General features: G+C 63.0%; 55 protein-coding genes and 7 pseudogenes (1 of these 62 cut by a window edge). 33 read left to right on the top strand and 29 right to left on the bottom strand.

Going from position 1 to position 55,681, the window contains the following annotated elements; all coding sequences use genetic code 11:
- Positions 1-178, bottom strand: a 178-nt coding sequence (locus AC0L3X_RS22855) for a transposase (protein ID WP_473316835.1), incomplete at its 3' end; no start/stop codon positions are given.
- A 69-nt stretch (positions 179-247) separates the two neighbouring features.
- Here AC0L3X_RS22855 and AC0L3X_RS22860 point away from each other — a divergent pair.
- Positions 248-481, top strand: coding sequence for a hypothetical protein (locus AC0L3X_RS22860; RefSeq protein ID WP_354100350.1), 234 nt, complete (start codon positions 248-250; stop codon positions 479-481).
- Positions 482-609: 128 nt separating this feature from the next.
- Here the strand turns inward: AC0L3X_RS22860 and AC0L3X_RS22865 are convergent, their stop codons facing one another.
- The gene (locus AC0L3X_RS22865; RefSeq protein WP_135217021.1) at positions 610-867 is read right to left on the bottom strand and encodes a hypothetical protein; all 258 of its coding nucleotides are present in this window, start codon (positions 865-867) and stop codon (positions 610-612) included.
- A 633-nt stretch (positions 868-1,500) separates the two neighbouring features.
- On the opposite strand from AC0L3X_RS22865, the gene AC0L3X_RS22870 reads away from it, so the two are divergent.
- On the top strand, positions 1,501-3,318 hold the full coding sequence (locus AC0L3X_RS22870; protein WP_354100349.1) for a hypothetical protein: 1,818 nt from the start codon (positions 1,501-1,503) through the stop codon (positions 3,316-3,318).
- 638 nt (positions 3,319-3,956) lie between these two features.
- Here AC0L3X_RS22870 and AC0L3X_RS22875 read toward each other — a convergent pair.
- The 4 genes from AC0L3X_RS22875 to AC0L3X_RS22890 all read right to left on the bottom strand — a co-directional run bounded on the left by AC0L3X_RS22875 (position 3,957) and on the right by AC0L3X_RS22890 (position 7,727).
- Entirely contained in the window at positions 3,957-4,532 is a 576-nt protein-coding gene (locus tag AC0L3X_RS22875; protein WP_354100348.1) for an integrase family protein, read from the bottom strand.
- A gap of 702 nt (positions 4,533-5,234) precedes the next feature.
- Positions 5,235-5,603, bottom strand: coding sequence for a nuclear transport factor 2 family protein (locus AC0L3X_RS22880; RefSeq protein ID WP_162479057.1), 369 nt, complete (start codon positions 5,601-5,603; stop codon positions 5,235-5,237).
- 242 nt (positions 5,604-5,845) lie between these two features.
- Positions 5,846-6,958 (bottom strand): alkene reductase, encoded by a 1,113-nt coding sequence (locus tag AC0L3X_RS22885; RefSeq protein WP_162479056.1) that lies wholly within the window; start codon positions 6,956-6,958, stop codon positions 5,846-5,848.
- Between the two features lie 19 nt (positions 6,959-6,977).
- Complete coding sequence (locus AC0L3X_RS22890; RefSeq protein ID WP_162479055.1) at positions 6,978-7,727, bottom strand: SDR family oxidoreductase; 750 nt, start codon at positions 7,725-7,727, stop codon at positions 6,978-6,980.
- Between the two features lie 86 nt (positions 7,728-7,813).
- Here AC0L3X_RS22890 and AC0L3X_RS22895 point away from each other — a divergent pair, with 86 nt between their 5' ends.
- Entirely contained in the window at positions 7,814-8,845 is a 1,032-nt protein-coding gene (locus AC0L3X_RS22895; protein ID WP_162479054.1) for a LysR family transcriptional regulator, read from the top strand.
- A 142-nt stretch (positions 8,846-8,987) separates the two neighbouring features.
- Here AC0L3X_RS22895 and AC0L3X_RS22900 read toward each other — a convergent pair whose 3' ends face one another.
- From AC0L3X_RS22900 to AC0L3X_RS22915, 4 genes and pseudogenes are all read right to left on the bottom strand, one after another.
- A complete protein-coding gene (locus tag AC0L3X_RS22900; RefSeq protein ID WP_354100347.1) occupies positions 8,988-9,434 on the bottom strand; it encodes a molybdopterin cofactor-binding domain-containing protein in 447 nt (148 codons plus the stop codon).
- Between the two features lie 62 nt (positions 9,435-9,496).
- Entirely contained in the window at positions 9,497-11,188 is a 1,692-nt protein-coding gene (locus AC0L3X_RS22905; RefSeq protein ID WP_456679823.1) for a molybdopterin cofactor-binding domain-containing protein, read from the bottom strand.
- Positions 11,113-11,580 carry a (2Fe-2S)-binding protein gene (locus AC0L3X_RS22910; RefSeq protein WP_085350938.1) on the bottom strand — a complete coding sequence of 156 codons (468 nt, stop codon included), beginning with the start codon at positions 11,578-11,580 and terminating at the stop codon, positions 11,113-11,115. The genes AC0L3X_RS22905 and AC0L3X_RS22910 overlap by 76 nt, the downstream gene beginning before the upstream one ends.
- Positions 11,581-11,792: 212 nt before the next feature.
- A pseudogene (locus AC0L3X_RS22915) lies at positions 11,793-11,909 on the bottom strand (ATP dependent DNA ligase); the annotation flags it as partial.
- A 2-nt stretch (positions 11,910-11,911) separates the two neighbouring features.
- Between AC0L3X_RS22915 and AC0L3X_RS22920 the strand changes: the two are divergent.
- Positions 11,912-12,043, top strand: a complete 132-nt coding sequence (locus AC0L3X_RS22920; RefSeq protein WP_162479052.1) for a DUF3606 domain-containing protein — start codon at positions 11,912-11,914, stop codon at positions 12,041-12,043.
- Positions 12,044-12,084: 41 nt separating this feature from the next.
- Here AC0L3X_RS22920 and AC0L3X_RS22925 read toward each other — a convergent pair.
- Positions 12,085-12,980, bottom strand: a pseudogene (locus AC0L3X_RS22925) (3'-5' exonuclease).
- A gap of 406 nt (positions 12,981-13,386) precedes the next feature.
- Complete coding sequence (locus AC0L3X_RS22930) at positions 13,387-13,596, bottom strand: hypothetical protein (RefSeq protein ID WP_162479050.1); 210 nt, start codon at positions 13,594-13,596, stop codon at positions 13,387-13,389.
- A gap of 266 nt (positions 13,597-13,862) precedes the next feature.
- Here AC0L3X_RS22930 and AC0L3X_RS22935 point away from each other — a divergent pair, with 266 nt between their 5' ends.
- From AC0L3X_RS22935 to AC0L3X_RS22945, 3 genes are read left to right on the top strand one after another with little or no spacing between them, the layout of a single operon-like run.
- Positions 13,863-14,084: a hypothetical protein gene (locus AC0L3X_RS22935; RefSeq protein ID WP_162479049.1), complete on the top strand. Its 222-nt coding sequence runs from the start codon at positions 13,863-13,865 to the stop codon at positions 14,082-14,084.
- A 23-nt stretch (positions 14,085-14,107) separates the two neighbouring features.
- Complete coding sequence (locus AC0L3X_RS22940; protein ID WP_162479048.1) at positions 14,108-14,338, top strand: hypothetical protein; 231 nt, start codon at positions 14,108-14,110, stop codon at positions 14,336-14,338.
- Positions 14,339-14,372: 34 nt separating this feature from the next.
- A complete protein-coding gene (locus AC0L3X_RS22945) occupies positions 14,373-14,840 on the top strand; it encodes a hypothetical protein (protein WP_162479047.1) in 468 nt (155 codons plus the stop codon).
- 154 nt (positions 14,841-14,994) lie between these two features.
- On the opposite strand, the gene AC0L3X_RS22950 is transcribed toward AC0L3X_RS22945, so the two are convergent.
- The 4 genes from AC0L3X_RS22950 to AC0L3X_RS22965 are packed head-to-tail and all read right to left on the bottom strand — an operon-like array spanning position 14,995 to position 16,706.
- Positions 14,995-15,579 carry a PepSY domain-containing protein gene (locus AC0L3X_RS22950; protein ID WP_473316802.1) on the bottom strand — a complete coding sequence of 195 codons (585 nt, stop codon included), beginning with the start codon at positions 15,577-15,579 and terminating at the stop codon, positions 14,995-14,997.
- Between the two features lie 51 nt (positions 15,580-15,630).
- The gene (locus AC0L3X_RS22955) at positions 15,631-16,191 is read right to left on the bottom strand and encodes a hypothetical protein (protein ID WP_354100345.1); all 561 of its coding nucleotides are present in this window, start codon (positions 16,189-16,191) and stop codon (positions 15,631-15,633) included.
- A gap of 40 nt (positions 16,192-16,231) precedes the next feature.
- Positions 16,232-16,450: a hypothetical protein gene (locus AC0L3X_RS22960; RefSeq protein WP_162479045.1), complete on the bottom strand. Its 219-nt coding sequence runs from the start codon at positions 16,448-16,450 to the stop codon at positions 16,232-16,234.
- Between the two features lies 1 nt (position 16,451).
- Positions 16,452-16,706, bottom strand: a complete 255-nt coding sequence (locus tag AC0L3X_RS22965; protein ID WP_162479044.1) for a hypothetical protein — start codon at positions 16,704-16,706, stop codon at positions 16,452-16,454.
- Positions 16,707-16,783: 77 nt separating this feature from the next.
- On the opposite strand from AC0L3X_RS22965, the gene AC0L3X_RS22970 reads away from it, so the two are divergent.
- Genes AC0L3X_RS22970 through AC0L3X_RS22980 form a run of 3 tightly spaced genes read left to right on the top strand, consistent with a single transcriptional unit; the run spans position 16,784 to position 18,259 of the window.
- Positions 16,784-17,158, top strand: a complete 375-nt coding sequence (locus AC0L3X_RS22970) for a hypothetical protein (RefSeq protein ID WP_354100344.1) — start codon at positions 16,784-16,786, stop codon at positions 17,156-17,158.
- Between the two features lie 4 nt (positions 17,159-17,162).
- Positions 17,163-17,600, top strand: a complete 438-nt coding sequence (locus AC0L3X_RS22975) for a hypothetical protein (RefSeq protein ID WP_245289054.1) — start codon at positions 17,163-17,165, stop codon at positions 17,598-17,600.
- An 8-nt stretch (positions 17,601-17,608) separates the two neighbouring features.
- On the top strand, positions 17,609-18,259 hold the full coding sequence (locus AC0L3X_RS22980; protein ID WP_162479042.1) for a TetR/AcrR family transcriptional regulator: 651 nt from the start codon (positions 17,609-17,611) through the stop codon (positions 18,257-18,259).
- 19 nt (positions 18,260-18,278) lie between these two features.
- Here the strand turns inward: AC0L3X_RS22980 and AC0L3X_RS22985 are convergent, their stop codons facing one another.
- Positions 18,279-18,941, bottom strand: coding sequence for a TetR/AcrR family transcriptional regulator (locus AC0L3X_RS22985; protein WP_162479041.1), 663 nt, complete (start codon positions 18,939-18,941; stop codon positions 18,279-18,281).
- Between the two features lie 185 nt (positions 18,942-19,126).
- Here AC0L3X_RS22985 and AC0L3X_RS22990 point away from each other — a divergent pair, with 185 nt between their 5' ends.
- The 8 genes from AC0L3X_RS22990 to AC0L3X_RS23025 all read left to right on the top strand — a co-directional run bounded on the left by AC0L3X_RS22990 (position 19,127) and on the right by AC0L3X_RS23025 (position 28,893).
- Positions 19,127-19,957, top strand: coding sequence for a sensor histidine kinase family protein (locus AC0L3X_RS22990; RefSeq protein WP_231145668.1), 831 nt, complete (start codon positions 19,127-19,129; stop codon positions 19,955-19,957).
- A gap of 38 nt (positions 19,958-19,995) precedes the next feature.
- Complete coding sequence (locus AC0L3X_RS22995) at positions 19,996-21,072, top strand: efflux RND transporter periplasmic adaptor subunit (RefSeq protein ID WP_354098436.1); 1,077 nt, start codon at positions 19,996-19,998, stop codon at positions 21,070-21,072.
- Positions 21,069-22,142, top strand: coding sequence for an efflux RND transporter periplasmic adaptor subunit (locus AC0L3X_RS23000; protein WP_231145666.1), 1,074 nt, complete (start codon positions 21,069-21,071; stop codon positions 22,140-22,142). Before AC0L3X_RS22995 ends, AC0L3X_RS23000 begins: the two co-directional genes overlap by 4 nt.
- Positions 22,139-25,303: an efflux RND transporter permease subunit gene (locus AC0L3X_RS23005; RefSeq protein ID WP_473316805.1), complete on the top strand. Its 3,165-nt coding sequence runs from the start codon at positions 22,139-22,141 to the stop codon at positions 25,301-25,303. Before AC0L3X_RS23000 ends, AC0L3X_RS23005 begins: the two co-directional genes overlap by 4 nt.
- A 13-nt stretch (positions 25,304-25,316) precedes the next feature.
- Entirely contained in the window at positions 25,317-25,817 is a 501-nt protein-coding gene (locus AC0L3X_RS23010; protein ID WP_162479037.1) for a hypothetical protein, read from the top strand.
- Positions 25,818-26,042: 225 nt separating this feature from the next.
- Positions 26,043-27,194 carry a DUF3734 domain-containing protein gene (locus tag AC0L3X_RS23015; protein ID WP_162479036.1) on the top strand — a complete coding sequence of 384 codons (1,152 nt, stop codon included), beginning with the start codon at positions 26,043-26,045 and terminating at the stop codon, positions 27,192-27,194.
- A gap of 35 nt (positions 27,195-27,229) precedes the next feature.
- Positions 27,230-28,021 carry an acetoacetate decarboxylase gene (locus AC0L3X_RS23020; protein WP_231145664.1) on the top strand — a complete coding sequence of 264 codons (792 nt, stop codon included), beginning with the start codon at positions 27,230-27,232 and terminating at the stop codon, positions 28,019-28,021.
- An 83-nt stretch (positions 28,022-28,104) separates the two neighbouring features.
- Entirely contained in the window at positions 28,105-28,893 is a 789-nt protein-coding gene (locus AC0L3X_RS23025; protein WP_231145663.1) for a 3-hydroxybutyrate dehydrogenase, read from the top strand.
- A gap of 680 nt (positions 28,894-29,573) precedes the next feature.
- Here the strand turns inward: AC0L3X_RS23025 and AC0L3X_RS23030 are convergent.
- Positions 29,574-29,822, bottom strand: a complete 249-nt coding sequence (locus AC0L3X_RS23030; protein WP_354098432.1) for a hypothetical protein — start codon at positions 29,820-29,822, stop codon at positions 29,574-29,576.
- 387 nt (positions 29,823-30,209) lie between these two features.
- On the opposite strand from AC0L3X_RS23030, the pseudogene ku reads away from it, so the two are divergent.
- The 5 genes and pseudogenes from ku to AC0L3X_RS23055 all read left to right on the top strand — a co-directional run bounded on the left by ku (position 30,210) and on the right by AC0L3X_RS23055 (position 36,117).
- Positions 30,210-31,135: pseudogene (gene ku, locus AC0L3X_RS23035) on the top strand (non-homologous end joining protein Ku).
- A gap of 164 nt (positions 31,136-31,299) precedes the next feature.
- Positions 31,300-31,713, top strand: a complete 414-nt coding sequence (locus AC0L3X_RS23040) for a response regulator (protein ID WP_162479031.1) — start codon at positions 31,300-31,302, stop codon at positions 31,711-31,713.
- Between the two features lie 82 nt (positions 31,714-31,795).
- A complete protein-coding gene (locus tag AC0L3X_RS23045) occupies positions 31,796-32,584 on the top strand; it encodes an alpha/beta fold hydrolase (RefSeq protein ID WP_162479159.1) in 789 nt (262 codons plus the stop codon).
- The gene (locus tag AC0L3X_RS23050; RefSeq protein WP_354100342.1) at positions 32,585-33,733 is read left to right on the top strand and encodes a PAS domain-containing sensor histidine kinase; all 1,149 of its coding nucleotides are present in this window, start codon (positions 32,585-32,587) and stop codon (positions 33,731-33,733) included.
- A gap of 179 nt (positions 33,734-33,912) precedes the next feature.
- Positions 33,913-36,117 (top strand): PAS domain S-box protein, encoded by a 2,205-nt coding sequence (locus tag AC0L3X_RS23055; RefSeq protein WP_354100341.1) that lies wholly within the window; start codon positions 33,913-33,915, stop codon positions 36,115-36,117.
- Between the two features lie 136 nt (positions 36,118-36,253).
- Here the strand turns inward: AC0L3X_RS23055 and AC0L3X_RS23060 are convergent, their stop codons facing one another.
- A complete protein-coding gene (locus AC0L3X_RS23060; RefSeq protein ID WP_162479028.1) occupies positions 36,254-36,520 on the bottom strand; it encodes a hypothetical protein in 267 nt (88 codons plus the stop codon).
- A gap of 54 nt (positions 36,521-36,574) precedes the next feature.
- Positions 36,575-36,958: pseudogene (locus AC0L3X_RS23065) on the bottom strand (SOS response-associated peptidase family protein); the annotation flags it as partial.
- 118 nt (positions 36,959-37,076) lie between these two features.
- Here AC0L3X_RS23065 and AC0L3X_RS23070 point away from each other — a divergent pair.
- From AC0L3X_RS23070 to AC0L3X_RS23110, 9 genes and pseudogenes are all read left to right on the top strand, one after another.
- Positions 37,077-37,997, top strand: coding sequence for a LysR family transcriptional regulator (locus AC0L3X_RS23070; protein ID WP_162479026.1), 921 nt, complete (start codon positions 37,077-37,079; stop codon positions 37,995-37,997).
- A gap of 101 nt (positions 37,998-38,098) precedes the next feature.
- Positions 38,099-39,313 (top strand): MFS transporter, encoded by a 1,215-nt coding sequence (locus AC0L3X_RS23075; protein WP_473316809.1) that lies wholly within the window; start codon positions 38,099-38,101, stop codon positions 39,311-39,313.
- A gap of 135 nt (positions 39,314-39,448) precedes the next feature.
- Positions 39,449-39,676, top strand: a pseudogene (locus AC0L3X_RS23080) (cyclophilin-like fold protein); the annotation flags it as partial.
- Between the two features lie 13 nt (positions 39,677-39,689).
- Positions 39,690-40,115 (top strand): annotated as a pseudogene (locus AC0L3X_RS23085) (zinc-binding dehydrogenase); the annotation flags it as partial.
- Between the two features lie 33 nt (positions 40,116-40,148).
- A complete protein-coding gene (locus AC0L3X_RS23090; RefSeq protein WP_231145658.1) occupies positions 40,149-41,339 on the top strand; it encodes an arabinose transporter in 1,191 nt (396 codons plus the stop codon).
- Between the two features lie 143 nt (positions 41,340-41,482).
- The gene (gene paoA, locus AC0L3X_RS23095) at positions 41,483-42,124 is read left to right on the top strand and encodes an aldehyde dehydrogenase iron-sulfur subunit PaoA (RefSeq protein WP_473316837.1); all 642 of its coding nucleotides are present in this window, start codon (positions 41,483-41,485) and stop codon (positions 42,122-42,124) included.
- Complete coding sequence (locus AC0L3X_RS23100) at positions 42,121-43,074, top strand: FAD binding domain-containing protein (protein ID WP_231145657.1); 954 nt, start codon at positions 42,121-42,123, stop codon at positions 43,072-43,074. The genes paoA and AC0L3X_RS23100 overlap by 4 nt, the downstream gene beginning before the upstream one ends.
- The gene (paoC, locus tag AC0L3X_RS23105; protein ID WP_473316810.1) at positions 43,071-45,290 is read left to right on the top strand and encodes an aldehyde oxidoreductase molybdenum-binding subunit PaoC; all 2,220 of its coding nucleotides are present in this window, start codon (positions 43,071-43,073) and stop codon (positions 45,288-45,290) included. Before AC0L3X_RS23100 ends, paoC begins: the two co-directional genes overlap by 4 nt.
- A 154-nt stretch (positions 45,291-45,444) precedes the next feature.
- Entirely contained in the window at positions 45,445-45,840 is a 396-nt protein-coding gene (locus AC0L3X_RS23110) for a (R)-mandelonitrile lyase (protein WP_210168713.1), read from the top strand.
- 236 nt (positions 45,841-46,076) lie between these two features.
- Here AC0L3X_RS23110 and AC0L3X_RS23115 read toward each other — a convergent pair.
- The 3 genes and pseudogenes from AC0L3X_RS23115 to AC0L3X_RS23125 form a co-directional block, all read right to left on the bottom strand.
- A pseudogene (locus AC0L3X_RS23115) lies at positions 46,077-46,792 on the bottom strand (SOS response-associated peptidase).
- 5 nt (positions 46,793-46,797) lie between these two features.
- Complete coding sequence (locus tag AC0L3X_RS23120; protein WP_354100339.1) at positions 46,798-47,247, bottom strand: hypothetical protein; 450 nt, start codon at positions 47,245-47,247, stop codon at positions 46,798-46,800.
- A 20-nt stretch (positions 47,248-47,267) separates the two neighbouring features.
- Positions 47,268-47,672 carry a hypothetical protein gene (locus AC0L3X_RS23125; RefSeq protein WP_162479020.1) on the bottom strand — a complete coding sequence of 135 codons (405 nt, stop codon included), beginning with the start codon at positions 47,670-47,672 and terminating at the stop codon, positions 47,268-47,270.
- 158 nt (positions 47,673-47,830) lie between these two features.
- On the opposite strand from AC0L3X_RS23125, the gene AC0L3X_RS23130 reads away from it, so the two are divergent.
- Complete coding sequence (locus tag AC0L3X_RS23130; protein ID WP_354100338.1) at positions 47,831-48,298, top strand: metallophosphoesterase family protein; 468 nt, start codon at positions 47,831-47,833, stop codon at positions 48,296-48,298.
- 32 nt (positions 48,299-48,330) lie between these two features.
- Here the strand turns inward: AC0L3X_RS23130 and AC0L3X_RS23135 are convergent, their stop codons facing one another.
- The 6 genes from AC0L3X_RS23135 to AC0L3X_RS23160 all read right to left on the bottom strand — a co-directional run.
- Positions 48,331-49,644 carry a DUF2130 domain-containing protein gene (locus AC0L3X_RS23135; RefSeq protein WP_354100337.1) on the bottom strand — a complete coding sequence of 438 codons (1,314 nt, stop codon included), beginning with the start codon at positions 49,642-49,644 and terminating at the stop codon, positions 48,331-48,333.
- 245 nt (positions 49,645-49,889) lie between these two features.
- Positions 49,890-50,456, bottom strand: a complete 567-nt coding sequence (locus AC0L3X_RS23140; protein ID WP_354100336.1) for a hypothetical protein — start codon at positions 50,454-50,456, stop codon at positions 49,890-49,892.
- 101 nt (positions 50,457-50,557) lie between these two features.
- Entirely contained in the window at positions 50,558-53,404 is a 2,847-nt protein-coding gene (locus AC0L3X_RS23145; protein WP_473316811.1) for a TrlF family AAA-like ATPase, read from the bottom strand.
- A gap of 188 nt (positions 53,405-53,592) precedes the next feature.
- The gene (locus AC0L3X_RS23150; RefSeq protein WP_456679814.1) at positions 53,593-54,264 is read right to left on the bottom strand and encodes a P-loop NTPase family protein; all 672 of its coding nucleotides are present in this window, start codon (positions 54,262-54,264) and stop codon (positions 53,593-53,595) included.
- Entirely contained in the window at positions 54,261-55,205 is a 945-nt protein-coding gene (locus AC0L3X_RS23155) for a hypothetical protein (protein WP_354100333.1), read from the bottom strand. Before AC0L3X_RS23155 ends, AC0L3X_RS23150 begins: the two co-directional genes overlap by 4 nt.
- Positions 55,206-55,246: 41 nt before the next feature.
- Positions 55,247-55,681, bottom strand: the final stretch of a protein-coding gene (locus AC0L3X_RS23160) for an ATP-binding protein (protein WP_354100332.1). Its footprint extends 966 nt past the window's final position; only the last 435 of its 1,401 coding nucleotides appear in the window; its start codon lies off the right edge, out of view; the stop codon is at positions 55,247-55,249.

Consider the following 55,681-nt stretch of genomic DNA (forward strand, 5'->3'; position numbering starts at 1 on the left):
CGAGTTGCCGCAACCGCTTGGCATCGGAGACGTCCAGACCGCCGAACTTCGCCTTCCAATTGTACAGCGTCGCTTCAGAGACGCCATGCTTCCGCGCCAAATCGGCAGCCTTCGCACCCGCCTCATGCTCACGCAGCACGCCAATAATCTGCTCTTCCGTAAACCTGGCTCGCTTCATCTGTCCGTCCTTCAGAAGGCCGGACTCTAACTTCAACTGGAGGAAATCGGCAGGGGCAGGTCAAAAGCAATGAAGAAGATTTTGGTAAGCGCTATTGGCGCAATGGCGCTGGCGGCTAGAAAAACCCTGGCCGACAAAGAACACTTTCTTGAATTTGACGTTGATGTCGAACGCCGCGCCGCCACCATCTGCATAGATGCGGCATTATACGGACCGCCGTTGTACACCACGTTCTCAACGCGCTTATCGCCTCAATATCTAGCCACCTTACCGGAGCGAGCCAAGGCAGTCGGCGATTACTGACCCGGCCGGAGCTACAGGCGGTTGGCGGGAGAGACCTTTGTCGGGGTTCGTGCGATTGTCGACGACGACGCGCGTCGGCCGCAAGCCACCACGCCCAACCGTTGATGTCCAGTTGTGCAATCGTCGATTTACGGAACTTCGCGGCGCGAGATGCGCATTTCCAAATTGGCGCGCGGGATCATCTGATCTGCAATCGTGAGGGCCGGACCATGCGCAGCAAGAGTTTCAAAGGTCTCGGGCTGATATTGACGACCAGCCGCGTCAGTTATGTACACGTCCCAACCCGCGTCGTGAAGCGCGAGCGCGCGCTCGACTGCTGAACGAGAATTAATTCTCAACGTCTGTTGGACGTTTCCGTCCTTTGACGAGTGGATCGTGAAGGTCAAGGCCACCTCCTCGCTTCCCTGCAGATGGAGCCCAACACATCGGGCAAACGACAACAAGAAAATTGCATCTCGCAATGCGGCGGCTGACTGAGCAAGCGCAAAACGCTGGGCCGAGCGCCTCGATATCTTTGGCCAAAAGCTCGTGCTCCGCGAGCTGGGAGCGCATTGCCGATGAGGGCCGCGCGCTGCTGACGTCACTTGAGCAGTCGGCACCTGTGGTTGCCGAGGACGTCGTGGCGAATTGATAGAGGCGACGAGCGAGCGTGCGCCGCTGCCGACATCGCCTCAGCGCCGAAGAGCTAGCAGCAAGAAAGGCCGGAAGCGCCAACCTGAGGCGCAGCGACGCCCGGCCTAATCCATGACAAAATGGGTTAGCCGGAAATATTGATTCTATTCAGCTGTCGGTCGGCGCGCGGCGAAAGTTCCTCAAATAGCCGGACTACGATTTCTTTAATTCGCGAAACGCAATCGGTCAGCATCGCTGTCCCCTGCGTTGCCCGCTTGCCACAGCGGCCAACATTAATGGCATTGTCAGTGTGCTTGTCACAGTTGCGGCGTTTCGCGCAGTGATCGTCGCGCTTTGTCACCTTTTCCGCGACGGCGCGCAGACACGCAACTAGGACGGAGGTAAACTTGAAACTGCGCAGGTCGTGCGAATTGCTCGCGGCCCTAGCGTCAAGTTGGACCCCTCACCTTGCCGTTTTCTTGGCTTGTGGTTTTCTCGCCGGCACGCCGCAAGCCGCTCGCGCGCAGGCGTGCAACACAACCAACAATCCCCCTGGCGGTATTCTTCAGAGCGGTGGGCCGCCCTGCACGGTCAACAGCCCTGTGAACACCGGCTTTGGGACAGCGGTCAGCGCGACTAGCAACGCCAATGTTACGCTCACGACAAACGCCCCCGTGACGGCCAATGGCGGCGGAACAGGCATTAGCGCCAGCACGGGCGCAATGGTCACGGCGAACGGCAACGTCAACGCCGCCGATACCGCCCTCACCGCAGTCAGTGGTGCCACCATCACTGCCAACAATATCGCGCTGGGGAACACCGGCGGCGGCGCGAGGGCCGTGATCTCCAACAATGCGTCGATCTTCCTGAACAACGTCACCATGACCTGGCCCAACGGCTTTGGCCAACCTCTGGTGCAGGCGACGAACGGCGGACTTATCCAACTCACCAATTCGTCGATCAACATTCCAAGCGGCACCGTGCCCAGCGTACTGAATGCCGACGGCACCGGAAGTCGGATCATCGCCAATAATTCGCTGACTATCCAGATCGGAGCGGCGGGTCCCATCACGGGACTGGGACTGGGCAATGGAAACAGCGCAGTCAGGGCACAGGCCGGCGGAACAGTCGAAATTCGCGACGGTGGCAGCGTCACGATGCTCCAGGGAGGTGGTAATACGGGTTTGTTGGCTACCGGAACAGGCAGCTCAATCTCGGCCAACAATTTGGTCATACAGGACGGCACCGGCGGCGGTGACGCCGGCGCACTCGCTACCGCCGGCGGCCGGGTAACCTTGACGGGTGGCACCATTACCGTTCCGGGTGTCGGCGGCGGCGAGGCGGGACTGGCGGCCATCGGCGCTGGCAGCTCGGCCACGGCGACCAATGTGACAATCCAGGTCTCAGGCGCCGCTGGGGATGCCGGAGTGAATGCACAGACAGGCGGAGCCGTCACGACGAGCGGCGGCTCTGTGTCCGTCGTCAACGGGGCGGGCGGGCTGTTGCAAGGCGGTGGCACTGCAACAATGGTCGGCACCAATGTGACCGCTTCGGGTAGCGGCGGCTTCGGCTTTCTGTTCAACAGCGGCGGCAACGCGAACACGCTGACCTACAGCAATGGCACCATTACGGCCAGCGGCGCGTCCTTCTCGGTGCAAGGCTCTACGGCTAACATCAGTCTCACCAATACGATTGCGGTCGCGAACAACAATACCCTGCTTGAGACGCTGTCGTCGGGCAACAGTACCTTCAACGCGGCGGCATCGACCTTGAGGGGGGTGATCACAACAGATCCCAGCGTCGCCACGGTTAATCTCACGCAAGGGACCGTCTGGACGATGACGGGTAATTCGATCGCCACCAACGTCACCAACAACAACAGCCAGATCATCTACGCTGCGCCAACCAGCGATCCAACACAGCTGTCGAGCTACAAGACGCTGACAGCGAATAGCTACGGTGGCACCGGCGGCACCATCACGATGAATACCTATCTAGGGAACGACGGCGCGCCGTCCGATAGGCTGGTCATCAACGGCGGCACGGCCACAGGCTCGACCGGGCTCAAAATTGTGAACACGACCGGCCCCGGCGCCCATTGCCGCCCGCATAACCTTTCGAGCCGGTGGTCGCAGTTCCACTCGCCGCCGAGCCGCTGCTGCTCGATCCACTCGCACTCTGGGCCGAAGCGAGCGAAGAGCCGCCAACGAGCAAGATCAAGATAACTGCGATGTGGTTCAAGAGCTGTCCTCTACTTGAATGACCGCTCAATGGGCTGCACCTCCGAAAGTTCCTAGGGACCTCCCGCTCTCCAAGCCACCACGTTGATGGTGGATCGCTCCCCGAATCTTGCTGCGCCGGAGCTCCAGGAGGTGGCCTCGCTTACGGATAGCCCCACACCGCCGAGCAATCCTTACGTCGTGCACCGGCCGCCTCAGGATCCAGTGCCGCCGGTGGCTAATCCGAACAAGGCGGCCTCCACTCAAGAATTAGGGGCGCGCGATTCACATAGGTTATGGAAAGGATTTATTAACCGGGACAAAGTGGCATTCCGGGGCTGGTTAAGCCATTTCATTTCGGAATTATTGAAACCCGGAAAGCGTGAGGGGCCGCTGTGGACGACAGCGGTCCTTCTTTGTTGTGCGAGCTACTTCGGTGCCTGCGAGCCCGGGAACCGCAGCCCCTCGCTCACATGCAATCCAGTCTCGGCTTGTCTGGCTTTGCGGTGGATAGAGACCGACACCAATTCCGCTTCTGGCCTTGAGCCGGCCGTTTGCCGAGCGCCCTGCTACTCTTGGGGCAGACCGGGAGCCTTGGATCGGACGCAACCAACGCTTTTGACCCTCACTGTTGGCTCGACGGCCTATCCTGTCCTCCGGTCCTCAAATTGGGTCACATTGGCGCCGGTCAGGAATACGGCCCAATCCTTCATTAGCGCCCGGCGCTTTTCGAGCTTTTGATCTCGTTGATAGGCTGCGGTCGTCTCGCTCTTGTATTTGTGGGCCAGTGCAGCTTCGCGTACGCCATCCGGATAGTCGGTGCATTCCTCGGCCCAAGTTGCGAAGGTCGACCGGAATCCGTGCACCGTTACACGTCCGTATGCGTAGCGCTTGAGCGAGGACGGCCACTGATCGCGATGCTTCTCGCTCCAGCTCGACCAGTTCGCCCGGATGTAGGCTTCCGCGCATTCTTCGAACGTCGGCAACACAACCTTTGCCTCGACGGCTTTCATTTCGTCGCGTGCTTTTCGCCTCTCCTGCACGATATCCACGCCGGCGGTGCTGCGATCGCCCTTTACGCGCAGCCGAGCCGCATCGCGCGCAAGACGTGCGTCCTTGAGCGACACGTCCTTCAACGAGCCCAGGCCGTGCCAGCGCTCTTTGCCGTCTTTCCAATATCTGTATGACCAGCTCTTCGATGTTGGGCCGGTGATGATCAAGTAGAGCCCAGCACCATCAGCGTCCGGGCTTGGTTTGGCGTTCTATGTCGAGTGGTTTGAGCCTTCCAGCCATTGTTCCTCCAGGAAAACCGTCCTCCGAACCCACGGGTAAAAACTACGGTTAGTGAGCAGATTAGGAAGAACACCGACGAACTGCGAAGTACAGCTTTTCGGCGCAAGTCACTGATTTTGCTGTGGAGTCCGAATGACTACGAACAGAGGAGAACAATATACTGGCGGAGAGAGTGGGAATCTCACCCCCGATGCCAGAAACGCGCGAAAACCCGCGGTAAACAAGGATTCCTAAAAAGCCCGGCCGAGTTTTGTGACCACCTCTGTGTACCACTCGCGCGGCCGATTCGGCGGTCAAACTCGATTGATTTCGAGTGTCTGAAGGCGGTCGGGGCGGACGACGCGGCCGTTACTGAACGTTCGAACGCACGCTCGTGTGTTGACGTTCGACCAGGTCGTCGATCAACCCGCGCCGGGCAGCTTGTAACGCACCAGCAGGACGAATGTCGCCATGCTCAGCAGCACGCGTGAATCACACGTCCTCGCGCAGCCCTTAAAGACCCTTCGAATATGATTTCGTAAATCCATCGGGATCCGGACGGCACCTTCTCAGAAAAGCTGGGACGGTGCTTTCGTCCCCTGCGTCCCGAAGAGCGAATGCTTCGCCGGAACGACGACATCCGAGCAGGTTCAGGACGACGGATTCAGCATGACCCAGAGGCGCGAGATGCGGCCTTCGACGATTTCGGCGACGTCCATTCCCGTGACGGCGACGGGGCCGTCCTTCGGGCCGGCGTGCCAGTGAAGACACCCGATATCGTGGTGACCGACGGCAATTCCATCGGGCACGAACGTGAAGGTCGGTCCGAACCGCTCGAGAAGTTCGCCTGCGATCCGCGCGATCTCGTTTCTCCCGCGCACGATTGCTGTCGGCTCGTACATCACGGGCTCCTCCACGTAGAGGTCAGCTATCGCCGCCTTTCGCTTGCCGGAGTCGCGCTCGTTGAACACGTGCTCGAGATTCGGTCGCAACAAGTGGTCGTAGTCGAGTTCCGTCATTTTCGTATCCTTTCGATAGCGGTTGGGGCCGCAGCGGCTTTGAAAGTTTCGGCGCGATAGAGCGAGGTGGGAACGAAAGAGAGCGCCGCGCCAGCGGAGTCCACTCGCTGATGAGTTCGACGGCGCATGCCGTCGCGAAGAGCCCCGCAAGGCCGCCCCCCCTCGCGATCGTCCGCGCGGCAACGTCCATCTTCCGGATCACCGCCAGGAGCCGGGAAACGCGCAGTTTCGAGAGACGTCTTTCATGCGTTGCCCTTCGCAGCTGGCGCCGCCAAATCCTGGCCGGCAGCCGGATAATCCGTGTAGCCCTTCGTATCTTGCGTAAACCACGTTTCACGGTCATCCGGAGAAAGGGGGAGTCCGCTTGCGATGCGCTCGACGAGATCCGGGTTTGAAATGAAGGGCCGACCGAAAGCTATGGCGTCGCCGGCGCCGGCATCGATTTCGGCTTGAGCGCGGACGGGGTCGAAGTCGGAGTTGAGGATGAGCGTTCCTTTGAAATGCGGGCGTATCTGGGCGGCCAGCGGGTGCAGATAGCCGACGCCGAAGGTGCCGTCCAATGGTGGTTCCCGGAGTTCGAGATGTGCAATTCCGATGGACGACAGAACTTCTGCTGCGGAGCAGAAGAGCGGAAGGGGATCGCTGTCCCGCACACCCTGCGTCTCTCCGTTCGGAGAAAGGCGTACCCCCGTGCGCTCTACGCCGACTTCGTGGGCGACGGCTTCGGTCACTTCGCGCAGCAGGCGGATCCTGTTTTGGATCGGCCCTCCGTAGCCGTCGCTCCGGAAGTTGGCGCTGTCCCGCAGGAATTGGTCGATCAGATAGCCATTCGAGGCGTGAAGCTGGATGCCGTCGAACCCGGCCTCGATCGCGTTGCGCGCGCCCGCGCGGAAATCCTGCAGCAGTCTGGGGATCTCGTCCGCGCGCAGAGAGCGCGCAGCCGTGTACGGTTGAGTACCCGCGTAGGTGTGGGCATGACCCGGCGCCTTCGTCACCGAAGCGGATACCGGTTGGGCATCCTCCAGGAAACTCGGGTGCACGACACGGCCCATATGCCAAAGCTGCGCGATGATCCGTCCGCCGGCTTCGTGCACGGCGTCGGTGACCATCGCCCAGCCGGCGACCTGCTCGGCCGTCCAAAGGCCGGTCGCGAAGGGCCAACCTAGTCCCTCTCGGCTGACCCCGATCGCTTCGGTGATGATCAGGCCGGCCGATGCCCGCTGGGAATAGTAGGTCGCCATGATGGGCGTCGGCACATGCCCGCGCGTGCCCCGGGCCCGGGTCATGGGCGCCATGATGATACGGTTGGGTGCCTCGATCGCACCGATCTTTATCGGATCCAGGAGACTCGGCATGCTCATCCTCGTCGGCGGATCAGACCAGGCGGGCGCCGCCGTCGATGTGCAGCGTCTCCCCGGTCATGAAGCCGTTGCTCATCAGGAAGACGACCGCCGCGCCGACTTCGTCCGCAGTGCCGATACGCTTCAAGGGGAGCTTCTCCGCGAGCGCTGCGACGTATCCATCGCGACCCTCCCCGAGGACCTTTCCGAGCAAGGGCGTGTCGACTGTGCCGGGAGAGATGGCATTCACCCTACGAGGGGCAAGTTCGAGCGCCAGTCCGCGCGCGAACGCCTCCATGGCCGCAGATGCGGCGGCCAAAATGGCCGTGCCGAAGGTATTTGGCCTATCCGCCAAGATGCCCGAGATCAGCGTGACCGAGGCATCGGAAGAGAGGCGGGTGCCAAGCGACTGGATCGCATAGGAGGCTGCCCAGATTCGCTCGTCAAAGGCTTTGCGCAGGTATTCGATATCAGCGTCCACGACCTTGCCCGCCACGAACGAGCCTGCAAGCAGGACCAGATGGTCGACATGGGGAATGTCAGCCAAGGCTGCCTTCACGGCGTCCCCTTTGGTGACATCGACCGCGCGCCAACCAACAAAACCGTACTGCGCCGCGGTCTTCTTGGCCTTCTCCGCGTCCATACCGATCACAAACACTCCGGCTCCCGCCGCCTTTGCGCGAATGGCTGCCGACAGCCCGATTCCCGACGTACCGCCGAAAACGACCACGACCTTCCCATTGAGATTGGCTTCGAGCCGAACCGGTGAGATGGCATCGGGCATGGCTTCCTCCGTTGCGTTAACGATGCCGTCAGAGTAGTTCATTCCGCCGATTTGAAAATCATGCCGTTAAGCACTACACTTGTTCCATGACAGAACATATCGGCTTGGACCGTCTGACCGGGATTGTGGCGTTCGCTCGGGCGGCGTCCTTGGGAAGCTACACGGCCGCGGCAAGATCCTTGGGAATTTCCCCGTCGGCCGTGAGCAAGAGCGTTCAGAGACTGGAGCAGCAGTTGGGTCTTCGGCTGTTCAGCCGAACGACACGCTCGCTGGTACTGACGCCAGAAGGCAGTAACCTGCACGAGCGGGCGCTGCGGCTCCTGAAGGAAGTCGAGGACATCCACCAGGCGGCGGTCGCGGCGAGATCCGAGCCATCCGGCACGCTCAAGATCACGGCGTCGGTTCCGGTGGGGGTACATCTCATCGCGCCCCTTCTCCCGCGATTTCGGGATCGCTTTCCGAAGGTATCGATCGACCTGAGGCTCGGCGATCGCTTCATCGACCTCATCGAAGAGGGCATCGACATCGCGATCCGCGTCGGTGACCTCGGAGATTCGCGTCTGATCTCGAAGCATTTGGCGCCGCACCGCGTCTGCGCGTTCGCCTCACCGGAGTATCTGAAGCGGCGGGGAACGCCAGTGCATCCCGACGAACTGGTCGAGCACGATTGCATCAACTTCCGCTATCAGAGTTCGGGACAATCGCTGCGCTGGCCCTTCAAGGACGGCGAGCGGGTCCTCGAATTCATACCCGAAGCGAAGATCGTCGCCGACGCAAGCGATGCGGTAGCGGCAATTCTGATCGCCGGCGGCGGCATCGGTATTTCGCCGACCTACGTCGCGGCGGGCTACGTCAAACGCGGTCTGCTCGTGCCGGTGCTCATCGACTACACTTACGAACGATCCAACATATCGGCGGTCTGGCCCGAGAGCAGACGCGGAAACCCCAACGTCAAAGCCTTCATGTCACTGCTGTTCGAGGCGTTCCGTACTCCCCCGCCGTGGGACGAGGAGCTCGGTATCGAGCTACGTCGCACTCCGAAATCGATGCTCAGGATCCGGACACCTGCCGCCCTCGAGACGAAACGTGGTCGCAGCCGCCGTACAGCGGACAGATAGACCTGGACGGCCGGCGGCGCCTCGGCTGGGGCGTCACTTGAGAAGAACTGTGCGCACGCCGTGGAATGCCGACACCTTCGCGTTGTCTCGATCTGGGTTTCCGTGGCATCGAATGGATCATGCCCATCCGGTTTAGCGCGGGTCAGCCGAGCTGCGACATGATCGGCAGCCTCCGTATCCGCTTGCCGGTGAGTTTGAACAAGGCGTTGCATACCGCGGGAGCCACTCCGGGGCCGCCGCCCTCACCCATGCCCTCGACCTTCGCCCCGCTTTCGATGAACTCGGTCACGAATTCCGGCGTCTCGTCGAGACGGACCATCTGGTAGCCGTCGAAGTTGCTTTCCTGAACGCGTCCGTCGGCAATGGTGATCTTGCCGTAGAGCGCCGCAGTGAGCGCCCAGATGGCTGCACCCTCGATCTGGCCGCGGGCGATATCCGGAGCGAACACCTTCCCGGAGTCAGCAACCGACCAGATCTTCCGGACTCGAAGCTTGCCCTTGTCCATCGAGATCTCGGCCGCCTGGGCGACCAGGCAGTCGTCGTTCTTGTGACTGATCGCAAGTCCAACCGCCCGGCCCTTGCTCGACACCGAAGGCCAATCGCACAGCTCGCCGAGCCGGTCGAACGCCGCGAGGGCGCGCGCGTCGTGCTTCAGATGTTCCCTGCGGAAGGCGAATGCATCCTGCCCGGTTTCCGCGGCGAGTTCGTCGATGAAGCTTTCGATGGCGAATATGTTTTGCGACGCACCGACCGTCCGCCACATCCCCGCCGGCACGTGCGTGTCGCTCCGGACCCATGTGGCATCCTGGTTCGGAAAGCCATAGATCGGGTAGACGCCGTCGGCGACGGACAGGTCGTATGGGACGAGAGAGAAGACCGCGGGGAACGAGCGAGGCAATACGGAAGGGCTCGCCTGGCGATGCCGCAAGGCTTCGACCTGCCCCCGGAGATCACCGCGGATAGCTCGGACACGCCGGCAGGCCGGTAGAAGTCGTGCTGCACATCCTCCTCGCGCGGCCAAAGAAGCTTGACCGGCCGTCCGGGTACCGACTTCGCGATCGTGACGGCCTGAAGGACGACGTCGGACTCCTGACGTCGGCCGAAGCCGCCGCCCCCCAGCGTCGGATGGACGGTCACCGCGGTCTCCGGAAGCCCCAGGTATTTCGCGGCGACCTCGCGCGCGTGGTCCGGCCGTTGCGAAGCGAACCATACTTCGCAGGAAGAGGCATCGACCTTGGCTACGCACGCCATCGGCTCCATGGTCGTATGCGCCAGGAACGGCACTTCGTAGCCCCGCGTCATGACGCTCTTGGCGCCGGTGAAGATTTCGTCCGGCTTTCCTGCCTTGTTGGCGAGGAAAGGCTTCTGCTCCTTGAGGTCCCGCCAAAGCTGCGCGCTGATCGTCTCGTCGGAGGTCTTATCGTTGCCAGTCGCCGTCCATTCGACATTCAAATCGTCGACGGCCGAATGGGCCGTCCACCAGCGGTTGGCGACGATGGCGACGCCATCCTGAAGCTCCAACACCGAATGCACGCCGTTGCGACCCATGACCTTTGCACGATCGTATTTGGCGGGCTTCGCCCCGAAGACCGGCGCCATCACGGCGGTCGCGTACAGGAGGTCCGGCATGCGCACGTCGATGGCGTACTTGGCCGATCCGTTCACTTTGGAGGGGATGTCGAGGCGGGCCACGCGCTTGCCGACGAACCGGCTGGCCGCGCCCTCGACGCTCTCCGGCGACGGCACGGCCAGCGTCGAAGCTGCCGCGGCGAGTTCTCCGTAGGACAGGCTCTTTCCGCCGGATTTGAGCACGACGCGGCCTGCAGCCGTTTCGCATTCGTCTGGAGTGACGGACCAGCGCTTCGCTGCGGCTCCCATGAGCATCGCGCGTGCGGTAGCGCCGGACCTACGAAACGTGTCGTGGAAGCCGCTTACCCCAGTGCTGGCCCCCGTCAGTTGCATTCCGTATGTGGGCTTGACGAATTGCGGACCGACGCCCGCTAGTTCGAACTCGATCGTGGACCAATCGGCGTCAAGCGCATCGCCCAGGATCATGGCGAGGGTCGTCGTCGTTCCCTGCCCCACTTCCGCAACCGGAGAGACCACGGTGATCGTACCGGCCTGGTCGATGCGCAGGTATCCTTGTTCGAAAGAATTGGCACTCGCAGGCCCGCCCGCGGCGTGGGCGAACGGCAGAACAAAGGCGTTCGAGGCGATGACGGCGGCGGACGCCTTAAGAAAGGATCTGCGGCTGCTCGAGATGAAGCTCATTTCGTGGCTCCGACCTTCATCGTCTTGCTGGCCGCATGAATGGCCGCCCGGATACGCGGATATGTCCCGCATCGGCAGATGTTGGTTATTGCCGTATCGATATCCTCGTCGCTCGGCGACGGGTTCTCGGCGAGCAACGCCGCCGTCGCCATGATCATCCCCGACTGGCAATAGCCGCATTGCGGTACCTGGGCTTCGACCCATGCCGTCTGCACCGCATGATCGCTGTGGGTCGATATGCCCTCGATGGTCGTGATCTTCGCGTCCGCGATCGAATCAATCGGAAGAACGCAGCACCGGGTCGCTTGTCCGTTCACGTGAACAGTGCAGGCGCCGCACTGCGCGACCCCGCATCCGAACTTCGTACCTGTAAGACCGAGTTCGTCCCGCAACACCCAGAGAAGCGGCGTTGCGCCATCGACGTCCACGCTTACGGCACGTCCGTTCAATTCAAAGCTTACCATCGCGCCCTCGCATGAACCTGCTGTCCGCTACCCGTGACATTTTTCGGAAAACCCCTTGCAGCAGGCGTCGCTCGCGGGCTCCTCCTCCCGACGTACATTATGATCGAATGGCTGCAAACAGTCGGCCCATTCGCTTCAATTGTTCCAAGTGGGAATAAATCGGGAGCATCGGGTGCGGGAGCCGTGGAGGTGTCGGCGCACGTCATCGCGATTTCTCGAAGTCCCTTCAAGAACGGGTGCCGCACCTTTCCCTCGGCCGACTTGGCCCGGTACTCCACCTCGGCAAGCAGCTTCGGCTCGACCCAGATGTTCTTGTGCGCGACGCGCTCGTGTGGCCGGCGGGCAGAAGTACGAAGTCGGCTATGAGGCGAAGAAGACCGGCCGCTCGGCCGCCGCCGTCAAGAAGGCCTTGAAGAAAGTCGGCAACTCCCGCAAGAGCGTCGAGAAGCGCCTCGGCCGCTGAGGCAGGTTCGCCCTCCTAACCAGGTGGGGGCGGCTAGGCCATCAGACCCTGCACGAGAAGCGCGAGAAGGCGGTCAAGGTCTGCAGCCGGGGCTCGACGTTCCGCAGGTAGATCTCGGTCCGCAGGAACGTCAGCTCGTCATCGAGAGCGGTCTCGCAGACGTCTATGTGCCAGGACTTCGGCCGACCGTCGCTGCCGTCGTTCCACCGGTACCCCGATTCTTCAGCGAATCCTTGAGCTCGAACGGCGACTGCTCGGCCCAGATACGCGTCGTCGTTTTTCGTGCTGTCTCGAGCAGGACGGCGAGCGCCGGCGCTCCCGTCGCAGGAAGCGTGAAGTCCAAGATCTCCAGCAGGGCGTGGCAATCGTCGACCGCCCGGTGGGCCTGGTGGAAAAATCCGGCGCCGTTCAGAAGGTACGCGAGTTGCGCGCCTGCGAATCCGTGCTTCCGCCAATCTACCTCGGTCGCGCTGCAACCCCAGGCCATGTCTTCGAAGACCGGCCAGTACCGCTCGGCGAATTTGCGATCGAAGCCCGCGTTGTGCGCGATGGAGATCACCGCGCCGTCGACGAAGGCGTTCACCGCGGCCTCCTCGATCTTGTGGCCGGCGACCATGTCGTCGGTAATGCCGGTGAGCGCCGTCACCTCGGGCGGGATCGGCGCGGACGGCTCGTTGAAGGCGGAGAATGTGTCGCGGAGGCTGACGATCCGACCATCAGCCGAGTAGTCGAATTTGACCATCCCGAGCTCGATGATTTCGTCCCTGGCGTGATCGAGGCCGGTCGTCTCGGTGTCCAGCAGGATGCCGGTCCGGGTTTCCTGTCCTCGGGCCGGGATGGACGACGGCCGCGGCACGAGGCGCCGCAGCACGCGGTAGTCCGTCGACTGGCTCAAGGTCTCGGCCATCGCGGCCAGATCCGAAGCGTCTTGAAACATCTCTTCTCGTGGTGTCCCTACCGATTGGCCGTGATGCCCACGATACCGGGCGCGCCGGTCGGGAGGTATCCGAAAAACAGGCAATTCACGGGCTTTTCGGGCATGTTGACGCGGTTGGGGCGTGTTGCGCGCTTGGCAGCCGCGGCGGCCGAACGGCTCAGTTCGCAGTCTCACCCTCTGGACTTGAACACAGCGCGCCTAAAGAGCCGAGCTTGGGCGGCTAGGACAAACTGCTCCGCCGTTCGCGTCTACGGCGTCAAATCCTCGCCGGTGAGGCCAGAACCAGCGGCTGGGCATGTAACGTCCGTTCTCAGGGGCGTCCGTCAGCTCTCGCGCGTTTCTTGAAGCCGACGAGGATCGACCGGTGGCGCGCTGCGGCACGGTTGAAAAACGACCGACGTGGGCGTCAGACCTCGCCCGGTCCGGAGAAGACCGAAGCCGGTGGCGTGGTGCGCGGGAGGGGCAACCGTCGTTCGGTTGCTCCGGAGCGCGCGGGGCCACCCTTGGCGTCGTACCGCTTGGCGAGATCCAGCAGACGACGCCGGGTGAACGGATCGGCCTTTTCGGCGATGACCCGGATCCGCTGCGCGAGACCTAGATAGAACTCCTGCTCCATGACGTACCCCCTCATCATCACTGCCGAGAGTTGAGTAGCCCGCGCTCCTGGAGTCAAGAAGCCTGCCCGTCCTCCGGACGGCGTGACGAGGTCCGCCGGAACAAGCGAGCGATCGGCGGTCCAGAGCGACCGCGCTGCGGCGACGAGAGACATCCGCGGTGTTCCCTCCTGCGAACCATGTCTCGCTTGAGCACCACGCGCTCGAGCGGAACGGCAATGCTCCATGCGACTTGAATCCCCGAAGCGTCTAAACTCGGAGAACGACCATGAAAGCGATCTTGGCCATCACCTGTCTGTCCGTGCTCGCCTTGGCGTCCCCGGCGGAAGCCAAAGGATGCATCAAGGGCGCCATCGTCGGCGGTGTCGCCGGCCACATGGCAGGCCACGGCAAGCTCGGCGCTGCTGCGGGATGCGCGGTCGGACATCACGAAGCGAACAAGCAGAATCCGAACAACTCGAACGCTCAAGCGCCATCGGGGCAGAAGTAACGCGCTGGCACCCGGACTGCGCGATGAGGATCAGATCGCACTCCGAGAGCCACCTCGTAGAGCTCGACGATGGCTCGCGCTGGCAGGTGTTCCCTGGCGATCTTGATCTGACGCTGAACTGGAAGCCCGAAACGGAAACTGATGATGATCTCGGTTCTCACATGCTGGTCGGCGGAGACGCAAAGGTCCGGGTGATCGCGGAGGGCAAAAGCTGGCCGATAGGTGAGGTCAAATCGGCGCTGAAGGAAGGATAGGACGGGGTCGGAACGCGACCCGGAGGGAAATGCAATGAAAGCAACGATGGCGGCTCTTGCCTTGGCACTCGCTGCCTCGACATCGACGGTCTCGGCGCAACCGGTGAGATGGACCAAGTATACCATTCCGCAGACCGGCACCGCGGTAGATTTCCCTGTCTCGATCTTCACGGAAGAAGCCGGCCGACCCGACGGGTACGGCCAACGCTTCCGAACCGCAGACGGCCGCGCCGACCTCACGATCCAGGCTGCGCCCAACCTCGAGAACGATTCACCAGCCGCTTTTCTCGCCAAGAAGCACCCACCTTCCCGCATCCAGTACAAGCGCGTGACGTCGCGCTTCTTCGCGGTTTCCAGCTACAAGGGGGACAAGGTTTTCTACGACCGCTGCAACTTCTCCGGGCGGCTGGTCCATTGCGTGTTGATCAACTATCCCGCCGAGGAAGAGCATGCCTGGGACGACGTCGTCACCCGCATGAGCCTATCCCTCAGCGGCAAGTAGGTCGTACCGGGTTCCTCCGTAGGCCTCGCGCTCTGAGCGCACTCAGATCGTCCGGCACGTCTTCGAACACGCGGATGAGCTCGGCTCCGGCCGACGGGGATTGGCGAACGGCACAGGCGCGCCGTCGACGATCGCATACCACCGGTGCAGCGGCCTAGCGGTGCGTTGGCTGCCGCCCGACCTTGGGCGGCTCGAGCAGGACTTCCTTCAAACGGTCACCGGTGGCGACGACGACAACGAAATTGAGTTTGTCGTCCTGTTTCATCAGCCCGCCAGCGAGCGCTTTTCCCTCCGCCGCTTTCTCCGCGACCCGTACCGCGTCGGACAGCTCCTGCTTGATCCATTTCAGGGCGACGACGTTGGCGAGATCTTCTCGATCGAGCTCCTTCAAGGACGACGCAACCTCGCGCTGCGACACGCTTCCGGTGCTGGCATCTATCACATTCTCGTAGATATGCTCGTTCTTGATCGTGCGCACGCGGTAGACGGCCGGACCGGATATCTCGAAGTTGACGTCAGCGGTCCTTGAGCCGTCGTGCAGGCGCTCGGCGATCGTCATCGCCTGATCCAGCGGCACGCGGGTGGCATGGAACTGCTCGAGCACACGGCGCATGGTGGCTTCATCGACATCGTCCTGCGCGGCGGCGCTTTGCCGTGCCGCGTCGGAAGGAGCCCGAGTGATGTCGGCCATCGCCCCCGTCCCGGTCACGACCGCGGAGCAAAACAGGAGGGCAAGCAACTGTATTTTTGGCATCGAATAAGTCCTATGGTTATCATTCATGGCTGGGGATTAGTTCGGCGCCCACGCGTACCGGCAGTCGCGGCGCTCGCGGATCGAGGAACCGCAGGCGCCGTCGCCGTTTGCGAAAGCAGGATGCGGAGCGTGCCGCCGTTTTACGGGATGGGCTCGATCGCGTTTGCGCTCTCGCGCCGCGATGGCGGTTTCGCCTGCGTGGTCGTGAACGTCAGGCTCCGATTGAGCCAGGCTTTGCCGAAGGCGCAGATCAGTCGGCTGCGTCGGAGTCTCGTCACCACTTTCGAGGTGAGCTTCGGACAGCCGGGATGGAGCTTCGGCGGCCATATCATGCTCGGCGGGTCTCGCGCGCTGTTCAAGCCCGCTGGTATCGATGACGACCGCCTCCGGTCCCTTTGTGTCTGAGCGGATCCGCATCGGCGGCAGCGCAGAATGCGCGTCCGTAAGTGGGCTCGGCGCAGGAGCAGGCAGCGCCCAACCGGCTGCCAGAAGCAGCAAGAGCAGCGCGCCTCCGACCCAGAGGAAATAGCCCCGCAGGGGTAGCTCCGGTTCGACGAGGCCGCTCGCACTCCGGGACAGCATGGATTTCCTGCTCATGGCAGCCCGATCCTGGACACGGCGCGAGACCTTCTCATTGTCAGATCCCCCAGGGCCGCGGATGCCGTCGCGCGAGCTGGGCATCGAGATAGCCGCGCTCGTCGATCCATTCGATCGGGCAATAGGCCGTGGCCTTCGGATAGATCTCGTGCCCGTCCCGCTTGAGGGCCGTCCGCGTGCCCGTGAGACCGGTCCACACCGGATGGCCGGTGGCCGGATCCAGGCGCATGACGTCGAAGACCTCGATCACGTCGAGCATGTCAGAAATACCGCCAGGATTGTCGTGGGGTGCAACCGAGCGTCGTCGAAGGCATCCGGAGCCCGGTCGGCTCGCCACATCGCAGGGGCGCGGGCTCCCGGTCGGCAAGCTCGTGAAGCCAGGCGAGTGCCGCGATGGTCACCGTCAGCAGCAGGCTCATGCCCACGAGCGACAAGGCGACCATGAAATTGAGAGATGCGAGTGCGATTCCGGGCCAGGGATTTTCCCTTGCGAGCGTCAACAGCAGGCTTGACATCGTTCCACCATTAAATAAACTATACCGTATATTTCGCATAGGTCGCGAAAGTGTCAAGTGCAGAGACTCACAAGCGCGTGTTCGCGCTGCTCGGCCGCGGGGCTTCGGGCCGAGCGACGCTGCGCCGTCGAATGAATCAACCGGTGAAAGGGTCGGATATGTTTAGGAAGCGAGTAGCGCTCGTCGGTGTGACGTTAGTTTCAGTGGCCAGTGCGGCGTTCGCGCAGGAGGGCCGGGGCACGGCCGAGCAGAGGGCCGCCTGCGCGCCTGACGCGTTTCGCCTGTGCATCGGCTACATTCCCGACCCCACCGGTGTGGAAGCCTGTCTTCGGCAAAGAAGGTCGGACCTGAGCGAAGCTTGCGGGGCCGTCTTCGACCAGGCAGCCGCCGCTGCAGCCTCGATCAGAACGATGGAAGCGCGTCGGCATCGCGGCGCAAAAGATGAGGACTGATCGCATGAACACGATCTATTTCCCCGCTTTCGCCGCGTTCGGAGGCTCGGCCTTCGGAGCGATTTCCACGATCGTCACGGGGTGGGCGACCCGCCGTCGGAGGGTCCGCGAACGCCATCATGCTCACGCGTTCGTCAAACGTGAAAAGCTGTATCGATGCTTCATCGAGGAGGCGTCCCGGCTGTATGCGGACGCGCTGACCAGCGACAAATCCGAGATTCCGGCACTGGTGAATCTCTATGCGCTGATCGGGCGCATGCGGATACTGTCCGACGACGAGGTGGTCCATGCCGCAGAGCGGGCGGGACGGCTGATCATCGAGACCTACCTGGCACCGAACACCTCGTTTGTCGACCTGCCGGGCTTCCTCGAGGAGATGGATCCGCTGCGTGAATTCGGCGAGGCTTGCCGGCGCGAGGTGCAGGCAATTCCGCCGCATTGAGCCCGAAGATGAACAACAGCCAGGCATCCCCGGGCGGATCGCCGTGCCCTCGCGAAAGAATCGTGCAGGCCGCCATTCGACTGTACCGGGCCATCGGCTATCGGAAGACGACCGTTGCGGACATCGCTCGCAGCGCCTCCATGTCCCCGGCAAATATCTATCGGTTCTTTCCTTCCCGCCAGGCGGTAGAGGAGGCCGTGGTGGCAGGACTCCTCGGCGAGATGTGCGCCGATGCGGGAATCGAGGCCCGCAGCGGTGTCTCGGGCGAAGAGCGCCTGGAGGCCGCTTTTTGGGCGATCTGCCAGCGGCATGAACATAGGCTGGCGCACGATGCGAGGCTGCACGAGCTGGTGATTGCAGCAGGACAAGCGGATTGGCCGGTCGTGTTGTCCCATGCCGACACGGTCCGCGGCCTGGTCCGGTCGATCATCGCGGCCGGGCAGGCGAGTGGCGAGTTTCGGGCAGGGAGCCCGACGGCGCTGGCTCGCTGCACGTGTGAGGCAATGGGTGCGTACCTCGATCCGTCGCGCATGAGAACGATGGCTGGTAGGGCGGCCTTCGACGAGATGATGAGCTTCTGCTCGGGCGCGCTCCGCAGCGCCGCGCCGGCGCAGGTCGCCAGCCAGCCGCTGCACTACCGCGCGACGTGCCGCGCCTAGGGGCTGGCGAAGGTGCGGTTCAAGGCGTCCAATCCGCCTCGCACGCCGAGAGGAAAAACCGGACGCGTTCCCGCACGAAAGACGGCAACTCCCGTCGCAAGTCTTTCGGCGTTTCTCCCACCAGTGAACGGAAAAGCATCGGGAGCAGGATCAGATCCAGGAAGATCTGAGCGGTGGCGATGCTGCGCTTGCCCGTGAAGGGACCTTTCGGTGCGCGTGCGACCTTCTGGGTCGTCTCGTTCAGCAGCTGAGAAATGGCGCCGACGGAACGATCCCGCGCGGCGTCGTGGACGTTGCGGCTCAACTCCGGGAAACGCTGCGCTTCCGCGATGGTGGCGCGAACCATCCCCAGAGATTCTTCGATGACCTTCTCCACGATCGCGGTGCCCAGGCTCATGAGCTTGTCCTGCAGGGTGCGGCCCTCCGGCTCGAAGCCTTCGAAATCCGACAGGCCGCTGATGGTCCGGGCCACCACCGCCGCGAACAGCGCCTCCTTGCCCTGGAAATGCGCGTAGATCGTCGGCTTGCTCGCAGGGGCCAGTTCGGAAATGTCGTCGATGCTGGCGCTGCGGTAGCCCTTGTCGAGAAAAAGCTGCTGTGCCGCATCGAGGATCCGGGCCTGGACATCGCCGGCGAATTCCTTCGCCGGCCGGCCCCGTTTCGGGGTGGTCTTCTTCGTCATCGACGGTCTCCCAATCACGAGTCTGTGCGTACGCAGAAGCCACTTGACATAGGCGGCACTGAAAGGCAAGAAAAAGAAAATATACGGTATAGTTTGATTAACGCTTTGCAGCGCCTTCGGGTGATCGGGGCCGCAAGAGCCTTCGCGCCGAGGCCGATCATCCGATCCCACTTCAGGAGAACGCAGTGCTGGTTTTGAGCCAAGATTCGCATCGTCTGCCGGAAGGCGTCCTGTTGCGGGAGTCGCATCACAGGGTCGCGGACGGCGTTGCCTCGGCGCTCGATCTGGTCTCGGCTGCGATCGTCCGGGCCGAAGGGGCCGAAGCGAAGGCCGTCTTGAACGATGTGGCCTCCCTGCTGCACGGACATGCCGAAGTGCATCTGATGCTCGCGCGGCCTCAGGGCGAAGCCCTCGTCGATGCCGCAGCGCACGTCCATAAGTTGGGCTGCGCGATGCGCCGGTCCCGACTGGACGGCATGAGGATTCAGCTGATCTTCGACACCGAGTGCGTCCCCCTTCAGTCGGAGCGGTGCTGGCGGCTGGGTCTGATCGTCCATGACCTGATCGCGACGGCGGCCAAACACGCCTGTTTCGATGCGCGTGCCGGTGAGATCAAGGTCAAGCTGACCCGTCGCGGCGCATTGGTGAACTGCGTCGTGCTGGACAACGGCTCGCGTTCCGTGCGGTCGGATGCCGGACGGCGCGTTCGGATCGACAACGACCTGGCCAGGAGCCTGGGCGGCCGGATCGAGCAGGGTTTCGGCACCGAGTTCACGTCGGTCGTTCTCTCGTTTCCGCTGACCGAGCGAGAGCGGCAGACGAATTGGGGGATGGCGACGCGCCGCATGAGGCTGACGCGGTCCCTCAAGGCCGAGGCGGCCGACACCGCGTCTCTTACCCCGTCTGCCGCGGTCTCGCACCAGGCCAATCATCCCGTTGCAGCCAAGCCGGATCCGAAACCGTCCGATCCCTTGGGTCAGCTGTTCTCACCCCCCAACCGCATGGTCGCGCTATGAAACGTCCCTGTCCGAAATTCGTCCGTGAGAAGCGCTCGATGAAGCCCATCGGCGGACTGACGCTCGCGCTCGCCGCAGCCGCGCTCGCGGGCTGCGACGATCACGCGGCCGCTCCCGCCGCACGCCCCGCCTTCGTGCGCACGGAAATCGTGCAGCCGAAGGATCGGCAAGCCTCCCTCACCTTGACCGGGGAAGTCCAGTCTCGCTTCCGCGCCGATCTGTCGTTCCGTGTCAGCGGGCGTGTGATCGCGCGCTTCGTCGAAGTCGGGACCCACGTCGAGGCGGGCGAAGTGCTGGCGCTCCTTGATCCCGCCGAGCAGGAGGCCGATGTCGACGCCGCGACGGCCGCGGTGCTGGCGGCCGAAGCCCAGCTGCGTGTGGCGAAGACGACTTTCGAGCGCCAGAAGTCGCTGATCGCAAGCGGCTTCACCACACGGACTGCCTACGACCAGGCGCAGGAAGGACTGCGAACCGCGGAGGGCGCGCTTGAATCGGCGCGAGCGTTGCTGGGAACGTCGAAGGACGCCCTCGGCTACACCGCGCTGCGGGCCGAGGCAGACGGCGTCGTCACCGCCCGCAACCTAGAGACCGGTCAAGTCGTCCAGGCGGCGCAGCCGGTCTTTTCGTTGGCGCAGGATGGCGAACGGGACGCGGTCTTCGATGTCTACGAGTCGATGTTCCTTGGAAATGCCGACGGCGGCGACGTTTCGTTGAGGCTGGTGGCCGACTCGGGCGTGACCGCGAACGGCGAGGTTCGAGAGATCTCTCCGGCCGTCGATCCGAGGAGTTCGACCATTCGGGTGAAGGTGGCGATCAAAGCTCCGCCCGTCACGATGACGCTTGGAAGCGCCGTCGCGGGAACGGTGAAGGTAAAGGCCGAGCGGCAGGTCGCCCTGCCATGGAGCGCCTTGATGGCGGCGGGCACCAGGCCTGCGGTCTGGACCGTCGATCCGGCGACGCGGATCGCCTCCCTGAAGCCGGTGATCGTCGGTGGCTACGAGGCCGGCGAAGTGTTGATCAAGGCGGGTCTCGAGCCGGGCGAGCGAGTCGTGGTGGACGGCGGCAAGCTCCTGAGCGTTGGCCAGCCCGTGACTTACGAAGGAGATCACTCATGACGAGCCCCGTGACTATGGCGGGCGCACTGGCATGCGCGCTTGCCGTTGCCGGATGTCAGCAGGAAGCGAAGGCGCCCGAGCCCACGCGTCCCGTCCAATCGATGCTTCTCGAAGCCGATCATTCCGCCGATACGGTCGCGGTGGGCGTCATCGAGCCGCGCTACAAGACCAATCTCGGCTTCCGCGTGCTGGGACGCCTGACGAGCCGTCCCGTCTACGTCGGTGATCTCGTCAATGAGGGACAGACGATCGGCACCATCGACGCGACGGCCCTCGAACTCGCCGTTCGCGCCGCCAAAGGACAGCTTGCCAAGGCCGAGGCGCAGTTCGCGACGGTTCGAGCGACGGAAGAACGGCAGCGGACGCTCATCACCACCGACGCCACCACGAAGCAGACTCTGGACAATGCCGAGCAGGCGCGCGCCGGCGGCGAAGCAACGGTAGCGCGCGAACAGGCAAATCTGACGAAGGCGATGGAGCAACTCGGCTATTCGCAGATCAAGGCCGACTTCGCCGGCGTGGTCACAGCGATCGGCGCAGAAGTCGGCCAGGTGGTGTCCCCTGGTCAAACGGTGGTGACGATCGCACGGCCGGACGTTCGCGAAGCCGTCGTCGATATCGGCGAGGACTTTCCGCCGCCGCTGGAGATCGGGCTGCCGTTCACGGTCTCCCTGCAGCTTCTTCCCGCTGTTCAGGTGCAGGGGACCGTCCGGGAGATTGCGCCCCAAGCCGATGCGGTCACCCGATTGCGGCGCGTCCGGATTGCCCTCGACAGTCCCCCCGACAGCTTTCGGCTTGGCGCGACCGTGACCGCCAGGCTCGACAGGGCTCAACCCCGGGCCCTGCACGTTCCTGCCTCGGCGCTGCTCGCCAAGGAGGGCGCAAATTTCGTCTGGGTCGTCGATCAGACCGCCAACACCGCCTCGCTGCAAAAGGTCGATGTCGTTGCCGATCCCGCGGGTCTCCGGGTCATCGGCGGTCTTGCCTCCGGCGCCCGCGTCGTCACCGCCGGAATCCACAGCCTCAAGCAAGGACAACAAGTCCGCATCGAACAGGATCAGAAGCCATGAAGTCGTTCAACCTCTCCGACTGGGCGCTCAGTCATCGTTCGCTCGTCTGGTATTTCATGATCGCCTTCATGGCGGCGGGACTGTTTGCCTACCTTCAGCTGGGCCGGCAGGAAGATCCCGACTTCACCATCAAAACCATGGTGATCCAGGCGCAGTGGCCGGGCGCCTCGCCCGCGGAAATGACCCGGCAGGTCACCGACAGGATCGAGAAGAAGCTCGAAGAGCTGGAATCGCTCGACTACACCAAGAGCGTCACCGTCGCGGGCCAGACCACCGTCTTCGTCTATCTGCGTGACACCACCAAGGCCGCCGACGTGAAACCGACCTGGATCCGGGTCCGCAACATGATCGCGGACATCAAGGGCGAGTTTCCGCAAGGGGTGATCGGGCCGGGCTTCAACGACCGCTTCGGCGACGTGTTCGGCAACATCTACGCGTTCACCAGCGACGGCTTGAGCCAGCGTCAGCTGCGCGATCACGTCGAAGACATCCGCGCCAAGGTGCTGACCGTGCCGGACGTCGGCAAAGTCGACATTCTCGGCGCGCAGGACGAGGTGATCTATCTCGAATTCTCGACCCGGAAGATCGCGGCCCTCGGACTCGACGTCCACGCCATCATGACCTCGCTGCAGGGGCAGAATGCGGTCGCGCCCTCCGGTGTGTTCCAGGAAGGGCCGGAGCGGATCAGCGTGCGGGTGAACGGCCAGTTCACCTCGGAGGCAAGCCTGAAGGCGGTCAACCTCCGCATCAACGACCGCTTCTTTCCCCTGACAGACGTCGCAACCATCACGCGCGGCTATGAGGATCCGGCCAAGACGTTGTTCAGGTACAACGGCGAGCCCGCGATCGCGCTTGCCATCGGCATGAAGTCCGGCGCCAACCTGCTTCACTTCGGCGAGGGCTTGAAGGAGGAAATGACGAAGGTCATCGCCGACCTGCCGATCGGCGTCGGCGTTCACCAGGTCGCCGATCAGCCCGTCATCGTCGAGCATGCCGTCTCCGGCTTCACGGAAGCGCTGTTCGAGGCCGTGATCATCGTGCTCGGCATCAGCTTTCTCAGTCTGGGCTTGCGCGCAGGCCTGGTGGTCGCCGTCGCGATCCCGCTGGTGCTCGCCATCACCTTCGTCGTGATGGCCTATGCCGGGATTTCGCTTCAGCGAATTTCGCTTGGCGCGCTGATCATCGCTCTGGGCCTGCTGGTCGACGACGCCATGATCGCCGTCGAAATGATGGTGGCGCGGCTAGAGATCGGCGAGCCCCTGGAGAAGGCCGCAACCCACGTCTATACGTCGACCGCGTTTCCGATGCTGACGGGCACGCTGGTCACGGTGGCCGGGTTCATCCCGATCGGGCTCAACAACAGCAATGCCGGTGAGTTCACCTTCACGCTTTTCGTGGTGATCGCCGTCTCCCTGATCGTGTCCTGGATCGTCGCGGTGCTGTTCACGCCGCTGCTCGGCGTCACGATCCTGCCCGCCAAAATGAAGGGCCATCATGGAGAGAAGGGCCGCGTGGCGCAGATGTTTGCGCGTCTGCTTCTGTTCTGCATGCATCATCGCTGGACGACCATCTCGGTGACTGCCGCAGCCTTCCTGGTCGCCTTGTTCGGTCTTCAATTCGTGCAGCAGCAGTTCTTCCCGTCCTCGGACCGCGCCGAACTCGTGATCGACTGGAACTTGCCGCAGAACGCCTCCATCGCCGACACCAACGTCCAGATGGCGCGGTTCGAGCGCGAACAGCTTCAGGACAACAATTCGGTCGATCACTGGTCGACCTATGTCGGGACCGGCTCGCCGCGTTTCGTCCTGTCTTTCGACGTGCAGACGGCGAACACCTGGTTCGGCCAGATGGTGGTCGTGACCAAGGGCGGCATCAAGGCGCGTGACCAGGTCAAGGCGCAGTTCGAGGCGTACCTGAAGAAGACGTTCCCCGGCACCGACACCTACGTCAAGCTGCTCGAGGTCGGTCCTCCGGTGGGGCGTCCCGTGCAGTACCGCTTGAGCGGGCCCGACATCGGCAAGCTGCGGGATCTTTCGCAGAAGCTTGCCGGGATCGTCCGGAGCAGCCCCGATTTGGGCAACGTCGTGTTCGACTGGATGGAGCCGGCGCGGGTCGTCAAGGTCGACGTTCTCCAGGACAAGGCGCGCCAACTCGGCGTGACCTCCGAGGACATCGCCACCACCCTGAATTCGGTGCTCGAGGGCACGCCGATCACCCAGGTGCGCGACAGCATCTACCTGGTCAATGTCACGGGACGGGCGACCGCGGCGGAACGTGCGTCCATCGATACTCTGCGCGATCTGCAGTTGACGGGCGTCGGCGGTCAGTCCGTGCCCCTCGGCGCCGTGGCCAACCTGCGTTACGAGCTCGAGCAGCCGACGATCTGGCGGCGCGCGCGGATCCCGACCATCACCTTGAAGGCGGGCATCGTCGGCACCGCGCAGCCCAAGACCGTGGTCGATCAGCTCGCGCCGAAGGTGGCGGAGTTCACGAAGGAGCTGCCGGCGGGATACTCGGTGAATATCGGCGGCTCGGTGGAGGAGAGCGCCAAGAGCCAGGCGCCGATCGTGGCCATCGTTCCGCTCATGCTATTCGTCATGGCGACGGTGCTGATGATCCAGCTGCAGAGCTTCCATCGCCTGTTCCTGGTGTTCGCTGTCGCGCCGCTCGCCGTGATCGGCGTCGTCATGGCTCTGTTGCCGAGCGGAGCGCCCCTCGGCTTCGTCGCCATCCTCGGCGTGCTGGCCCTGATCGGCATCCTGGTCCGGAACTCCGTGATCTTGATCGTCCAGATCGAGGACCTCAGGAAGGAGGGACGCCCGGCCTGGAACGCCGTGGTGGAGGCGACCGAGCATCGCATGCGGCCGATTCTGCTGACGGCCGCCGCCGCAAGTCTCGCCCTCATTCCGATCGCGCGCGAGATCTTCTGGGGCCCGATGGCCTACGCGATGATGGGCGGCATCATCGTCGGCACGCTGCTGACGCTGTTGTTCCTGCCGGCACTGTACGTGGCCTGGTTCCGCATTCAGCCCGATCTCGACCACGAAACTTCGGCTGAGGAGCCTGCCGTGCCTGCGCACGACGCCCCCCGTCCGGAGGCGCCGACGCCGGCACCCGTTCCCGCGTCCAAGCCGACGCCGGTCCTCGAAACCCAGTCCTGAGAGAGAGAACACCATGAAACGAAAGACACTGATGCTGTCGCTCACCGCGACGCTCGCAACAGCGACGCTGTCGACGCACGCCGCGTTCGCGCAATTTCCGCCGCCGCCCCCGATGGCGGGACCTCCGCCGATTGCAGCCGGCGGTCCGCCGCCGCTGGCAGCCGGGGGCCCTCCGGCCTTTGCGGCTCGTCCTCCGATGGGACCTGGCGTTGCGCCGCGTGCCGGCCTCGCCGGCGGGGCGCCTCGTCTCGGTGCCGGACCTCCGCCGCGCGGCGATCTCGCCGGCGTCGGAAGGGGCGGACCGGCGAACGCCACCCGTGCCGCATCGGCCGGCTACGGCCGCTTCGGCGGCTATGGCCGTTACGATGGATCGCGGTACGGCTATCGCGGTGCGTATGCGGCGAGCGCTTACGCGGGAGCCGCTGCGGGTTACGCGTACGGACGCGGCTACTCGTCCGACAGCGACTGCTACTACACCTATACGCGCCACCGTCGCGTTCTGGTCTGCGACTGACGACCACGAAAGTCCGTCCTTTGGGGGCGCGTCGGCCCGCCGAACAGATCGGCGTGGCTGACGACTCCGCACCCGGCACACATCAGCTCCAGCACGCGCATGTGAACGCGAGTGTCTTGACCATTTAATAAACTATACCGTATAGTTCATTAAATGATTGGCTATGCGGGCCGGCCGGCGGAACGAGCCGCCGGCTTGAACAACCGAAAATCAAGGGCAAGAACCATGAACTTTCAGCCTCGACAAAATCTCGCGACCGCCGACCGGCGTCTGCCGTTCGATTGCATCGCCCTGCTGCTGCAGGGCGGCGGCGCCTTGGGGGCCTACCAGGGAGGCGTCTATGAGGCCTTGGCCGAAGCCGATATCCATCCCGACTGGATCGCGGGCATTTCGATCGGGGCGATCAATGCCGCGATCATCGCCGGCAATCCGCCGAACGTCCGGGTCGATCGGCTCCGCGAGTTTTGGACGCAGGTGACGCTGGACGCGCCGTTCACCGATCTGATGAACGGCGATCACACTCGCAATTTTCTCAATCAGGTGAATGCGGGCTTTGCTGCGGTGTTCGGGGCGAACGGATTCTTTTCCGCGCGGCCGTTCGCGCCGTGGCTGCAAGCGGGTGGAACGCTTGCCGCCACCAGCATCTACGACACCAGCGCGCTGAAGACGACGCTGGAGCGTCTCGTGGATTTCGATCGCATCAACGCCGGTGTGACGCGGTTCAGCGCAGGGGCCGTGAACGTGAGGACCGGCAATATGGTCTATTTCGACACTGCCACCCATACCATCCGGCCGGAGCACATCCTGGCGAGTGGAGCGCTGCCGCCGGGGTTTCCAGCGGTCGAAATCGATGGCGAACAATATTGGGATGGCGGCCTCGTATCCAACACTCCGTTGCAGTGGGTGATCGAGTGCGGCGCCCGTCAGGACACGCTTGTGTTTCAGGTCGACCTCTGGAGCGCGCGCGGCCAGATCCCGGGCAACATGGCGGAAGTGATCACTCGTCAGAAGGAAATCCAATACTCCAGTCGCACGCGGGCGAGCACGGACCAGTTCAAGAGCCTGCACCGGTTGCAGCGAGACCTGGCGGCTCTTTTGAGCAGGCTGCCGAAAGACCTGCGCGAGCAGGAAGACGTCAAGCTGCTCAGGACTGCTGCCTCTAACAACGTGCACAGCCTGGTCCACCTGATCTATCGCGCGCGGGACTACGAAGGCCACTCGAAGGACTACGAGTTTTCCCGTCTGTCCATGCAGGACCATTGGCGCGCCGGCTATCACGATGCCTTGCGCACCCTTCGGCATCCCGAGGTGCTGGCCCGCCCGACGACTGCGGACGGCGTCGCCACGTTCGATCTTGAGCACGACGGTCGCGAATAGGCCGGCCGGCTCTTCCCAGTCACAGGAGAATTCAAATGCGCGAGAGTGAAGTCGTGAGGCGTGCGTTCGCCATGCCGCTGACGAATCCGGCCTATCCGCCGGGACCGTATCGTTTCGTCGACCGCGAATACCTGATCATCACCTATCGGACCGATCCGGCGAAGCTGCGATCGGTCGTCCCGGCTCCGCTCGAACTCGACGAGCGCGAAGCGCTGGTCAAGTACGAATTCATCCGCATGCCGGATTCCAACGGTTTCGGCGACTATGCGGAGAGCGGCCAAGTCATCCCCGTGTCGTTCCGCGGTCGCAAGGGCGCCTACACCCACTGCATGTTCCTGAACGATGAGGGACCGATCGCGGGCGGCCGGGAGCTCTGGGGCTTTCCGAAAAAGCTTGGCCAGCCGACGTTGCGGACCGAGCTCGATACGCTGATCGGTACGCTGGATTACGGTCCGCTGCGGGTAGCGACCGGCACGATGGGATACAAGCACCGCGAAGCCGACGTGGCGCAGGTGAAGGCCGCGCTGCAGGAGCCGAACTTCCTGCTCAAGATCATTCCGCACGTCGACGGCAGCCCGCGGATCTGCGAACTCGTCGAATATCACCTCGAGCAGCTTGTCTTGAAAGGCGCGTGGACCGGACCCGCCGCTCTCTCCTTGACGCCCCATGCCCTCGCTCCGGTGTCCGATTTGCCGGTGCTCGAGATCGTGTCCGCGGTTCACATCCGCGCAGACCTTACGCTGGGATTGGGCAAGGTCGTTCACGATTATCTGCAGCAGCCGGTCCGACGTCCGGTCGGGAGCTACGAGAGAGCTCTGGTTACCTGACCTAAGTGCTCGACGGGCTGCGTAGGTCCGGAAACACCGCGGCGGCGAGCCGCACCCTCACACATCAAACAAGGAAAGGCCAAATGAGTATTCTGAAAGGTAAAGTCGCAGTCGTGACCGGGTCCACCAGCGGCATCGGTCTCGCGTATGCTCGTGCTTTCGCGGGCGCCGGGGCCAACGTCGTGCTCAATGGAATGGGGGCGCGGGCCGATGTCGAGAACGAGCGCTCCGCGATCGAGAGGGAATTTGGCGTCAAGGCGGTCTATTCGGCTGCGGACATGGACAGCCCGGACCAGATCGCCGAGCTCATCGCGCTGGCGGAAAGCACCTTCGGCAGCGTCGATGTCCTCGTGAACAATGCCGGCGTCCAGCACGTCGCCCCTGTCGAGGAGTTTCCGGTCGACAAGTGGAATGCGATCATCGGGATCAACCTGTCGTCCGCCTTCCACGCCATCCGTGCAGCCGTGCCCGGCATGAAGAAGCGCGGCTGGGGCCGGATCATCACCACGGCCTCGGCGCATTCGATCGTCGCTTCGCCCTTCAAGTCGGCCTACGTCGCCGCCAAGCACGGCATCGTCGGACTCACCAAGACGGTGGCGCTGGAGCTCGCTCGGTCCAAGATCACCTGCAACTGCATCAGCCCCGGATACGTCTGGACGCCGCTGGTGGAGAAGCAGATCCCGAACACGATGGTGACGCGCAACATGAGGAGGGATGAGGTTATCAGCGAGGTCCTGCTCGCGGCCCAGCCCACCAAGGAATTCGTCACCGTGGAACAGGTAGCTTCGCTGGCGCTGTTCCTGTGCAGCCAGGACGCCGCCCAGATCACCGGCGCCAACCTTTCCGTCGACGGCGGCTGGACGGCCGCATAGCCGAGTGACTGAGAAGCGGACCGCAAAAAAATTGCTCGCGAACACCTGCGCTAGATCAAGCGGCGGTGCTCCAGCTGCGACCCCTCGTACCCAACATCAACAAACATCTGGAGAGAAGATCATGAACAAGCGACTAATCGCGAGCGTCGTCGGCTGTGCGTGCCTTACCATGGCGACGGCCGCCGAGGCCCGAACCTTTTACGATGGATCCTGGAATCTCCTTTTCGTCACGCAGCGCGGCAGCTGTGATCCGACCTACAGCTTTACCGTGAACATAAACGACGGCTTCGTCACGCATCCCAATCTGGTTAAGTTTGCCGGGCACGTCGGACGTTCGGGCGCGGTTCACGCCTCGGTTACGGTCCACGACAAATACGCAGCAGGGTTCGGGAGGCTGACGCGAGACGCGGGTCGTGGGAGCTGGAGTGGCCACGCAGCAGGCGCGCGCTGCTCGGGATATTGGACCGCGCAACGAAACGGGTAGGAAGCAGGGTCCTGGTCAACCGGCCGGGGTCTGCTCCGGAGACCGCCCAGCTCATGGCAAAACTCGGGGCCTGGCTCGTCTCGAGCAGGAACCCGGCCGGCGCCGTCGCGACGCTCCCGCTGCAGCGTCCGGATTTCGCGCTCTTGGGCGCGGATCTCGCCCGCATCCGGCGATCTCGTTCCGGATCGGTGGAGTTTCATAGGGTACTGAGGTCGTCCGGCACGTCGCCGAACTTCCGGATCAGCTTGGCGTCGCTGAAGTCGCCGCTCGACGGATCTCCTGTCCGGGAGAAAGCGATGGCGCCGGCGTAACCCGGCTTGCGGGAGAGCGCTTCGGCCCGCATGACCGCGGCGTTGGCGCTCAGGCATTCCGCCGCCTCGCCTGCGGCCACGCCGTCGTCGGAGAAAACGAAAGGTAGAGCGACATAGTAGGTCACATCAGACATCTGGCTCGTCTTTGCGTTCGCGGGCCCTGGGAAGCCGTCCCCGGGCGTAGCCGGGTCGACACCGTCGAGCGGAGCTGGTCCAGCTGCTCCTCCAGAAACTCGTTCGCGATCAGCAGGACCTTCACGGTCTCCCGGGCGTGGCCGCCGCACGCCGCGATCGCCTGGTCGGTGGCGGCCTCAAGGTCGTCGGGGCCGGACCGGCCTGATCGAAGGTAGCGTTCATCCTATTATGTTCCCTGTCTGTTCTCAAGAGTCAAGAGACCCTCCCCCTCCCGTGGCGCAACAGGGAGGCTCCGGGTGAATCTTGGGGATGCGAACGGGCATGTCGGAACCGGCCGTGCCCGTTCGTCTTGAGTCCAAGTCCCGTACTTGGAGCGTTGCGTAACCATGGCCCCGCGAGCGAACTGGAAAGGCTTCCTGCGTCTGTCCCTCGTCATCTGTCCGGTCGCGCTGTACCCGGCGACGTCGGAAAGCGAGAAGATCTCCTTCAACCAGCTCAACCGGCAGACCGGACACCGCATCAAGTATCTCAAGGTCGACGCCGATACCGGCGACGAGGTGCCGAACGAAGACATCGTCAAGGGTTACGAGCTCGAGAAGGGCCAGTACATCGAGGTGTCCAAGGAGGAGCTCGAGGAGATCGCGTTGGAATCCACGCGCACCATCGAGATCGACGAGTTCGTCGACAAGTCCGATATCGACCCGCGTTATCTGACCGCCCATACTACATCCGCCCCGACGGTAAAGTCGGCCACGACGCCTTCGCGGTCATCCGCGAGACCATCCGCGAGATGAACAAGGTCGCTATCGGGCGGGTGGTGCTGACCAACCGCGAACACATCATCGCGCTCGAGCCGATGGACAAGGGCCTAGTCGGCACGCTGCTGCGATACCCGTACGAAGTTCGCAGCGAGCAGGAATACTTCGACGAGATCCAGGACGTCAAAGTGACCAAGGATATGCTGGACCTCGCCAGGCACATCGTGAACCAGAAGGCGGGCAGCTTCGAGCCGGAGAAGTTCGAGGACCACTATGAAAGCGCGCTGATCGAACTCATCAACCAGAAGCGGGCCGGCAAGCCGATCACGCCGAAGGACAAGCCGGCCGCGACCAACGTCGTCAATCTGATGGAGGCGCTGCGTCGGAGCGTCGACCAAGAAGCGGCGCCGGCGAAAGTGGGCAAGGCGGCCAAGAAGCCGCGGAAGGCGGGGGCCGGACAGAAGGAAATGCTGATGCCGATCGCCGGCAAAAAACCGGCGAAGGAAGCAGCGGCAAAGAAGCCCGCGACCTCCAAGCAGCGGAAATCGGCCTGACCACAGGCTGTGGTTATCGAGCCCACACCGGCAATTCTCCTGCAAGGACTCGTCGCTCGGGCGCGGATGGCTGAAAAAGTGAACACTTCGCCCTTTGCTACGTTGGAGCGCGTGGCACGTTTGCTCCTAGGCCTGCGGGTGCCCGTTTTAATGAGAGATGCGAGATGCACCTGAGCAATTCCCAAGCCCCCGCAGAAAGACCGACAATCCTTCTGGTCGAGGATGAAGATCTCCTTCGTGAGATGCTGGAAGAGACCTTGGTCGAAGCGGGTTACGGCGTCGTAAGCGCCGCTTCCGGCGAGGAGGCAACCAATCTGCTCAGCATGCCCCCTTTGCCGCGGGCGCTCGTGACCGACATCAATCTGGGCCGCGCCAGGATGGACGGATGGGAGCTCGCCCGTCTCGCGCGGCAGAACGATCCAGGCTGCGTGATCCTCTACGTCTCCGGCGATAGCGCGCATCGCTGGGCGGCTGACGGCGTGCCGCAAAGTGTCCTCTTGGCCAAGCCCTTTGCCCCCGCGCAATTGGTGGAGGCGATATCCGGTCTCCTCACCCGTTCAGGGTCATTCCCGTCCTAGAAAACGAATGCGCCGGCGGCTATTTGGACGTAGGCTGCCTGCAAAACAACAAGCCGTGCTTCACGCGCAAAGGGTGGTCGAAGTGTCCGTCGAATTCCGCAACAACGTGCAGGTCCGGGGTCGGGGTGAGCGGGCCATGATGTTCGCCCACGGCTTTGGATGCGACCAGAATATGTGGCGCTTCGTGGCACCGGCTTTCGAGCGCGATTTCAGCACGGTGCTGTTCGACCACGTCGGAGCGGGCCGCTCGGACCTCGCCGCTTACGATCGCCAGAAGTATTCCAAATTATCCGGCTACGCCGACGATGTTGTCGAGATTGGCCGCTCACTGCGCCTGAAGGATGCCGTATTCGTGGGGCATTCCGTCAGTGCGATGATTGGAGTGCTTGCCGCGATCAAGGATCCGACACTCTTCGAAAGCCTCATCCTTGTGGGGCCTTCGGCGCGCTACATCGACGATGGTGACTATGTCGGCGGCTTCAGCGCTCAACAGATCGAGGAGCTTCTTTCCTTCTTGGAAGAGAACCACATGGGCTGGTCGGCGCAGATGGCGCCTGCCATCATGGGCAATCCGGATCGTCCCGAACTCGGCGAGGAGCTCACCAACAGCTTCTGCCGTACGGATCCCGCGATCGCCAAGGAGTTCGCCCGGGTCACGTTCCTGTCCGACAACCGCGCGGACCTGGCCAAGGTCAACGCTCGCACGCTGATCCTCCAGTGCAGCGAAGACATCATCGCCGGGCAACAGGTAGGTGCGTTCGTCCAGCGCAATATCCCGAACAGCAAAATGGTGGTCCTGAAAGCAACCGGCCATTGTCCCAACCTGAGCGCGCCGGACGAAGTCGTCGCCGCAATTCGAGATTTCGTCTGAGTGAACAACAATCATCCTGCCGACAGCGATTTCGAAGACCTCTACGAAAACGCACCCTGCGGCTACCTGTCCGTTCGTCCGGACGGTCGTATCGATCGGGCCAATCGGACCCTTGCGGGCTGGATGGGGTACCAGCCCGATGACCTTCCCGGGATGCGGCTTAGCGATCTGCTCAACATGGCGGGGCGCATATTCCTTGAGACCCATGTCGCACCGCTGCTGCGTATGCAGGGCTTCTTCGACGAGTTCGCGCTCGATCTCCTGACCAAAACCGGAACGCGGCTGCCGGCGATCGCCAACGCGCGTGAGCGGCGGACCGACGCTGATGCGCTCCTGTTCACGCGCCTGACGATCATGCGGGCCACAGACAGGCGCCGCTATGAGCGAGGGCTGATCGACGCCCGCAAGGAAAGCGACGAGCTCAAGACCGCTCTAGAGGAGCGCCTGCGACAGGAGCGCGAAAATGCCGAACTGCGGGAGCAGTTCATCGCCGTCCTCGGCCATGACCTGCGCAATCCGCTCGCATCGATCGCGGCCAGCGCGCGGCTGATGCTGAAGGCCAAGACGCCGGAGGACGCGCTGCGGCTCGAGGCCATGATGCAGAGCAGCGTGGCCCGCATGGCCAAGATGATCGAAAGCGTCATGGATCTGGCTCGAGGTCGGCTTGGCGGAGGCATCTCGCTGTCGAAGGCCATCACCGCTATCGAGCCCGTTCTCGATCAGGTCGTGGCGGAACTGGCTGCAGCCCATCCGGATCGCAGCATTGAGAGCAATTTCGAGGTCGAGACCCCGGTGTTCTGCGATCCCGCCCGCGTCGCCCAGTTGTTCTCGAACCTGCTCGGCAATGCGATCAGCCACGGCGCGCCGGACGAGCCCGTGCGGGTCGAAGCGAGCGCCAAGACAGACATGTTCGAACTCTCGGTGGCCAACGCAGGCGCTGCCATTCCCGAGGAGGCCCGCAAACGCCTGTTTCAGCCGTTCTACCGGGGAAAGGCTCACGGGCCATCTCAAGGCCTGGGACTCGGGCTGTACATCGCTGCCGAGATTGCCAAGGCTCACGGCGGTTCGATCGACGTCGCCTCGTCCGAAGCGGAGACTAGGTTCACCTTCCGCATGCCCCTCCAAGGCGAAGGCGCACTACGTCCCTAGTGGTCTGGCACCATAAGAGCCCGGCCGCCCGGGAGGTGTCATGGTACGCTGAGCGCGGAACCAGCGCATCTGACGTTCGTTGCCTATGCGCCAACGGGGGCCATTCCAACCACCAACCCAGCATTAACGGCCGGCAATTGCGATCGACGGCGTTTCCGCTCGACCCGCCTTGGAGGCTCATGACCCAAATTACGGATAAATCGGAGCCGCAGATTGCGGCGTGGCAGTGGAGGCAGATCGTCAATGGGGCCACCGATACTGCCATCATTACGACTGATCTCCAGGGGCGAGTGACGAGTTGGAATACCGGAGCTTCCAAGATCCTCGGATGGGAGCCGGCCGAGATGCTTGGGCAATCCCTGTCCCGAGTGTTCCCCGAACAGGACCAGGAAGCCCAACTTCGCCGTGAAATTGAGGACGCGCTGTCGAAGGGCAAGGGTGGCGGCGAAGAAGGCTGGCGCCTTCGCAAAGATGGCTCACGGTTTTGGGCCGTCGGAGAGCTCAGCCCGATCCGGGACAAATCTGACGTTGTAGGATTCCTCAAGATCTTGAGGGACCGCACGGCGCAACGCAACGCCGAAGAAGCTATCCGAGAAGAACGCCACGCGCTCGAAGTGCTCAACCGTGCCGGCTCGGCGCTCGCCGCGGAGACGGACCTCGAGCGCCTCGTTCAGATCGTCACGGATGCGGGCGTGGCGCTTACAGGAGCCGAGTTCGGCGCCTTCTTCTACAACGTCATCAACAACGCGGGCGAGAGCTACATGCTCTATACGCTCTCCGGAGCGCCGATCGAGGCGTTCTCGAAATTCCCGATGCCGCGAAATACCGAGGTGTTCGCGCCTACCTTCCTGGGGCAAGGCATCGTTCGCTCGGAAGATATCACCAAGGATCCGCGCTACGGGAAAAACTCGCCCCGCAAGGGAATGCCGGAAGGTCACCTACCGGTCCGAAGCTACCTCGCCGTCTCGGTCATATCCCGGACGGGTGAAGTGCTCGGCGGTCTGTTCTTCGGGCATGCGCGGACTGGCGTGTTCAACGAGCGCTCGGAGCGGGGCCTGTCCGGGCTTGCCGCCGAGGCCGCCGTCGCTATCGACAACGTCCGCCTCTCGCAAGCGATGCAGCGCGAAATCGAGGAGCGGAAGCGGGCCCAAGAGGCACTCGTCGAGCTCAACGCCACGCTCGAAGGGCAAGTGACCGAGCGCACCGAACAGCTGCGCAAGAACGAGGAGGCCTTGCGCCAGTCGCAGAAGATGGAGGCCGTAGGCCAGCTCACGGGCGGCGTGGCACACGATTTCAACAATCTGCTGCAGATCATTATGGGCAATCTGGACACCCTGCAGCGCAATCTTCCGTCCGAATCGGGTCGGCTGCAGCGGGCGGCGCGAAATGCGATGACGGGCGCGCAACGGGCAGCCACCCTAACCCAGCGTCTCCTGGCGTTTTCGCGTCGTCAACCTCTCGATCCCAAGCCGCTCGATGTGAACGCACTTGTCAACGGATTGTCGGACATGATCCATCGTACGCTCGGCGAAACGATCGACGTGGAAACTGTCCTCGGTGCAGGCGTGTGGCGGGTCGAAGCCGACCCGGCCGAACTGGAGGCCGCGATCATCAATCTCGCGGTCAACGCCCGCGACGCGATGACGAACGGCGGTCGGCTGACGATCGAGACCAGCAATGCGCACATCGACGAGGCGTACGTCGCCTCGCACACCGAAGTCGTGGCCGGGCAGTACGTCGCCATCGCGGTCACGGACACCGGCGCCGGCATGGACTCGAAAACGGTGGCGCAGGCTTTCGAGCCCTTTTTCACGACCAAAGCTGTCGGCAAGGGCACCGGTCTAGGGCTCAGCCAGGTATACGGTTTCGTCAAGCAGTCCGGTGGTCACGTCAAGATCTACTCGGAAGTGGGAGAAGGGACGACGGTGAAGCTGTACTTGCCGCGGCTCGCGGCGCAAGCGGCAGGTGTTGAGCAAGCCGAGTCCACTCCAAATCCCGAAGCGGGACAGGAAGAGACCATCCTGGTCCTCGAGGACGACGACGAGGTGAGAGCATATTCGGTCGAGACCCTGCGCGAACTCGGCTACCGCGTCATCGAGGCTCACGACGGGCCCTCGGCTCTGAGATTGCTCGAGCGCCAACCTCGCGTGGACCTCCTCTTTACTGACGTCGTTTTGCCCGGCGGCTTGACAGGCGCACAGGTCGCAACCCAGGCGAAAACGCTTCGGCCTGCATTAAAGGTGCTCTTTACGACCGGATACGCGCGCAACGCCATCATCCACCACGGGCGGCTCGACAAGGGCGTGCAGCTGATCGTCAAGCCGTTCAGCTTCGGCGATCTGGGGGCGAAGGTGCGCGACGTTCTCGACGGCGCTTCGGACTAGGGCCCGCCCAGCGGCAGCCGGTTGAAGCCCGCAGAACGCGCGGTCGCACACTTCTCGGTCCGGCCTCCGCGAGTGTCGCAGGCCCGAAGCACCCATCCGGCCGGGTGTCAGGCATCCGGGCGCAAACAGGCCATGCTCAGCGTTCAGACGGACACTCCGGACAGGTATCGCCGATCGAATTCAGCACTTCGCGCACCTCGGCGACCGCCTGCTCCGGAGACAAGCCGGTCGGGGGGTCCTGCCTGGCGATGCCCAACGCGTGCTCGCGCGCATGCGGATCGGCACGGTCCTTTGCCCAGCCGTGCTCCTCGCATTCGTGGATGGCGCCGGCTTCCTGCAGCACGTGGATCGCCCAACCGCGCAGGGTCCGGATCGCCTTCGGTCTTTCCCTCGTCATCAGCATCGATATGGCTCCTGCCGGGACGAATCCTTGAGATCGCCGGCTCGTTCCGGGCGGTTAGCACGGGTCAGGGATTCCAAAATGCAGAGGCTCAGGCTTGTCCACCTGTTTCCGCGGCCCTGTGCAGAACCCTAAGCAAAATAGGCGCTGGTCTTCCTTCACGCCGCGAGCAACGATGCGCAACGCCCCGTCCAGAAGCGGCCGCTGCAGCTTCAGGGCCTCGTCGGCTGGCGCGGTCATCCAGGTCTCGACCTCTTCGGGCGTGGTCACGATCACCGGCATCGCCTTCGGGTGGATGGCGCCCACTTCAGCGTTGGGGTCCGTCGTCAGGAACGCGTAGAGGTCGTGGGTGGTCTCGCCTTCCTCGACCTTCCGAACCCACGTCCAGCTCGTCCAGATGCCGGCGAAGCATGCGAGCGGGCGGGTCTCGTCGAGCGCGAACCCGCAGAGCACGATCTTCCATCCGTCTCGCTTTAGCCAAGCTTGGACCTGTGCGGACATCGTTGAGTTTGACTCATCATCGTTGCACCATGACCGCGCAAGGGGCAGAGTCCGAAACATGCGTATCAACCGCACCGATTTCGCCGATTTTGCCTATTTCCTGGCGCTCGCGAAGCATCGCAGCTTTCGCCGGGCCGGCCTCGAGCTCGGCGTGAGCGCCTCGGCGCTGAGCCATTCGCTCAAGGCGCTGGAGGCGCGGCTGGGCGTGCGGCTGTTCAATCGGACGAGCCGGAGCGTCACCCTCACCTCCGCCGGAGAGGAGTTGCAGGCGGCGCTGGCCGCCCCGTTCGATGCAATCGGGACGGCAATAGAAGCGCTTAACCGCTATCGGGACGAGCCCACGGGCCGGATTCGACTCAACGTGCTTGAGCACGCGAGCTCGTTGCTGCTGGCTCCGGTCCTCCCGGTGTTCGTCGAGCGCTATCCCGGCATCGAGATCGATGTCGCCGTCTCAAATCACCTGATCGATGTGGTCGCTCAGGGCGCCGACGCCGGGATTCGATACGGCGGCACGGTGCCGGAGGACATGGTCGCGCAGCGACTGTCCGGCGAAATCTGCTGGGTCGTGGTCGGCTCGCCAGCCTATTTCGATCGGCATGGCGTGCCCTCGCACCCGAGCGACCTGCACGCCCATCGATGTCTGCGTATCCGCCTGGGCGATGACAGCATCTACCACTGGGAATTCGAGAAAGACGGCGAAGAGGTCGCCGTTGATGTGCCGGGCGCGATCACGATCGACGAGACTCAGTTCGCGCTCGCCCTTGTCCAGGCAGGGGCTGCGGTGGCCTACCTCCCGCAGCCGTGTGCGGCCCCGCTGATTTCGCGGGGAGTGCTGCGCAGCGTCCTTGACGACTGGGCACCGATGGGACCCGGGTTCCACATCTATTACCCGGGCCGTCGCCAACTGCCGACCGGCTTGCGCCTGCTGATCGACCTGATCCGAGAGATGCAGCCGCTCGGGCCATATGGGTCCGGCTGATCGATGAGCGCAACTCAACGCTTCATCGCATAGGTTCGGGATAATCCCCGACCGCCTCGCGGCCTATGTTCCGTGCACAGATCATCGCACGGAGCGAGCAAGTGACCGAACAAGCTATCCTCGGCAGCCCCGAGACCTCGGCACGGGGGCAGAGTTCGGATCGGACGGGATGGGGGGCCGTACTCGCGCTGGCGCTGTGCGTCTCGACGCTGATCGCCTCCGAGTTCATGCCCGTCAGCATCCTGACCCCGATCGCATCCGACCTCCATCTCACCGAGGGCGCGGCCGGGCAGGCGATCTCGGTGTCCGGCCTGTTCGCGGTGCTGACCAGCCTCTCCATCTCCACGATGACCCGCGGCATCGATCGTCGGACGCTGCTGCTCTCGTTGACCGCCCTCATGCTGGCGTCAGGTCTCTTGGTCGCGTTCGCGCCCAACTTCGCGATGCTCATGGCGGGGCGCGCCCTGCTCGGGGTTGTGATCGGCGGTTTCTGGTCGATGTCCGCCGCGACCGTCATGCGGCTGGTTCCGGAGAGGCAGGTGCCGCGCGCGCTTGCGATGCTCAACGGCGGCAACGCGGTCGCGACCACCGTCGCCGCGCCCCTTGGCAGCTTTCTCGGTCAGTACATCGGCTGGCGCGGCGCGTTCTTCCTCGTGGTTCCGCTCGCCGTCGTCACCTTCGTCTGGCAGTGGCTGACCCTGCCGTCGATGCCGTCCGAGGCGGCCAAGGAGCAACGCAGTGCGCTGGGCGTCCTGCGCCGTCCGAACGCCCGCCTGGGCATGGCCGCGGTCGCGCTGCTGTTCGCCGGACAGTTCGCCCTGTTCACATACCTGCGGCCCTTTCTCGAAACCGTCACGCGTCTCGATGTTTCCGCGCTCTCCGGGGTGCTGCTCGTCATGGGCATCGCCGGCGTGATCGGCACTTGGCTGATCGGGCGCATGGCGGCGCGCAGTCTTTCGACGCCCCTCATCTTGGCTCCCTTGGCTCTCGCTGCGATCGCCTGCGGCCTGGTGGCGCTGGGGAGCTTCGCCGGGCCGACGACGGCTCTGCTGACCCTCTGGGGCATGATCGGAACCGGTGCGCCGGTCGCCTGGTGGACGTGGGTCGCGCGCCGATTTCCCGACGACGCGGAATCTGCGGGGGGCCTGTTGGTGGCGGTCGTTCAACTTGCGATCACACTCGGCGCCGCTGGCGGCGGGATCCTGTTCGACGCTGCGCGCTATCGAACGACATTCCTCGCGAGTGCGGGGCTGCTTGGAGCTTCGGCGTTGCTGGCCGTTCTCGATGCCCGCGCCAGCTGCTCAGTGGAGGCGTAATCCATGAAGCCGACTACTGAGAATGGACTGTCTCGCCGGCGGCTCGTATTCGCGATGATCTCGACCGATCTAATGCCGCAGGCCGCGTTCGCCGAAACGACGGCTGTTGAGGCACAAACCGGAGGAACGGCGACCATGCGTATCCGTTGCAGTTTCGCGGATCAGACCTTCACGGTAACGCTGGAGGACAATCCGTCCGCCCGCGAATTCGCGGCGATGTTGCCTTTGGATCTCGGTATCGAGGACTATTCGACCAACGAGAAAATCGCCTACCTGCCGCGCAGGCTTACGGAAGAAAGAGGCGGTCCCTTCTCGAACGAGGCCCCGGGCGATCTCTGTTACTACGCACCGTGGGGCAACCTTAAGAGCCGGCAGGAGCCGGCAGGAGCTGGCGCGAGACTTCGGCGCGACCGACATCGTGGCCGAACGAGGGGCCTTGGGGATAGAGCGCGTGAAAGAGCTCACGGCCGGGGTCGGTGCGGACTCCGTCCTGGAGTGCGTCGGTACGCAGGAATCCATGACGCAGGCGATCGATTCCGTCCGTCCTGGTGGATCGATCGGCTATGTCGGGGTGCCGCATGGCGTCACCTTCGACGGGCAGGCGATGTTCTTCGCGCAGCGGCGCATGCTCGGTGGCCCGGCCCCAGTCCGTCGCTTCCTACCTGATCTGATGGACCGCGTTCTCAAGGGCAGAATCAAGCCCGGGAAAGTGTTCGATCTCTCGCTACCTCTCTCCGAAGTCGCGGAAGGATATCGCGCGATGGACGAAAGGCGAGCGATCAAGACGATGCTCACGGTGTAAGGCCGAGGCGCTATCGCGATGTCGGATACAGTGATGCCAAAGTCCGCTGCGGCGCAAAGCCTCGCAACGATCCTTTGGCCGATCATGGCGGTGGTTTTCGTCGCCTTTCTCGTCGTCGGCGTCGCGATGCCTGTTCTTCCGCTCCATGTGCACGATGGGTTGGGCCAAGGCACCTTCGTGGTCGGGCTCGTCGCCGGCAGCCAGTTCGCCGCTTCTCTAGTCTCGCGACCGTGGGCGGGCAACTTCTCCGACGGCCGGGGCGCAAAGCGAGGTGTGGTCGTCGGCCTGCTGGCGGCTGCGGCTTCCGGCGTGCTTTACCTGCTTTCGCTCGGCTTTACCGAGATCCCTCTGATCTCGGTGGCGATCCTTCTGCTGGGACGAGGGCTGCTCGGCGGCGCCGAAAGCTTCATCATCACGGCTGCCGTGAGCTGGGGACTGGCGCTCGCGGATTCCCGCAGCACGGGCAAGGTCATCGCTTGGGTGGGGTCAGCGATGTTCGCGGCCTTCGCGATCGGGGCGCCGGCCGGCGCTGCACTCTACGCCTCTCACGGGTTTGTCGCGATCGGCGCGGCTACGGCCGCAGCGCCGCTGCTGACCCTGCTGATCGTAGCTCCGCTCCGGACGGTTGCGCCGGCTGTCCATGCCCGCTTTTCTTTCGCCGAAGTTCTCGGGGCCGTCTGGGTGCCGGGATTGGGCTCTGCACTGGGCAGCGTAGGCTTCGGCGCAGTGACGACGTTCGTCGCGTTGCTGTTCGCGAACCAAGGTTGGGCCAACGGTTGGCTGGCCTACACGTCCTATGCCCTCGCCTTCATTCTGGCGCGGATTTTCCTGAGTCATCTGGCCGACGCGATCGGCGGCGCTAAAGTCGCGTTGATCTTCGCGGTGGTTGAAGCCCTCGGCCAGACGCTGATCTGGTTGGCCGTCCGTCCGGAGATGGCGCTCGCCGGCGCCGCGCTTACCGGCTTCGGCTTCTCGCTGGTTTATCCCGGCTTCGGCGTGGAGGCGGTACGCCGGGTGCCGGCGCAGAGCCGTGGCCTTGCCATGGGAGCCTACACGGCGTTCCTGGATCTCGCTCAAGGACTCGCGAGTCCTGCGCTCGGCCTGATCGCGGCCGACGCGAGGCTGAACACCGTGTTTCTCGCCAGTGCGGGCACGGTGCTCTGCGCTGCGCTTGTAGCTTTGTGGCTGTTGTCGCATCCGACAGCTCCGGAAGGAGCCGAATGAGAATGCCCGAGGATATCGGACGACGAAGTTCCATGCGTGAGAACGGCTCATCGTTTCATCAAACGCTGCGCATTCGAACCCCTGCCCGACATGGGAATTAACGTCGGAACATGCCCCAGATCGGCGGAAATCTAGGAGACGACATGCCAAAACCGGTCAAACTGGAAGTATCGAGGCGGCGCCTTCTGGCTGCCGGCACAGCGACGGCGATGGTCGGGGTCGTCCCCGGCGCACAGGCGCAATCGCAACCCTCGAGTCAAAAGCGCTCGCAGCGTCCGACCGGCGTATCGTTCGAGGTGAACGGAAAGCCGCGCAGCCTTCAAGTCGACAACCGCACGACGCTTCTCGATGCCCTGCGGGAGAATCTCAGCCTGACCGGCACCAAGAAGGGATGCGACCACGGTCAGTGCGGGGCCTGCACGGTGATCGTGAATGGAACGCGCATCAATTCGTGTCTCACGCTCGCCGTCATGCACGAAGGCGACAGGATCACCACGGTCGAGGGATTGGGCCAGCCCGAGCGGCTTCATCCCATGCAGGCGTCCTTCATCAAACATGACGGCTATCAGTGCGGTTATTGCACGCCTGGGCAGATCTGCTCGGCGGTGGCGGTGCTCGACGAGATCAAGGCGGGGATCCCGAGCCATGTCAGCGCCGACCTGACCGCTTCACCTCACTTGACGAATATCGAGCTGCGCGAACGCATGAGCGGCAACATCTGCCGCTGCGGCGCCTACTCCAACATCGCCGAGGCCATCGCCGAGGTTGCGGGGAGCAGCACATGAAGGAATTCACTTACGAACGCGCCGCATCGGCCCAAGAAGCCGCGGCCAAGGCGAAGGAAACGCCAGGCGCGAAATTCATCGCCGGCGGCACCAACCTCCTCGACCTGATGAAACTTGAGATCGAGACGCCGCGACATCTCATCGACGTCAACGGGCTCGGCCTTGACAAGATCGAGAATACCCAGGACGGCGGGCTCCGCATCGGCGCGTTGGTCAGAAACACTGCGCTTGCCGCCGACCTGCGCGTCCGGAAAGATTACGGCGTGCTCAGCCGCGCGCTCCTCGCCGGCGCCTCCGGCCAGCTCCGCAACAAGGCGACGACGGCCGGCAATCTGCTCCAGCGCACGCGCTGTCCCTACTTCTACGACACCAATCAGCCGTGCAACAAACGAAGCCCGGGCTCCGGCTGCGCAGCTATCGAGGGTTTCAGCCGACAATTGGGCGTGATCGGAACCAGCGAATCGTGCATCGCGACCAACCCCTCGGATATGGCCGTCGCCATGCGCGCGCTTGACGCTGAGGTGGAGACCGTCGACGACGGGGGTCGAACGCGTAAAATCCCGATCGCCGAATTCCACCGCCTGCCGGGAGATACCCCGCACATCGAAACGACGTTGGCCTCAGGCGAACTGATCACCGCGGTGACGCTGCCGCCCCCGATCGGCGGGACGCACGTCTACAGAAAGGTCCGTGATCGGGCGTCCTACGCGTTCGCGCTGGTCTCCGTCGCGGCAGTCCTGCAGCGCGACGGGACCGGACGTGTGGCCGTCGGCGGCGTGGCCCACAAGCCGTGGCGGGTCGAAGACGCCGAAGCCGATCTGCCCAAAGGTGCCAAGGCCTTCTCCGCACGGTTGCTCGCCGATGCGAAAACGACCAACGACAACGCGTTCAAGATACCCCTGGTCGAGCGGACGGTTGCCGCCGCTCTGAACGATGCGAGGCAGCGATGAAATTCGACAAACCCGCCGAAGCCAACCCCATCGACCGCATGCAGGTGGTGGGACGAGCACATCCCCGCATCGACGGCCCCTTGAAGACGACGGGAAGGGCGCCGTACGCCTATGAGCACCACGACGTTGTGACCAATCCGGCCTACGGGGCCATCGTCGGGTCCGCGATCGGCAAGGGCCGCATCGCCAGCATGAATCTCGCGGAGGCGGAGCGCGCGCCTGGGGTTCTGGCGGTCGTGACCGCCGAGAACGCCGGCAAGCTCGGCAAGGGCAAATTCAACACGGCCAAACTGCTCGGCGGCCCTGAGATCGATCACTATCACCAGGCAATCGCGGTGGTCGTAGCGGAGACCTTCGAGGAGGCGACGGCCGCGGCCGCGCTGATACGCGTCGAATACGCGCCCGCCGATGGCAGGTTCGATCTCGAGGAGGCGCTGAAAACTGCTCCTCTTGCAAAGGACCCCAACAGTCCCGAAAAGGATGCGCCTCCCGAAAGTCGTACCGGGGACTTCGAACAGGCCTTCGCTCAGGCACCGATGAAGCTCGACGAGCTATACACGACCCCGGACCAGAGCCACTCGATGATGGAGCCTCATGCTTCGATCGCAGCCTGGAACGGCGACAAGCTGACGGTGTGGACGTCCAACCAGATGATAGACTGGGGCAGGACGGATCTCGCAACCACGCTCGGTGTTCCTAAGGAGAACGTCCGCTTCGTATCGCCCTACATCGGGGGCGGCTTCGGCTGCAAGCTGTTCCTGCGCTCCGACGCGGTGATGGCCGCGCTGGGGGCGAAGGCGGCCGGCCGGCCGGTCAAAGTCGCGTTATCCCGGCCGTTCATTCCGAACAATACGACCCACCGCCCCGCCACGCGGCAGCGCATCCGGATCGGGGCGGGCGCGGATGGGCGCATCATTGCCATCGCGCACGAAAGCGGCTCCGGCGATCTCCCCGATGGTCAGCCGGAGACGGCGACCAATCAAACGAGACTGCTATATGCCGGCCCCAATCGTCTCACTTCGATGCGGCTCGCCGTCATGGACCTGCCGGAAGGGAATGCGATGCGCGCCCCCGGCGAGGCCCCTGGCATGATGGCGCTCGAGATCGCGATGGACGAACTGGCCGAGAGGCTGAGCCTGGATCCGGTCGAGCTGCGCGTGCGCAACGACACCCAGGTTGACCCCGAGAAGCCGGACCGTCCTTTCTCCCAGCGCAACCTGGTGCGTTGTTTGCGCGAGGGTGCCGAACGTTTCGGTTGGACGCGCCGGAGCGCGACTCCGGGAGCCGTGCGGGACGGACACTGGCTCGTCGGCATGGGCACCGCGGCCGCCTTTCGAAACAATCTGCTGGTTCCTTCGGGCGCGCGCGTCAGGCTGGGGAGAGATGGGCTCGTCATCGTCGAAACCGATATGACCGACATCGGCACCGGCAGCTATACGATCATCGCACAGACCGCCGCCGAGATGATGGGCGTCGACATCGGAAAAGTCGTGGTTCGCCTGGGCGATTCCGCCTTCCCCGTCTCGTCCGGATCCGGAGGGCAGTTCGGCGCGAACTGTTCGACATCGGGCGTCTACGCGGCCTGCGTAAAGCTTCGGGAAGCCGTTGCGCAGCGACTCGGCTTCAACTCGGCGGAGGCGACGTTCTCGGACGGCCAGGTGATGAGTGGAAACCGTTCCGCGAAGCTTGCCGACGCCGTCCGCGAAGGCGAACTCGTCGCCGAGGACAAGATCGAATGGGGAGGCCTGGACAAGAGCTACCAACAATCCACGTTCGGAGCCCACTTCGTGGAAGCCGCCGTTGACAGCTTCACCGGTGAGGTCCGGATCCGCCGCATGCTGGCCGTGTGCGCGGCCGGCCGCATCCTCAATCCCACGACCGCGCGGAGCCAAGTAATCGGAGCCATGACGATGGGCGCGGGAGCCGCGTTGATGGAGGAGCTCGCGGTCGACAAGCGACGCGGTTTCTTCGTCAATCACGACCTTGCCGGCTATGAGGTGCCCGTCCATGCCGACATTCCACATCAGGAAGTGATCTTCCTCGAAGAGGCCGACGACAAGGTCTCGCCGATGAAGGCGAAGGGCGTGGCCGAGCTCGGCATATGCGGGGTCGCGGCGGCCGTCGCCAATGCCGTCTACAATGCGACGGGCGTGCGCGTGCGTAATTATCCCATCACTTTGGACAAACACCTCGACAGGTTACCGGAGGTCTCTTGACCGGGCACTGCGGAGGCTTCCTCCGAAGCGACCACAATAGGCGAGGCATGTCCGCGGCATCATAGTGGCCACGGCTGCAGGCCTCGCCGCGCTCGCCGCAAGGAGAGTCGGTGCGGAGCTGTCGATCGCGAAGCAGAGGAATGAGGACATGGACATCGACATCAAGCGAAGCGGATCGCGGCCTTCCACCAAGGGGTCGGCTGAGTGGTTTACCGGAGCGGTGCGTGTGGATCCGCTTTTCCAGGCGCCCGACCCTGCGCGGGTGGGCGGCGCTCATGTGACGTTCGAGCCGGGCGCTCGCACGGCGTGGCACACGCATCCGCTCGGCCAGACACTGATCATCACCTCCGGCTTTGGATGGGTGCAGAGGAACGGAGGACCTATCGAAGAAGTGCGCCCCGGCGACGTGGTTTGGTTTCCGCCCGGCCTGAAGCACTGGCACGGCGCTTCGCCGACAACGGCGATGACCCATATCGCAATCCAGGAATCCCTGAACGGAAGTCCGGTGACCTGGATGGAAAAGGTGAGCGACGAGCAGTATCGCAAGTGATTGGACAGGCTGGGCAGTGCTAATCTTCAGATGGTTTGTCCAGCCAGCAGCAGCCGATCGTCCCGGAGCGCTGAGCTGGAACGGCTTGTGGTTAAGCTGCAACGCTGCGCAGGCCTGAGCCCCTTCGCTCAGGAAGACGGCGTGCTCTTCTTCGAGATTGAAGAGGAGCGAGTCGAAATGCCTATTCGCAGCGGTTGAGATCTGAGGATTTCGCGTATGTCGGTCATGCGCCTCGTCTACCCAACCATATCTTCCTTGACGCCGCGGGCGACGATCCGGAGCGCCCCGTCCGGAAGCGGCCGCTGCAGCTTCAAGGCTTCCGCCGCGGGCGCGGTCATCCAAGTCTCGACCTCTTCGGGCGTTGTCAGGATCGCGGGCATCGCCTTCGGGTGGATGGCCCCGACCTCGGCGTTCGGCTCCGTCGTGAGGAACGCGTAGAGGTCGTTGGTGGTCTCGCCCTCCTTCACCTTCCGGACCGACGTCCAGTTGGTCCAGATGCCGGCGAAGCAGAGAAGCGGGCGGGTCTCGTCGAGCGCGAACCAGATGTCGCCGCCCTCGGCCTTGTTGAACTCGCTGAAGCTGTTGAACGGCACCACGCAGCGGTTCTCGGGGGCGAGCCACCTCGTCCAGTGTTTGCTCTTCACGTTGCGGATGTTGGTGGTTCCAGAATCCGGCTCCAGCTGGAGCAATTCCTTGAAGTCGACGGTCTTGCCCTTCCTTGCAGCTTCCCCGCCCGCTTCTTCGTCGCATCCATCAAAGCTATCGATGATGACGGCATCCGCGAGCGTGCCATCGCGAGCTCGCGGCCCTCGGCGCCCGTTCGGACGATCGGCGCCCTGTAGTCCGGAAACACGCCGGGCATCGGCGCGAGGTTACCGACGTACCGGTTGACGACCCGGAACAGCGCGGCGATGGCGGCCTGGTTCGTGGTGATCGAATACAAGTTGCACAAGGTGGTCAGGTCTCCGGATCCGGATGCCGGGCCCGCTGCGCGAGCTGCAGCAGGGTCGCCGGCGGGCGCTTGCCGGCTTTGGCGCACTTCCGGCACCGCAAGCGGCTGGCCAAGTCGTGCACGAAAGTCGTCGATGGGTGGGTAAGCGCCGCCAGATCGACGTCGCGGGCGGCCTTGCAGCGTGAGCACTCGATCTGGAGCCAGCCATAGCCGCCGTTGATCGCCTGGTCGATCGTGGGCGACGGGTCGATCGGCTCGCCTACTGACCACATGCGTTCGTTCCAGCTTTCCGCGAGCAGCTTGTCCGCCGTCCGGATCAGGGCCTCGCCTTTGGCCCGGGCCTCGGCGGACTGCGCGGCCAGAATCGTCGTCATCGCTCGGGCCTTGCCAAGCTCCTTTGCGAGCGCCTTGCGATCGCCTCCGGACAGGGGCGTCGGGTGGTGCTTCGGCGCCATCGCCCGGTCTCTCCGGAGCGTCAGGTTTCGTACGACGGCCAGCACCCGTCTTCCTCATGGCGCCCGGTCCGCTGCGTGCACGTGTTGTTCAGCAGGCGCTGGCCGACATCCCGCCAGATGGCGTCGGGACCGTACAGCCTGACGGCATCGACCTTTTGGATTTCGACGGCCCGCCCGCAGCGGCGGCAGTTGACCCTAAGAATATGCTGAGGAATTTGGCTCAGCCGCAGCGCCGCTCCGGAGCCGCTTGGTCGCGCCTCGGCGCCCGAATCGTCCAATAGCGCCCGCCAGTACTCGACTGGAAGGTCGTCTGCCGGTCCTAGGGCGGGCGCTGGCGGGGGTTTTTGATCGCCGCTGAGGTTGGATGCGAGTTTTTGGATTTGCTTCATGGTGGGAAAGCGCCAGCTGGCAGGGCGGTCGGTCATGAGGCATTAGAACATAACAAGAACATTTGAGTCGAGTCGCAAATCGCGGGAAGCCGCGGGGGTGGTGGCTGGCCACCGGCGGAAGTCGGCTTCGGCGGTTGATTCCCGGGCACCGGCGTTGCATCAGTCCGAGGCCCACTTGCTTCAACCGGAGCTCCATGAACTGCACAGTTGGCATCATCTCGGATACGCACGGCCTGCTCAGGCCGGAGGCGCTGCGCGCGCTGGCCCATGTCGACCACATCATTCATGGCGGCGACATTGGCGATCCCGAGATCATTACCGCGCTGCGGAGAATTGCTCCCGTCACGGCGATCAGAGGCAACGTGGATACGGGCGCGTGGGCCACCGAATTTGCCGAAACCGAGTTCGTGCGGCTCGCGGGACGGCTGTTCTACGTTCTCCACGATCTCAACGCCATTAAGATCGATCCCGTAGCTGAGGGCGTCGATGTCGTAGTTTCCGGGCACTCCCACGTGCCGAAGGTGAACACCGTCGACGGCGTGCTCTACGTAAATTCTGGCAGTGCCGGGCGCCGGCGCTTCAGGCTACCGATCACGCTTGCGAGCCTGGAAGTCACGCTCGACGGACTGAAACCGATTATCCACGATCTTGAAGTCGGATAGGGGGCGGACAACTCAGCATCGACGTCTGTCAATCACCCGACTTTCTGTCGAGGCTCGATCCCATCTTCGAGAAGCGGCATATCGAGGCTTGCAATCTCTGGCATGGCCTTGCCGGCGATGGCCTGTAAGTCGCCGACCATACCGACGGTCGAGTCGATCACCGAGAAGATTTGGGTTTCGCGCTTGGCCCACTGGCGGACCATGAACTTGCGCTCGCTATCGAGGTCCTTGCGCATGTCGTTAAACTTCTCGACGACCGCTTCCACGCGCTGCCTGAACTTGGTGCCGGTCAGGTAGTGGTAGACCTGCTCCATTTTGGTTTGCTGACCCTGCTGGACCAAGCGGGAGTTGCTGACGTCAATCAACGCCTGGCGAAGCGCGACCGCAACTGGCAGCGCGCAGCGCGGATGAGCCACCCAAATGCCGTCCATCAGATCAAATTGCTCGATCTGCTTGGGTAGGGCATGTGAGATGATGAGGGCTACATCGGCGCCGGAGCGGCGTTGATCGTCGCGCAACTTGGCGAGCCATCCATCACTCCAGGCCTTCGTTCGCTTGGTTTCCCAAAGGATGATGCCGGCGGGCTGGCCGACCGCGCCATTGACCTGCTGGATGACGTCGGCACCGAGCTCGCCTTTAGCGACAGGTTCGATCGAGTCGGTCGGGAATCGTCCGCGCAACAGCTCCTCGAGCTCCAGCTCGAACACTTCGCCTTGGGACTGCTGCGAGCCTTGCTCGGCCTTGCGCTTGAGCTCCTCGATCGTCCGCGCCATCGACTCGATAGTCTGATCCTTCTCAGCTACCCGCAACCGCGAGGCTTCATCGGCCTCCTGGCGTGCCTTCGTATGGATCTGCTCAACGGAGGCCTGCACCCGCTTTTCAACAGTAAGGTCTAGCTCGCGCTTCTCGTCGTCAAGCGCACGCTGTTTGCGCATCAAATCGGCCTGTTGCTGCTGCGCCTCCGCGAGCTTGGTGTTGTTGGCAGCCAAAGCCTGCCGCAGCTCGGTCGCTTCGTTAGCCTTGGCCTGCAGCTCGGCCGCGGCCGCCTCGCGCGCCTTCTTGCCTTCGGTAACGACCAGCTGGCTCCGCTCGGCTGCAAGCCGCTGCTTGACCTGGTCTTCGATCGCCTCACGGTCCTTCAGGACCTGCTCACGCTCCTGCCGCAGGGCCTCGGTCCTTCGGGTAACTTCCGCATCCTTAGCCGCCAGCTGTTCCTGGAACCGCTGCCGGGTTTCCGCAAGGAGAGGAGCCGCCAATGACTCAGTCAGTCGAATTTCATGGTTACAGTTGGGGCACTGAAGGGTGGGCTCATGCGCGGCGCCGGCCGCGGTTGCTTTGAAGCTCATGAGTCCTCCCTCTGGTTCCTAGCGCTACGCTGCCGGAATAAACGTGATCCGGCCAGCTTCGCCCCGTTGGCGATCCGGCTTTACCGTGATTTTCACAGTTGGTCGAAAGTTGTGAGCATGCGAACCAGCTTTTCCACTGAAACCAGCTTGAACTGCCCCCGGACAGCTTGGAGGAGGTCCGGCTGCTTCATCTCGACCAGCTTCGGTCTCGGTCTGCGTGATCTCGTTGGGCAGCAATCGTCTGATCAAACGAAATACGCGTTCCACGGTCGCCGGAGCTCATCGACATGATCATGCTCCCGCGAAAATTTTCGCGACAACGTCTTGAGAGTTTTTTCCGTTACCCGCTCAGCGAAATCTTTCTGCGCGGTTGTGAAGACATGATATTCTTTCGCCGGCAATGTTTTGTCTTTGAGATTTTGAATGTGAACCCGGTTGCGGAGGAGTCGCAGCTTATCGAGGTCTGCATATAAGGTGCTGTCAGCAGCGTCGAAAAGGTCATGCGTTTTCGCTGCATTGATGTATTTGCCAAAGTCATCGAGCTTTTTGAGGTCCCGTATTTCTTTGGCCGCCGATGTCGTGATATTTTTGACGCCTTCTATGGTGAAAGTTCTGATCCTCGTATGCAGATCATGCAGGCTGGCCTCGACGATTGAACCTAGAGCGACCACGATTGGTTTGCAAAGCAAGCGCCTCGTTGCGGCATTGCCTGCGTTGAACTGCTCGTACTGCAGCGCCAGGATTCTAAGATTTTGAACGATGTTGTCTCCAATAACAAAATCGCCGATGAATCTGCTTTGGATGATGACCATGCTGAACCGCCCCCGCGGCACAAATTCCACAATTGATATTATGAACAATGGCAATGAGTTAATATTACAGACAGTGCTTTACCCCATAGGCAATGCCACGGTCATACATCGAATCGATACTTGCGGCCGCGCAGGTCGAACGCTTCGCGGCCACCTTCCATGATCGATGTGATCGTGCTGCTGACGGCCGGCGTTTCGATCGCGCCGTCGCAATCGAGCTGTACACGAGGCGAGTTGTTGTTCGGGTTCGACGATGGCTCGGGCGATTTGAGCGCAATGATCTTATCGGCGTCCCCGTTTACGACGATGTTCGCATTGTGTGTAGTGAATACGAGCTGTCGCGTGGACTTCGACGTCCGCAAAAGCTCGACAATCCGCATGATGACACGGTTGTCCAAGTCATCTTCAGGCTGGTCTATGATTAACGTTCCGGCCGACTGCTTCAGCAGTAGCTCCAATAGTGCAGAGGCCTGCTGACCGGGTGACGCCATTCGAAAATCAATCGGTCTATTGTCGTCCAGATACGACATGTTAATGGCATCTGCCGGAACCGCTGCGACGATGGCAGCGACCGTCGTATCCGTAAGGTTCTGATAGATGCGCTTGCGTTGACGCTCGGTAAGCTGCCGCGTTCCATTGAAGATAACGGCCTGCAGTGCACTGAGTAGGCCGTCACTTGCGTCAGGCGGTGATCCGGCCATGATCTTGGCCTCATATAGCGCGACGAACTGCTGGAGGAGCTTGGCCCATCCCTCGGTCTCGTCCGCCTCAAGGGTCGATTTGACCCAGTCCGTGCAGCTCTCCTCGACCAATTGCGTGCCCGACGCTTCAAAAAGCTTATGCAAGGCAAGGCGGTACTGTAGCGGCAGACGATCTCTGCGGACCCGCGCTTTGAGCAAATTGCTGGACTTCCCCGCGACGGCGTCGGCTGCTGACTTTAAGATCGCGTACCGCTGGCTCACCAAGTTGTCTAGATGTGCGACCGCATCCGTATAGCTCTTCTCCGCGTTAGCTTGTGTCAGCTCCGCACTCCGGGCGCGGGCTCGAGCAGCTTCAGCAGTCTGCAACTCCCCGTTAAGCCGTGCGACCTCGTCTATCAGGTTGCTGTGTTTGCCTTGCGCCTCGACCGCAGCGGTATAAACTAGAGCGAACGCGTCCCGCTTGATCGCAAACGCATCTTTCGCGATATGTTGCTTTCCCAAAAGCAAGTCCAGCATACTTTTGGCAGACTCAATCGACGTTTTGACGGCTCCCTTTGCCACCACCAGGTCGCGTGCCAGCTCGGCAACCTCATTGAAATCAGCGGCACCTTCATAGGCCACCAGGTCGACGGTCAACGTCGCGTTTTCAAGACGATCCAGGGCGGCCTTAGCGTTTTCCGCCTGGTCTCCTACGGCCGAGATAAATTCGTTGGCCCTACCGTACTTCGGTCCCTCTTCGATAGTCGCCAGTGCTTCTGGGGAAAGGCCCTCCTCTTCGAGGCGCTTGGTAAGTGCCGCGATACGCTCTCGAAGATCCTCGACCTTTTCTGCGGTCTGCTTGCAATCAAACCGTGACTGCCAAAGCGCTGCTAGGTTATTGAGAGCCGTGCCCACGCTGCGCTGGGCGGTTTCGATGGCTCTTTTGACGTCCCTTTCTCGATCAACCTCTTCAGCGGCAGCAATGCCGGTTATTTGCTCGGACGCTGTGGCCGGGTCGTTCATTGTGCTCGAGAGGCCCTTCTGCCGGAACGCGCGCGACCTGAACCGCTCGCGGGCGCCGCTTGCAGTCAGCTCAACCGTCCGACCAGCGGCGCTGACCGTTATCATTTCGCGATTTGCAATGATCCTTCTCCAGGTCTCCCTAACGCCTTCTCTCTCCAATACGACCTCCACAAAGCCGTCGCTCGCCAAGGTTTCGTTGATGAGCTTGGCTTCGCGGTCGAACTCCGGGTCGATTTTGGCGTCGAAGTCTTTGTCTGTGCGTCCCAGGCCGAAGCGTAGGTACTCGAGCAGCGCGCTCTTCCCCGAACCTCGCCCGCCGATGATGGCGTTGAAGCCGTCATTGAAGGTAATCCTCACCGGCGCTGGCCCAGTTAGGGTGCTTTTCACGCGCAACTCAACCAGATGTTCCGTCGGTGATGTTGGCGGCTCGAAGGCGATCCGCGCCTCGTCGGCCAAGAGCGCCTGACGAAATGCCTCGATCGAATGCTCCCCAAGCTTGATCCAACAATTGTGGACCCCAAGCCGACTCCAGTCAGCGTTCCTATTGTCACCGGTGGCCAATATTGCGCGCCGTCGCTTGCCCCAATCGGGTATTTTGCCCCGTACCTTTTCCAACGTTGTTGCGTCGACCGAGTCATAAGCTCGCTCAATGTAGACGCCGTCGATCGGCAGGTTCGCAAACCGAGGGTGATGACCAACCTCGTTCAGGCTCTTGTGGTCCTCTTCTTTGCTGAAATGGGGCAGGACAACGCTGGCATCCCGCAAATGCCGCTCTGCTTGCAAGGCGTGCACGAATTCGGCGACCGTCTCTCGCGCCGGCAGAATGGCGCAGGTCTTCGGGTCCGCAGCCGCTGCGACGAGGATGTCTCCGGCCGCACCAAGCGCAAGCTTCTGAGTGTCGGCAGTCGCCTTTGGATCAAAGACGACAAGGCATTGGGCGTTGTCCGAGCAGGTTATTTCGACAGCCGGGAAGACCCGTACACCAGAATTCAACCGCTTCGCCGCGTCTAGGACGTAGGCAGACAAGCATATATCATGGTGGTCCGAAATCGCGACGGCCTGGAGCTTCGCGGCTTCGGCCGCTGCAATAAAGTTTTCAGCCCATTGCTGGCGTGCCAGCTCACCTGCCTCATCCCCACCCGATAGATCGGCGGAGCCCACCCAATTGCGGTCACGCGGCGTATGGCATTGAAAGTCACATTTGTGCCAGGTCGTCCCTGGATGAAGTCCCACCTCGAAGTTCATCTCCCCCGCCCCTTGTTTGGCGAGCATACTTCCCTAGGTTGCACGGCCGCGCAATAGCACACCACGGAGGCACGTGCCCGACTTAGGTAGGCCCCCGAACGACGGCGCCGAACAGATCTTCGCCAAGCTCGGCAAGTTAACCCAGAAGATCGCCGGCGAGATCGTGGCCGCGCCCGCCGCGAAGTCGATCAGGTTAGATCCTTCTCCGCGGCGATGAATTCAATGGTCTCGCGAACCGTGTCACCCTGAAGCGGATGGAACGCGTCGCCGGAATAGCCGGGCGGCCGGAAACTTGCGAGGCGCCCTTCGACGAAGCTGGCAGCTTCTTCGACGTTCATCTCCGGCAGCGAAATCTTCGGACGAGGACCGATCAGGGTCCTTAGCTCGGCAGGCAGCAGATCGACGGCCGTCTTTTCCAATCTGGTCGCAGCAGCGAGTACGACGGATAGGTTCGTCGGATTCTGACTGAACAAAGAACGGAGGTTCGACAGCACCGGCCAACGGTTCTTCTCGGCGAGCGTGCCGATCCGCTGAAACTCGTCGAACAACAGGACGACCCTTAGCCCGTGCCGGCCCAGACTTCCCAGCAGCTCGCCCAACAAATCCGCCGCGCGGACATCGCTGTCTATCCGCGTCTGAAGACCGACAACGGTCTTCAGATCCCGCAGGTTAACTGATCCGGCGAAAAGCCATTCCTGAGCAAGCCCGCGTTCATGGTCGTTGCCGTGCTGTATCACCCGGGCGGCGCGTTTGAGCTGCGAGGAGTTCGGCAGTTCGCTATCGTTGTTGACGACCTGCGCGATCCGGATCCAGGGCAGACGGGGCATGATCCGCTGGTAGAGATCCAGAAAGCTCCTCATTCGCTCCGGCACCTCGACGAAGACCGGTATCGACGAAGGGGCTTGTTGTTGCACCGAATGGGCGATGTAGAAGAGCACGTGCGACTTGCCGCTGCCGAAGGCTCCTTCCTGAGCAGACCGAGATCCACCAGATTCTCCAGCCGGGCCGCGATCCGGTGCCATGCCGTCGATGCGATCTGATCGTCTCCCTCCCTCTTCGGCTTCACCTCGCGCCAAAGGGAGAAGAGATCTTGCCGGCGGCCCTGCGACAGATCGCGGGAGGCCTCCGCCCTCTCTGAGAGGAGCGTGACGGCCCTGACGTAGAGCCGCATCGCCGACTGCTTGCGCAAGGGATCGGTCTCGAGGGCGAGAAGTTCGACGAGTGTCGCGAACATGTCGAAATCTTCCCGAACGATCAGGAAGCCGAAGATCAGCCGTTCTTGGCCGAAGACGTAAGGGTTGGCGTTCGGCGTTCCAATGACGTCGAAAAACTTTCCGATCAACTGCCCAAAGTTCGTCAGAGCCCCTGCATCGTTGAACAGACCCAGGAAACCTCCCCAGTCGAACAGGTGCGACAGTCCCGTCTTGGAGCCCCGCTTGCCCCCGAAGGATATCGCGCCGACCTTCGAAGGCACGTCGGGATCGGCCAGGCTAACGTCCTGCCACTGTCCCATCACCACCCCGTCGTCCGACGCCACCGTCTCGCCCGCCTTGCCGGGATCGATGACTCGGAGAGCCGGATAGCGGTATTCGGTCTCCTTATCAGGTCCGCCCTTCCTGTTCGCCTCCACTGGGCTCAGACCCTTGACCCTGAGATAGCGAGCGAACGCGGGCTTCAGTTCATCCTGCACCGGCACAAGCTCGCAGAACTTTGAGGTCACGGCCCGCTCGAACCTGAACGCGGATCCTCCGTCCGTCGTGGCGATGCGACAGATCGCGGATAGATGACCGGGCCGCAGCATGAATTCGTCGAGGCCAGCGAGCGCCCGTCCTTCAAGGGGTATCAAGCTTCGTACCCCCCGTGCGCCGAGACGCGCGGTCGGACGGCGGCGACGCAGACGCGCGGAAGCGTTGGAGCGTTTCCGCACGAGAACGTCACGATGCCCGGCGTCAGTGATCGGAGCAACGCGTCCACCCCCGCCCTCTCGCCATCTACCCGTGCTTCTGACGGCGGCGGCGACCGCAAATTTTCCAGCGCCACCGCCGCGTCCTTCGGCGCCGTGAGCTGGTGAACGATCAGCGTCTCGACCTGGGAGGTCAGTCTGCTGTCGAGCGCGCTCGGCTGCTGGGTGGCGAGCGCGAGTGAGAGTCCGTAGTTTCTTCCTTCCTTCGCGTACTTGATGAAGGCGTCCCGGGCGATCGAACCCCGGTCAGAGCCGGCGAGCACGTGCGCCTCATCCAGGAGCACCCAGGTCCGGGGTATGTTCGAAGAAATCGT

The sequence above is a fragment of the Bradyrhizobium sp. MI1.7 genome (assembly GCF_055811795.1).

Coding starts and splice junctions, on each gene's coding strand:
- AC0L3X_RS23135 (WP_354100337.1), bottom strand. CDS start 49,644: ATGAGCTTCAAAGCAACCGCGGCCGGCGCCGCGCATGAGCCCACCCTT.
- AC0L3X_RS22890 (WP_162479055.1), bottom strand. CDS start 7,727: ATGCCCGATGCCATCTCACCGGTTCGGCTCGAAGCCAATCTCAATGGG.
- AC0L3X_RS23055 (WP_354100341.1), top strand. CDS start 33,913: ATGACCCAAATTACGGATAAATCGGAGCCGCAGATTGCGGCGTGGCAG.
- AC0L3X_RS22910 (WP_085350938.1), bottom strand. CDS start 11,580: ATGGTAAGCTTTGAATTGAACGGACGTGCCGTAAGCGTGGACGTCGAT.
- AC0L3X_RS22905 (WP_456679823.1), bottom strand. CDS start 11,188: ATGCGGGACATATCCGCGTATCCGGGCGGCCATTCATGCGGCCAGCAA.
- AC0L3X_RS23025 (WP_231145663.1), top strand. CDS start 28,105: ATGAGTATTCTGAAAGGTAAAGTCGCAGTCGTGACCGGGTCCACCAGC.
- AC0L3X_RS22955 (WP_354100345.1), bottom strand. CDS start 16,191: ATGAGCAGGAAATCCATGCTGTCCCGGAGTGCGAGCGGCCTCGTCGAA.
- AC0L3X_RS23145 (WP_473316811.1), bottom strand. CDS start 53,404: ATGAACTTCGAGGTGGGACTTCATCCAGGGACGACCTGGCACAAATGT.
- AC0L3X_RS22945 (WP_162479047.1), top strand. CDS start 14,373: ATGAAAGCAACGATGGCGGCTCTTGCCTTGGCACTCGCTGCCTCGACA.
- AC0L3X_RS23030 (WP_354098432.1), bottom strand. CDS start 29,822: ATGTCTGATGTGACCTACTATGTCGCTCTACCTTTCGTTTTCTCCGAC.
- AC0L3X_RS23000 (WP_231145666.1), top strand. CDS start 21,069: ATGACGAGCCCCGTGACTATGGCGGGCGCACTGGCATGCGCGCTTGCC.
- AC0L3X_RS22980 (WP_162479042.1), top strand. CDS start 17,609: ATGAACAACAGCCAGGCATCCCCGGGCGGATCGCCGTGCCCTCGCGAA.
- AC0L3X_RS23060 (WP_162479028.1), bottom strand. CDS start 36,520: ATGCTGATGACGAGGGAAAGACCGAAGGCGATCCGGACCCTGCGCGGT.
- AC0L3X_RS22880 (WP_162479057.1), bottom strand. CDS start 5,603: ATGACGGAACTCGACTACGACCACTTGTTGCGACCGAATCTCGAGCAC.
- AC0L3X_RS23125 (WP_162479020.1), bottom strand. CDS start 47,672: ATGACCGACCGCCCTGCCAGCTGGCGCTTTCCCACCATGAAGCAAATC.
- AC0L3X_RS22940 (WP_162479048.1), top strand. CDS start 14,108: ATGAGGATCAGATCGCACTCCGAGAGCCACCTCGTAGAGCTCGACGAT.
- AC0L3X_RS22960 (WP_162479045.1), bottom strand. CDS start 16,450: ATGCTCGACGTGATCGAGGTCTTCGACGTCATGCGCCTGGATCCGGCC.
- AC0L3X_RS22975 (WP_245289054.1), top strand. CDS start 17,163: ATGAACACGATCTATTTCCCCGCTTTCGCCGCGTTCGGAGGCTCGGCC.
- AC0L3X_RS22985 (WP_162479041.1), bottom strand. CDS start 18,941: ATGACGAAGAAGACCACCCCGAAACGGGGCCGGCCGGCGAAGGAATTC.
- paoA (WP_473316837.1), top strand. CDS start 41,483: ATGCCAAAACCGGTCAAACTGGAAGTATCGAGGCGGCGCCTTCTGGCT.
- AC0L3X_RS23155 (WP_354100333.1), bottom strand. CDS start 55,205: ATGCTGCGGCCCGGTCATCTATCCGCGATCTGTCGCATCGCCACGACG.
- AC0L3X_RS23120 (WP_354100339.1), bottom strand. CDS start 47,247: ATGGCGCCGAAGCACCACCCGACGCCCCTGTCCGGAGGCGATCGCAAG.
- AC0L3X_RS23040 (WP_162479031.1), top strand. CDS start 31,300: ATGCACCTGAGCAATTCCCAAGCCCCCGCAGAAAGACCGACAATCCTT.
- AC0L3X_RS22965 (WP_162479044.1), bottom strand. CDS start 16,706: ATGTCAAGCCTGCTGTTGACGCTCGCAAGGGAAAATCCCTGGCCCGGA.
- AC0L3X_RS22995 (WP_354098436.1), top strand. CDS start 19,996: ATGAAGCCCATCGGCGGACTGACGCTCGCGCTCGCCGCAGCCGCGCTC.
- AC0L3X_RS23020 (WP_231145664.1), top strand. CDS start 27,230: ATGCGCGAGAGTGAAGTCGTGAGGCGTGCGTTCGCCATGCCGCTGACG.
- AC0L3X_RS23130 (WP_354100338.1), top strand. CDS start 47,831: ATGAACTGCACAGTTGGCATCATCTCGGATACGCACGGCCTGCTCAGG.
- AC0L3X_RS22935 (WP_162479049.1), top strand. CDS start 13,863: ATGAAAGCGATCTTGGCCATCACCTGTCTGTCCGTGCTCGCCTTGGCG.
- AC0L3X_RS22895 (WP_162479054.1), top strand. CDS start 7,814: ATGACAGAACATATCGGCTTGGACCGTCTGACCGGGATTGTGGCGTTC.
- AC0L3X_RS23150 (WP_456679814.1), bottom strand. CDS start 54,264: ATGAGGAGCTTTCTGGATCTCTACCAGCGGATCATGCCCCGTCTGCCC.
- AC0L3X_RS23140 (WP_354100336.1), bottom strand. CDS start 50,456: ATGGTCATCATCCAAAGCAGATTCATCGGCGATTTTGTTATTGGAGAC.
- AC0L3X_RS22930 (WP_162479050.1), bottom strand. CDS start 13,596: ATGGAGCAGGAGTTCTATCTAGGTCTCGCGCAGCGGATCCGGGTCATC.
- AC0L3X_RS23015 (WP_162479036.1), top strand. CDS start 26,043: ATGAACTTTCAGCCTCGACAAAATCTCGCGACCGCCGACCGGCGTCTG.
- AC0L3X_RS23090 (WP_231145658.1), top strand. CDS start 40,149: ATGCCAAAGTCCGCTGCGGCGCAAAGCCTCGCAACGATCCTTTGGCCG.
- AC0L3X_RS22885 (WP_162479056.1), bottom strand. CDS start 6,958: ATGCCGAGTCTCCTGGATCCGATAAAGATCGGTGCGATCGAGGCACCC.
- AC0L3X_RS23005 (WP_473316805.1), top strand. CDS start 22,139: ATGAAGTCGTTCAACCTCTCCGACTGGGCGCTCAGTCATCGTTCGCTC.
- AC0L3X_RS22860 (WP_354100350.1), top strand. CDS start 248: ATGAAGAAGATTTTGGTAAGCGCTATTGGCGCAATGGCGCTGGCGGCT.
- AC0L3X_RS23010 (WP_162479037.1), top strand. CDS start 25,317: ATGAAACGAAAGACACTGATGCTGTCGCTCACCGCGACGCTCGCAACA.
- AC0L3X_RS23100 (WP_231145657.1), top strand. CDS start 42,121: ATGAAGGAATTCACTTACGAACGCGCCGCATCGGCCCAAGAAGCCGCG.
- paoC (WP_473316810.1), top strand. CDS start 43,071: ATGAAATTCGACAAACCCGCCGAAGCCAACCCCATCGACCGCATGCAG.
- AC0L3X_RS23070 (WP_162479026.1), top strand. CDS start 37,077: ATGCGTATCAACCGCACCGATTTCGCCGATTTTGCCTATTTCCTGGCG.